The organism is Helicobacter sp. MIT 00-7814 (assembly GCF_003364115.1).
Lineage (GTDB): Bacteria > Campylobacterota > Campylobacteria > Campylobacterales > Helicobacteraceae > Helicobacter_F.
The window spans coordinates 1-47,528 of record NZ_NXLL01000017.1 but is presented as its reverse complement, the minus strand read 5'-3'; the positions used below and the strand labels follow the sequence as shown (position 1 = coordinate 47,528).

Sequence of the window (47,528 nt, the reverse complement as noted above, 5' to 3'; positions counted from 1 at the left end):
TCGCAATTCAAGCCCCCTCCCCCTTATCGAAAAAACCCATTTTAAGAATCTAAGTGGTATTTAGGCTAAAATATTTGTTTTTTGTTTTTTCTTATTATAAAATCCGCGATAGATTTATTTAATGAAAATAATTCTTAGGTTAAAAAGGCTTGAAAAATGAATTTTGATGAATATTATTTCAGTGTGTTTAAAAAAATTGGCGCAAATCTTTGCTTTAAAAGGCAGGACTGCGCGCAAGATTCTTTTAGATATGCGCGCGCAAAGAGTGAAAAATTTTTCGTTGAGATTAAAAGCATCGAGTTGCTTGATGGCGTGAGGTTGGACTTTGGGGAATATAGCGGGGATTTTAGCGAGGTGTTTCGCACGATGAGATTCCATGCGCTGCACTTTGGCTACTGCACTGCGGGCGGATATAATGGGGTTTTTGATAGGAGCGTGGATTTTAACATCGCGGCAAATGACATTTGGTCCTGCTCGATGGAGGTGGAGGCTGGCACGCTTGGGAAAATCCAGTGCAAGACTACGAGTCTAAGCGTTGATTTAAAAAACTGCAAAAATGAGCTGGGGCGCTTTTTGCGTAACATAGATTTTGAAAAGTTGCATGATAGGATGCTTTGCGCCCCGCTCGTGGTGCAGGCGGATATGCGCTCAAAAATGCTTTTTAACAAAATGCATGAGAGGCAAAATGTCGATATACTGCGCCTTAGCGTGCTGGAGTCGCTTATCTTTTTGGATAATCTCTCAAAACGCGCGGAGCTTGGGGATATTGGCGAGAAAAGGGATGGCTACCTCAAAGCGCTTGGCGTGTATTTACAAGAAAATTGCGAACAGGAGCTGAAGCTCAAAAGTTTGAGCGAGCGCTTTGGTGTGAGCGTCAGCAAGCTCACAAAAGATTTTGGGAATCATTACAAAACAAGCATATATCAATTTATCAAAAATTCGCGTATGAAGCGCGCACAGGAGCTTTTCAAAGAGGGTAAAAGTATCACACAGGTGGCAAATGAAGTGGGCTATATCAACATTTCGGCTTTTAGTAAAAATTTCAAGCAATATCTTGCGGAGCAAAACACTCTTGCTTTGCCACTAGGGGGGGGGATTAAGAAACTTTCCCTTATAAATGCGCTTGCCTTTTGTAATCGGCTGTTTGTTTTAATTGACATCAATCACCACCGCACATTTGCCTTAACTTCAATAAATAGTAGCACATTTATGCGCAAACCGCGATTTTGCGAAAGCAAAATCCCTAAAAATTTGCGAGGCAAATTTTTCAATTAAAGGAATTCAAGTTACGCGCAAGCGTAACCCAATCTCGCCCCTTGCGTGGTGAAAAAAAGCGGTGATTTAGCATTAGCAGAAGTGCTAATGCCCGATTTTTTTCTAGCAAGGGAAGTAGCGAGGCTCTCCCCCTGATTGCCGAAAAAGAAAAGCGCGCAAGCTTCTTTTTCGGGGCTAGGGGGAGCGGGGAGGGGGTAAACCCCTTTTTCTTTTGCGTAACAAAATTAGAAAATCTAAAGAGTTTTGAAAAGCGAAAGCAAAGGATTCTAAAAAAATTAAGTCATTACGAGCACAAGCGAAACAATCCATTTTAAAATCTTATTTTTTAATTCCTTTTAAGGATTCTATTTTTCAGAATTTCTCAATTTAGCCTAAATTTTCACTTTATAGAGTGTAGATTCTACACATTTTTTGACTATTTTTACCATTTTGCGTGTTTTTACCATTTTGGAATATTGCCAAAAAATGATTTTTATTAGGATTTTAAGCTTGATTATCAAAATTTAAGGAGCAAGTTTTATGAAAAAATCATTTTTTCTCATCGCATGCGTTAGTATCGCCTTAAGCGCGAGCCTAGCGCAAGAATCTCAAAATCAAACAGAGGGCGGAAGTCAAGCAGGAAGTCAAAGCGCCACAAACAGCGCAAGTAGTGTAAATAGTGCAAGTAGCAACGCTAGCAAAAACTATGAAGAAAGCTATCGCTTAGAAAAATCCACCATTACTGCAAACAAGGCAAATGAAGAGATTTTTGAAGTAAATGCTAGCGTGCAAACCATAAGCGGCGAGCGCCTAGAAAAGTCCGAGATAAAATCAACCGATCAGCTTGCAAATGCTTTCGCAGGATTCCAAATCAATCAAAGTGGTGCAAGTGCCTTCCCGCAGGCGACTTTGCGCGGGCTTTCAAGTCCGGATTTTTACACCACGACTTTAAATGTCTATGTCGATGGCGTGCCACAAAGTCCAAATTTCCTTATTCAAGCATTAGGCGATGTGGCGCAAGTGGAGCTTTTGCGTGGGGCGCAAGGCACACTCTATGGGGAAAACTCGCAAGCAGGGCTTCTCTCTATTATCACGCGCAACCCGATGCATGGCAATTATGCAAATATCTCGCTTGGGGCTAGCATACTAAATTACGACATAAATGCTTATGGTGGCGGGGAGATTATCAAAAACAAGCTTTGGGGCAAGGCGAACTTCCGCTATTTGCATGATAATGGGTTTATCAAAGATCCAGATTCTTCAAAAATGCTAAATACCGCGGATACCTTTATCGCGGGAGCGAGCTTGTATTATGCGCCTGTAGATTCTGTGTTGGCGACTTTGAGCTACAGCTTCTATCATGCAAATTCTCATAAAAACTTCTATCTTAGTAAAAGTCAGTATGAAAATGGCTACAAGCTCCCAAATGGCGCGTTAGAAGTGGATAATTTCATGAATATAGGCAATCCAAACTATGTTTATCTTAAGAATCCTTTTGACAAAACCACCGCGCATAATGCGAGTTTGAAAATTGATTATAGCTTTGGGGATTCTATCCTTAGCTCGATAAGCGCGTTTCAAATGGCAAATACGCTTAATAATAATTACCCGATCGTGCGCTTGCTTCCGGGCAAGGACAACGGCTACTATTATGACAGCACGCAGTTTATACAAGAACTGCGCTTAGATACAAACTACGAAAATGGCGCGCGTAGCGTGTTTGGTGTGTATTATAAGCATTTAAATATCACAAATGGTATGCGTGGCTATGAAGGCACAGAGCAGACTTTTGGCTTTAGGGATACTTGGGAAGCGAGCGAAAAGGTAAATACAATCGCGCTTTTTGGTGATGGCAAGATTCCGCTAGGGGAGAGTTGGGATATAGGATTTGGCGCGCGCTATCAGTATTATCATGCAAATATCATCACGCAAACGCCACCTATAGCAGCTTTGGGCGCGTATGATAAGGCGCAAGGATTCCATATTTTAAATCCACGCCTTTCACTTGGCTACACACTCAATAGCAATGCAAGATTTTATTTTAATATCGCGCAAAGCACCAAAGCCGGCGGTTATGCGAAATTCCCTTATGCAAATGCAGACACGCAGGGCTATAAAAACGAGCAGATTTATAGCAGTGAGCTAGGAAGCCACTTGCAGTTTTTAGATTCCAAACTGCGTGCAAATACAGCGCTGTATTATATGTTTATACAAGATAGGCAAAGCTATGCAGGCTCTGGACTATTGCAAAGCATACGCAATTTGGGCGATGCGTATAGCTACGGGTTAGATACGGATATTGGCTACTATGGCGAGCGCGTGAGTGCAAGTGTGGGTGCAAATATCGGCGAGGCAAGGTATTTTAAAGGTGGGGATAATGTAGGTGCGATTACGGTTAATGGCACAACAGTGAATTATAATATAGGTGGCAATCGCTTGAAATTTAACCCCACACTTTCACTTGTAGCAAATGTAGATTGGAATTTTTTGCGTCTAAATGCGCATAGATTCTATATTGGTGCAAATGGGCGTTACTTCACAAAGCAGTATTTTGATGACTTAGATCAAACTGATAAGATGATATTACCGGCGTATTTGTGGCTTGATCTCAATGTGCGCTATGAGTATAAAAACTGGAGCGTGAAACTCTATACACAAAACACTACAAATAGTAAATCCGCTGTGTATATACGAAATTTTGGCGGGGCTGAAAACTACTACATGCCAAATAATCCCTTCAACGCGGGCATAAATCTAAGCTATCGCTATTAAAGATTCTTAAGATTATTTTAAGGAGGGGGGCGATGAATTTTAACGCTGTGTCTGAAACGCTACTTATCCCGCTGTATTACCGCGCGCTAGAATCTATGCGTGCGGAGCGTGGTAAGCGCGTGATTTTGCATGATAAATACGCGCAGGATTTGGTTGCGCGTATTCCTTATGATTATGCAAAGTTTGATAAATCAAAGATGTCAAAAATCGGCTGTATTGTGCGGGCGCGGTATTTTGATGAAAGTGTGAAGCGCTTTATTGAATCTCATAAAAATGCAGTGGTGATAAATGCGGGCTGTGGGCTAGATACGCGCTATGAAAGATTGAGAGAATGGAGTGAGAGCAAGGGCGTGGCGAACTTTGAATCTGCGCGCTTTTTTGAGTTGGATTTGCCCGAAGTGATGCAAAAGCGCAAAGAGCTTTTGCAAGAATGCGCGCAGGATAGATTCTTAGCGTGTTCGCTTTTAGATTCTAGCTGGGTGGAGGCGGTGCAAAAAGAGCTAGAAACTCTGACGCCTAAGCAAAGCTTAAAAAGTGCGCCTTGCATTATTGTGATTGAGGGCGTGCTAATGTATTTTAGCGCGCAGGAGATTCTAGGGATTTTCACGCAAATTGCCAAAAACACTACGCACGCGCAAGTGTGGTGCGACTTTGTGGGAAGTATGTTTGTGCGCAAAAAATCTATCCACGATGTGCTAAAGGATATGCGCGCGGATATAAAAAGTGGCTTTGATAGCACAAGCGAGGTGTTAAACCTTGCGCGCCAAAGTGGGGCAGAGGTGGAATTGATAGAATCTAGCCTTTATTTTCGGCATTTTCCCACGCGCTGGGGGCTTTTTGGCATGCTTATGTCTCTAGCGCCACGATTTATACATGAGAAGTTTTCGTTTATGTGCGGATTGAGGCTATTCCATTAATTGTATCGCCTGCGCGGGAGTGAATCCCGCTTTGGCTCCGCTTCGCGCGCATACTTAGCGTTTTTTGGTTGATGGGATTGCGAGATTCTGTAACGCTGTTTGGCGGTTTAAGGTTTTTGTGGATTCTGTCATTGCGAGCGTGAGCGAAGCAATCCATTTTGAAATTTGAGAATCTAAAAGGAGAGTGAATGACAAAGAGGCTTTATGTTGTGAGTTTTTGTGTGTATGTGGTGGTGAGTATTTTTACATTTCTTATTTATGGCGCGATGCCTGCGATTTTGGCAAAAAATGGCATTAGTCCGCGTGAGATAGGGCTTTTGTACATGGCGTTTTTGCCTTTTAGCTTGAGCTTTTTTTATTCTGGGTTTGTGGAGAGTTTTCGGAAAAAATACGCGCGCGGATTTCAGATAATTAATAGCGTGGGCGTGATTGGTATTGGTTTGTTGCTGTTTTTCTCAAGTGCGCTAGATTTGAGCGAGCATTTTATGCTTTGCATTGTTGCGTGCTTTCTTATGAGCGTGCTTAGTGCGAATATGCTTATCGCGCTTAATGGCGTGGCAGTGGAGCAAACCACAAGCGCGCAAAAGCCCATCATAAATACCATTATGCTTATAGCGTGCGGGCTAGGTGGCTTGATAGGCATAGTCGTGGCGCTTATTATTTTTGACTTTTTTGGCTGGAGTATGGCAAATATCGTGCTGGGCGTCTTTACGCTACTTTTTGGCGTGCCGATTTTGCTGATAAAAATCACGCATACAGATTCCAAAGTGCATGATAACTCGATTTTAAAAGCGCTCAAAAACAAACGCCTTTGGGCGCAGTTTCTTATCCTTACAAGCTTTTTGCTTCCACTGGTTTTGACAAATAGTATGAGTAGCGCGCTGTTTGTGTATATGGGCTTTTCGCTGTATGTGGTGGGATTTTTGAGCGGATTTTTGCAGATTAGCGCGCTTTTGCTGGCTGCGCCTGTGGCGTATTTTTTTATTAAATTTTTTGGGTTTAAAAAAGCGCTTATCCTAGCGCTTGCAAGCGAAGCCTGCGTGCTGGTGCTTTTGGCGCTTAATATGTGGGTGTGGCAAAGTCATTTTTTGGTGATTATTTTAATGCTACTCAATGCACTTTTCTTTGGCTCGCAGTTTGTGTTTATGTATAGCGTGGGAATGCGCTGGTGCGAGGGTAGCACACAAAGTGGTGTAGATTTTTCATTTTTGCGCACGAGTGAAAATATAGGCTTTGTGGTGGCGGGGCTTGTGGCTTCGCAGATTATCGGGCTTTTTGTCTCGGAGGAAAAACTTGCAAGTTTGCAGGGCGGAAATATGGAAGCAAGCACGGAATCTAGCGTAGATTCTGCAGTAAATGTGGAATCTGGCGTAGAATCTATCGCTGGCGTGGATTCTATCGCGGGTGCAGATTCTCTAGCTGGAAGCAATGCAGAATCTAGCTTTAGCTGGATAAATGACGCCTTTGCTACTTTGCAAGAAATTTTTAATCAAAGCGGCATTGATAGCGCGGTGGCAAATGGCTATGGCTGGGTGTTTGTGCTGGGTGCTGTGATAGCGATTTTAAGCGTGGTGATTGTCAAAAAAAGCAAGACAATTTAAGCACACTTTTTAAAAAGCATTTTTAAAGGAGTTTTGAAAGGTTATAAATCCCAAAGGCGCTCATACTTAGCCCGCAAAGGAGATGAAAAACGCGCCTTTTTTGGCTCAAAAATCCTATAAAGCTTGAGGCAAAAAGGCTAAAAGGCAGCATTACGCACATTGTGCCAAGCCCAAAGACGCCCATTACTGCGATCCCACCAAGTGCGCTCTGCGTGCTAAGCGCAGTAAGCAAAAAATAATACACAATCCCGCAAGGCAAGATTCCATTAAGCATACCAAGTGTGAAAAAAGAAAACGCACTTTGTGAGTGCAAGAGCCTTGAAAACAGCGCAGAAAATCGAGGGAATGCGTGAATCTGTGGCTCAAAAAAGCGCAGAAGGCGAGGGGCGAAAATAAAGCAAAGCCCAAAAAGCACAAGAAGGCTATTTAGCGCAAATAACAGCGCGCTTTTATACTGCAAAATCGCGCTAAAGCCCATACCAAGCGCGCCAGCAAATGCGCCTAAAATCATATAGCTACAAATGCGCCCAAAAATATAAAGGCAATGCGCGCGCAGTTGGTGAAAAAGCGCGGGTTGTGTGGGTTGCGCGGGAATCTTTGTAGAGGAGGAAATCTGTGTGATGGGTGCATTTGTAGGGGAGGGCGTGGCAGAAGAGTTTGCGGGTGTGTTTGCAGTGGCGTTTGTGCTGGAGAGTTTCGTACTTGTATAGGCAAGCACAAGTCCGCCACACATTCCCACGCAATGCCCTAGCGCGCTTAAAAACGCGATACTAAAAACGCTCAAAAGCTCGATATATGCCATTTTACGCCCTTTTTATTTTAAGGCAAAATCTGCGCGGATTTAGAGTCTAAGGCGTCTTCTAGGCTTATCACATCGCCATTTTTAAGCGCGCCTAGTGTGATATTTTTGCCATCTTTGCGTAATTGCACGAAGCCCTGTGCGATGAGATTTTGCGGATTTTTGGAATTGAGTGCGTATTGTAAAGACTGCAAAAGTGCGAGTTTTTGCGCGTGGATTTTTGGAATCTGTATTTTTAATTCCGCCATTAGAGATTCTAAATCGCGCGATTTTTCCTGCAGTAGCGCGTTCATTTGAGTATCAAGCATTGTTTTTAGATTTTTAAGATTTTCATTTTGCAAGGCATTTTTAGATTCAAAACTTTGCGCGTGCAAAAGGGCTTTTAAATTTTGCAATTGAGAGTTTTTCCCCGCCAAAGTCCGCAAAAAGCTTGTGGATAGAGAATCTAGCATTTCATCAACGCGCAAAAGCCACTCTTCTTTATCCGGCAAAAGTAGTTCCATCGCCCCGCTAGGCGTTGGTGCGCGCATATCCGCCACAAAATCAGAAATCACCACATCGCTTTCATGCCCCACCGCGCTAATAATCGGCGTGCGTGCGTTGAAAATCGCTTCTGCTACGCATTCAGTATTAAACGCCCATAAATCCTCGATACTTCCCCCGCCACGCCCTATAATCATCACATCAAAGGCGTTTTTCGTGCCAAAAAAGCTATCGATATATGCAATGTTGCGCGCGATAGATTCTGGCGCGCTATCGCCTTGCACGAGTGTATCAAGGAGGGAGATTTGGCAGAGATTCCAGCGTTTTGAAGCGATTTTTAGCATATCATGCACTGCCGCACCGCTTAGAGAAGTGAGAATGGCGATTTTGTGCGGGAATCTTGGCAGTGGCGTGGCTTTGTCAAAATAGCCCTTTTCTTTTAACCGCGCCTTTAGCTGCTCATACGCAAGGATAAGCTCGCCTAAGCCTTCAATGCTTAAATTCACGCATTGGATTTGGTATTCCCCACGCGGGACATAGAGGCTCAAGCTTCCGTGCGCGATGACTTTCAAGCCATTTTCAAGTTTAAATTTCACATTTCTTGCATTGCCTTTAAATAACACACAGCGGATTTGAGAATCTTTATCTTTGAGGCTAAAATACACATGCCCGCTAGAATGGATTGTGAGATTGCTTATCTCGCCTCTTATGCTTACTTGCAAAAAGTTGCTTTCAATCAGCGCCTTGATTTGGGTATTTAGCTCGCTTACGCTTAGTGTCATTACGCGCTAGCCTCGCTTTTTGATATTAAGCTTTTTCTTATATTCATTCATCACAGATTCAAATTTGCTCAAAAAGAAGGGATTTTGTCCGCTCATATAATCCACAAGCATCGCAAGTTGCTTGTTGCTTAGGTGCGTTACTGCGCGCGAGCATACTTCGTTAAACGCCTCATCATCATTGCTGTAAATACTCTCTTGCAAGGCAGAAGAATATTTAAGAAACATTTTTTTGTCTTGTTCCTCTTGGCGGTTGTATTCAAGAATCTCATCATACATTTCTTGGAGCTTTGGCAAGGGCGTTTCTTTCAAATATTCTTTTGTGTAAAGCCCGGTTAGCGCCATGAGCTTTGAGACAAGCTCGAGCTTTTCTGGCGTGTTGTTGTAGTAGTCTTTGTAGGTGTCATTGAGGAGCTCTGGCATAAATTCTTTCATCACAAAAAGCTTCGTGCGCGCCATGCTAAGAATCTGCTCTTTTGTCAGCGGATCAGCGAGCTTTTCTATCGTCTTGTGAAGTGCGTTTAAATCCTCTCTTTGGCGCTCATAATGTTCTTTTAACATCTTAAATTCCTGCTTTGGCAGTTCTTTAAGATAACTTTCAATTTGTGAAAGCAATTTTTCTTGTAAAAGATGATAAGCAATGTGCGAGATTCTCTGCATTTTGTGCGCGGATTGATTTTTTGCCACGATTGCTAGCATATCATTGACTTCGACAACATCAAACTTTTCATAGCCTTCCATAAGGACTTGCAATAGCGCCACGACATCTTTCACACAGGATTTGAGCTTTTGCTTGTAGGTGTTGATTTCATCAGAATCCAAAAACGACGAGGAAATTTTATTCGTTTTATTTTCGCTATTATTTTGCAAAAATGCGCTTAAAAATTGCTTTGTGATTTTCTCATACGCTTTTTTTATCTCGCTTGTAGGCAGGGCTTGCAATTGCTCTGGGGTGTAGCCGTGCGATTGCAAGAGGAGTTCCATTGTTTGGCGATTAATATCAAGCACTAGATTAGTCCTTGTAAGTGATTATTTTTGAGCGCATAATGCACGCACAGCGCGTCGATATGCTCTCTCTCATCATGCACGCGCAGGATTTCTGCACCATTTTGCAATCCTAGCAAATGCAGTGCCAAAGTCGCGCTCAAGCGATTTTGCGCGTCTTTATCTATCAGCTCGCCAAGTGTGCTTTTGCGACTAGCGCCAAGCAAAAGTGGATAACCAAAATGCTTGAAATGGCTTAGGTGGCTTATAAGCGCGAGATTCTGCTCTTTTGTTTTTGCAAAGCCAAAGCCAATATCTAAAATGATTTTTTCCCCGCCAGCGTTTAGAATCTCCTCGATTTTTTGCGTGAAAAAGTCATCAATTTCGCTAAAGAGATTCTTATACTGCGTTTTTTGTTGCATATTTTTTGGCGTGCCTTTTGAGTGCATAAGAAGCGCGATTGAGCCAAATGAAGCGTTGATTTTTGCCATGTCTTTGTGCTTAAATCCGCTCACATCATTAATGATTGAAAAGTGAGAATCTAGCGCAAATGCCGCAGTTTGCGGATTGTAGGTATCGATGCTGAAAAGCGCGTGTTTGTAGAGATTCTGTGATTTTATTTCAGCGCAAATTTCCCTAAGGCGCGCAATTTCTACGCTAGATTCTATTATTTCAGAACCCGGACGCGAGCTAGCCGCGCCAATGTCAATAAACTTCACGCCAAGCTCAAGCAATTCATACACGCGCTTAATTGCTTGTTGCGCGTTCTTGCGACTTCCTTCATAAAAGCTATCAGGCGTGACATTGATGATTGCCATGATATTTTGGCACGCTTGTTTTTTGAGATTTTCACTTGCAAGCGCATTTGAGCCTTGCGCGCGGTTTTGGGCAGAATCTTGCGCGAGATTCTGCATAGGTGCGAGATTTTGTATAGATGAAAGAATATCTTTTAGCGTGCAAAAAACCTTTGGTTTGAGATGAGATTGCAGGATTTTAGCAAGTTCTTTTAAGCCAAAGTCTTGCTTTGTGAGCTTTTGACTTAAGCGCGCTAGATTTGTCTTTGAGCCAAAAAGTAGCCCGATTTTTTTGCCTTTGTAGAGAATCTGTTTCTTTGGGCTGGCGTATTCTGCGCCCACGCTTAGGGCTTCTTGCTTTAAAATCGCACTTGCAATGTAGCTTAAATCGCTCACCTCAAAATACAGCGTTTCTATTTTTTGGGACATAATTTTTTCGCCCATTTTTTCCGCACCTACGCGCTTGAGTGCATTTTGTGCGTGAGTGGGGCAGAGGGCTAGCGCATTCATAGCTTTTTCCTAGCACTTGCTAGCGCGCGCACTTTTAAAAGAAGTGGAAGAAAAATATAGCTTTCTTTCACAAAACTATCTGCTTGCTTTATGGCATTATCAAAGGCTTTTAAATCGCGCTCTTTAAGGCTTATACGCGCTTTGTGCAGGGCAAAAAGGAGGGATTGTACATGTTCTTTGACTTCATGCACGCTTTTATTTTGCTTGTCGCATTGCTGCAAAAAGTCATAAATCACGCCAAGGCTTAGGTTATTAACATTAAGTTCAAAATAGGGGAGCTTTTTAGAATCTTTGTGGATTGTCGTCCTAAGGCGCGAAATGATGGTTGGCAAAATGGCATTTTTACTCGGGGCGATAAGGATAAACTTCGTCTTAACCGGTGGTTCTTCTAGGATTTTTAGCAACGCATTTTGAGCCTCTATGCGGTATTTTGGCGCGCAAAGTATGAGCGTTTTTGTCTGCGCGCTTGCCATGTAGCTCTGTGCGATGACTTCGCGTGCATCATCGATTTTGAATTCTAATTCCTTGCCATTGTCATCTTTTGGGTGAAAGATTTTGAGATATTCTTTGCTGATATCTTGTGTGAGCGTGGCGATGAGGCTTTCAGATTCTGCGCTTATGTGGAGCTCGCCGATGAAAAAATCTTGGTTTTGAGAATCTATTTGCGTGGAATCTGCCATTTTGCGCCCTCTTTATATTTTTTGCCTTTTTACGCTTCTAGCGTGAGCTGTCCTAGCATTGCCGCACACAGGGCTTTTTCAAAAAGTTTGTAGAGTTGCAAAAGTTTATAATCAAGCAATTCATCAACCGAGCTTAGAGAAAAACAATGTGGCATTTGCTCATCTAAAAGCCACACAAAAGAATTTTCTTGCGCAAGTGCAAACTGCCCCCGCGCGGTTTTTTTGCCAATATACCAAAGCGCGTAATTTTTATTAAAAGAATTTTCTAGCATTTTAGAAATCGCCAAAAACCCCCTGTCTTCAGAATCCCTATGCACGGAATCTATCATAAACCCAAGGGAGCTCACTTCAAAAATAGGAAAAAATGGGCGCGTTTTGTTTGGCATATTGATATTTTGCGCGATGTAGCGCGTGAGCCATTCAAACTTTAAATCACTTAGCAAAATAAAGCTTCCGCGCGCGAAAAGATGGCGTAGCGCTTGACGGAAAAGCGGCACAAGATCAAGTCTGCGTTCCTCAAGCCAGCCACTCATAATGCCCTTATTATCCTCTTGTCTAATCGCCTTAATAAGCCAAGTATCGAGAATCTCCATAATTTTAGCAATCCTTTATTTGTCCAAATGATACACATCATGTAGCGTGCGCACCGCAAGTTCAGCGTATTTGATATTTACGATCATTGAAATTTTTATCTCGCTTGTGCCAATCATCATAATATTGATATTATCCTTTGCAAGCGCGTTAAATGCGGCACTTGCCACGCCTGTATGGGATTTCATACCAACGCCCACGATTGAAACCTTTGCGATATCGCAATCATACTCGATACTTTCCACATCATCTTTAAAGCGCTCTAGCACCTTTTTTGCAAGTTCGACTTCAGTTTGGGGAATTGTAAAGTCAATATCTGTCTTGCCATCGCGCCCTATGGTTTGGACGATCATATCGACATTGATATTGCTTTGAGCTAAGATTCCAAAGATTTCTGCCGCGATACCCGGGCGATCAAGCACATCAGCGATACTCACCCTCGCTTGATTTTTATCTAACGCCACACCGCTAACGATAGGCTTTTCCATTATATCCTCCTCATTTGTGATTAGCGTGCCTTCATTTTGGCTAAACGAGCTTTTTGACACCAGCTTGACATTGAGCTTTTTTGCAAGCTCTACGGATCGATTGAGCAGGACTTTTGCACCCATAGAAGCGAGCTCTAGCATTTCATCGTAGCTGATTTTTTCTATCTTTTTGGCTTTAGATTCTATGCGTGGATCGGTGGTGTAGATCCCATCGACATCGGAATAAATCTCGCATTTATCAGCCTTGAGCGCGCCAGCTAGCGCCACTGCGCTTAAATCACTTCCACCGCGCCCAAGTGTGGTAACCTCTCCATTTTCATCAACACCTTGGAATCCCGCTACCACCACAACATAGCCTTTTTTTATGAGCTCTTCGATGTTTTGCGTTTGAATGTATTTAATGCGCGCTTTTGTATGTGTGGATTCTGTGATAATGCCTGCACCACGCCCGCTTAGGCTTATAGCTTTGATACCTTTTGCATTAAGCGCAATGGCTAAAAGTGCGCTTGTGATGCGCTCCCCGGCACTTAGCGCCATATCAAGTTCCCTACTTTCGGGCAATGTGCTAAAAAAATGCGCGTATTCTAAAAGCCTATCAGTCTCCCCGCTCATCGCAGAGACGACAACTACAAGCGCGCAATTTTTTTGCTCCTTAGTCTGTATAATGCGTTCAGCGACATTTTGAATCCTCTGGCAATCGCCCATACTTGTGCCGCCATATTTTTGCACGATTAGCATAGATTGTGTTCCTTAGGTTGCAGTTTTGGTAAAACAAAAACGCTAATAATAGACAAAAAATGCTTAAAAAGCATTAATAATTGTATCGCCTTTGTGCGAGTAAATCGCACTTGGGCTCCGCTCCGCTTCGCGCGCATATTTGGCATTTTTTGGTTGATTAGATTCCGTGGATTCTGTAACGCCGTTTGGCTGTTTGGGGATCTTTGTGGATTGCTTCGGATTTTATAGAATCCTCGCAATGACAAAAAACCCTCCGTCATTGCGAGCGTAGCGAAGCAATCTATTTTTGAGGAATTGCACTAAGGATTCCCAAAAGCAAATTTTTATACAATTGCCTAGATTTTTTGGAATTTGCAATGCCCTAAACTTCACGCACAAGGATTTTCAATGACAAAACCCCTAGCAAATAAAGCCCGCCACCTTATTCGCACGAGTGATTTTAGCACGCAAGAGATTTTGGATATTTTTCAAAAAGCCCTGCATTACAAATCGCTTATCCCAACGCAAACGCCCACGCATTTTCCGCTGAAAAATAAAAAAGTCATTACGATTTTTTTTGAAAATTCCACGCGCACGCTAAGTAGCTTTGAGCTGGCGGTGAAAAATTTGGGGGGCGAGATTTTGCGCCTTGATGTTTCGCGTAGCTCGACAGCTAAGGGCGAGACGATTTCTGACACAGCTGCAAACCTCAATGCGATGAATCCAAATGCGATTATTATCCGTCACAAAAACGCTGGGGCAGGGTATTATCTAAGCTCTAAGGTGAATTGTCCTATTCTCAATGGTGGCGATGGCGCGCATTCTCACCCGACGCAGGCACTGCTTGATTTGCTAACGATTATTGAGCATTTTTGTTTTGATTCTAAGAATCTGCATTCCCAAAATGCAGGCGCGGATTCTGCAGATTCTGCGGATTTTAAAGGTGGAATAAGCAACTGCCTAGAAATTTTAAAGGGCAAAAAAATCGCCATTGTCGGGGATATCATCAATTCTCGCGTGGCAAATAGCAATATCGAGCTTTTGAGCCGCTTTGGCATGGAGGTGATTTTGGTGGCACCTCCGCATTTTTTGCCTAGCACTTCGTTGCGCGTGAGCGATGATTTGAAGGCGATTGCTAAGGAAGTTGATGTGATAATGAGCTTGCGCACGCAAACTGAGCGCCATAATCAAGTGATTTATGGTTCTTTGAAAGATTATGCGCATAAATTTTGCGTGAGCAAGGAGATTTTAGGTGATAATAAATGTATAGTCCTGCACCCCGGACCTGTGCATAGGAATATCGATATCGATGATGAAGTCCTCAAAGATCCGCGTTCCAAGGTGCTAGAGCAGGTGACAAATGGCGTGTGTGTGCGCATGGCGGTGCTTGATTTTTTGATTCGCTAGATTGCGCGCTTTTGCATGCCTTATTCGATATAAAGCAAAATGTTTTTATGTGTCTCTCACTTAAAAGTCGCGCTTTTCACTTCCCTTCGCAATCTCTCAAACCCACGATAATGCTTTTAAAGCTCATATTGTTGGGTTTTTAAGCTTTTATTAATTTCTCATGCAACGCGTGGGCGCAGAGGATTCCATCTTTTATCGCCCATACGACTAGACTTTGCCCACTGCGCGCATCTCCGCACGCATAGATTTTGGGATTACTCGTGGCGTAGGCATGCGTTTGTATATTGGTGCGTTTATCAAGCGCTATGCCAAAGTTTTTGCTCAAATTATCTTCCGCGCCGCTAAAGCCCATCGCCAAAAGCACCAAATCTGCTTTGTATTCTTTCTCACTTCCCTTTACCTCGCTACTTACGCGCTTGCCAGATTCTATGCTCCAGCGCAAATCGCACGCCACCACGCCACTTACTTTACCATTTTTACCGACAAATTTTTTGGTGAGTTTTTGGTATTGACGCGGATCGTTGCCAAAGTGCGCGATGGCTTCTTTAAGCCCATAATCCGTGCTAAATGTCTGCTTTTTCAAAGGCCATGGGTTTGAGCTTGGGCGAGAATCCGGGCGTTTGGGGCTTCGCTCAAAGCGCGTGATGGATTTTGCCCCTTGTCTAAGCGCTACCGCCACGCAATCCACGCTCGTATCGCCACTTCCGATGATGAGCACATTTTTGCCCTTTGCTAATTCCGCGCCTTTGTGAGAATCTAGCAAGCTTTTGGTGCTAAGGGTGAGAAAATCAAGTGCAAACATTACGCCTTCTAGCTCCCTGCCCTCAATCTGCAGGTCGATAGGCTTGCTCGCACCTGTGGCTAGCACCACCGCGTCATATTTTTGTTCCAGCTCTTGGGCTTTTTTGGGCGTGTCGATGTTTTGGCTAAGTTTAAACTCTATCTCGCTTTGACGCAAAATCTCAATCCTGCGCTCCACAAAGCTTTTTTCAAGCTTCATATCCGGGATCCCATACATCAAAAGCCCGCCCGCGCGATCACTGCGCTCATACACCACCACGCTATGTCCCTGCGCGTTAAGCTCCCACGCGCACGCCAGTCCCGCAGGTCCGCTACCGATGATCGCTATCTTTTTACCACTGCGTTTTTTGGGGATATATGGCTTCACAAGCCCGGCAGAGAAGGCATTTTCGATGATTGCAAGCTCGTTGTTTTTTATCGTCACGCTATCGGTATTTATCGCGCACACGCAAGAATCCTCGCAGGGTGCGGGGCAGATTTTGCCCGTAAAATCGGGGAATGGATTAGTAAGACTTAGCCTATCATACGCCTCGCCCCACAGCCCGCGATAGATGAGATCATTCCACTCAGGGATAAGATTTTGTAGCGGACAGCCCACCTCACCACCGCTGATGCGCTCGGCTTTTTCCTCCACGCAACCAATCGCGCCATGATTTGCAGAGTGTGATTCTTGCGCGTATCGTGCATCGTGCGCGGTTTGAAACGCTGTTTGCATGGGATTTTGCTCGATTTTTTGCCCTTGCGCGATAATGCCCGTTTGACAAAACGCCACTCCACAATTCATACAGCGCCCGCCCTGAAGCTCTTGCACGCTTTTTGCTAGCGGTTTGTAAAACTCTTTATAGTTTTCGATGCGCTTTTGTGGCGCGATCGTCTCCAAATCCTCTCTTTTATAGTCTAAAAATCCGCGTGGATTACCCATTCTTGCCTCCTTTAGTATAAAATTTCAAATCGCTAATTTTAGATTCTATAGTTTTCCTATTAGATTCTAGTTCTTTTAGCCTATTTATGGATATATTTATAAAATCTTTTTCTTTTTCTATGCCAATAAATTTCCTGCCCAAAATATTTGCCGCTATTCCTGTAGTGGAGCTGCCGCTAAATGGATCGCAGATTATGCTATTTTCATCACTCGCCATAAGAAGCAGTCGCACGAGCAGATTTAGGGGTTTTTGTGTAGGGTGCTTGCCACAAGTCTTTTCCCATGGTGCTATCGCTGGGAAACTCCATACATCGCGCATTTGCTTGTCGTCATTAATTTTTTTCAATAATTCATAATTAAATATATGCTTGTGTTTTGGACTTTTGCGCGCCCAAATAATCTGCTCGGTAGAATGCGTGAGATATCTACAACTAAAATTTGGCGGAGGGTTGGTTTTTTGCCATGTAATGATATTTAATATTTTAAAATTGAGCTTTTGCAAAGTGCGTCCGAGAGAAAAAATATTATGATATGTGCCGCTAATCAAAATACTTCCTGTGTCTTTGAGCGCGATTTTTGCGTTACTTATCCAGCACTCATTAAATGCATCGATATCATCTATATTTTCGCCCTTGTCCCATTCGCCCTTATTTACGCTAACTACCTTGCCGCTTTGTATAGTCAAGCCATCATTTGAAAGGAAATAAGGTGGATCTGCAAAAATAAGATCCACTTTATTTTTTAATAAAGGCAGAATCTCATTACAATCACCTTGATAAAGACTAAACAAGGAATCTTTGCTGATGAAAGTTTCTATTGGGATTCTAGCGTTCATTTTTTACCTTTGCGACAAAATCATTAAGATTGCCTAGATTGTAAATTTCAACGCTTTTGTAAGCTTCTGCTAATTTATTTTTAGATTCTAGCCAGCCTTGTCCATCAGTTATCCAAATAAATTCATAATCAGCAAATCGCTCAAACTTTGTCCCAAGCTCTTGATATGCCCTTGCTGTTTCATTTAGCTTGCTGCCACCGCTTGTGTAAAAATTGCATTCCAAAAAATAAATCTTTTTTGCACCAAAAATTACAAAGTCAAATTTTTTAATATCATCACCAAAAGCCTCGTGCAAACGCGGAAAATCTTTGATATTTACTTGCTCTTTGAGGTTAAGTTGATTGTCTCTAAAAATTTGTGATAAATATGCTTCCATAGTGCTGCCACTACGATTTTTTCGTGCATTGCTATCAAGCCCCACTTCTATCCCAAAGACAAAGTCATTTAAATCTTTAATATCCCCACGAGTAAAAATATCAACAAGCCCACTTTTGCATAAAAAATCAAAAACACTATCTGCATTTTTCAAATAGCTATCCAAGCGACACTGCGCACCACTAGAATCTAAAACCATACTGCTACCATCTCGCACAGCAAGCAGCAAATACAACACGCCAAATGCCTTTGGATATTCATCAAAAAGTAAGGCAATATGTGCTTTTATAGAATCCTTGTCTTTACCTAAAAGAAAATTAAGATGATTTAGGCAAATACGGATTTTATTGACATTCTCTAGGCACTTTTCCCAATCCACAAAAAAACCAAGCCCACGATTGCTGGCTTTGAGTGTGTTTAAAAAATGGCTAAATTCAAGGGTATTTTTCATTTTTTTCGCTTTATTTTATGTGTTTCTCTTTGAGATATTTTTCAAGTTCGTCATCATCTAAGACTTTGTCAAAGCTTAAATTTATCTCGCCTATATTTTTATAGTGTGCTTTTATTTTGCGATTTATATCGTTAATAAAGTCTTTGAAATCGCTATTATTTCGCACCAAAACATCGATAGTTTCGACATCTAAAGCTTCAGGTTCTCGCGCTTGTATTAGAATCTGTGAGCTTGCTATGTCACTTTCAAGCTTTATAAGCCCTATACCAAAGCTAGCATTAAGCCGCCTAAGCACCGATAACACTTCGCTATCGACTTCCTCATACACGACTAGATAGCCCTCATTCGCCCAGCTAGAGTTTGATACCGCTTGAAAATAACATTCTTTGAGATTACTAAAATTTAGCGCAATTTTTAGCTCAAAAGAGTAAAGTCTATAATCTGGCCTATCAATATTTTGAAGTAATTCCAAAGTCTCATTTTTATAACTTCCAAAAGGAAAGGAAACAGCGACAATATCAGGATGATCCCACTTGTTCTTACCGCTGACGCTTTTGGTGCTTTTTTCATGGTAAATCGTTTTTGCATAAGCATTAAATTCGCTCTCATATAAAAATTTCACAAGCAGAGGGTGCAAATCGCGCTCGGTAAATTTTTCTTTTGTTGGCTTTTGTGTTGATGATTCTTGTATAAGTTGCTCGGGTTTTTTGTTGTCTAGTTCAGCAATTCTACTTTTTAACCAAAAGGTATTTGGTTGCTTTGATACGATAACAAAAATTGATTTCTCGCCTTTTTTTATGTTGCCATAAAGTATTGCGGCAAGAGTTTGGCTAGGTGTTTTTCCAAGGTTTTGAAGCTTTTTGTCTATACTTTGCCTTGTGATTTCATTCCAAATTTGCGTAAAGGTAAGCGGTTTTTCCGCTTTTGTCATTACTTCTTGTGCTGCCTGCAAATAAGTTAATTTTTCTGCCATTTTTTATTCCTTATTTTTTGCCTCTTTTTTAGAATCTAGATTCTACTTACTCCCCTTTGTTATCACCTCAAATGCCGCAAGTTCTGGGTCGGATTCATTTTTACAAGATTCTAGTGCTTTAAGCGCGCGCTCATAATCGCGTGGCATTACCTTAAAAAAGTCGTTTTTGTTAAAGCGCTCTAGCACCTCGCGCGCCTTTTTTGACTGCGTGTAGGCGATATGCGTTTCAAGCCACGCACGCACCTCTTTTTCATCATCTTTGTTTAACACGCGGATATCCACTAGCTCGGTGTTGATACGCGGGATATTGTGCTGTCCGAGAATGTATGCGTAGCCCCCGCTCATGCCCGCTGCGAAGTTTTCGCCCACATCGCCAAGCACGAGCACGCGCCCGCCGGTCATATACTCACACCCATGCACGCCCATGCCTAGCACGACGGCACTTACACCAGAATTTCGCACACAGAAGCGTTCCCCCGCGATTCCATCAAGATACACTTCGCCTGCACTCGCGCCATAGAGGCAGGCATTCCCCACGATGATATTTTCTTCCGCGCTAAAGGTGGATTCCGGCGCGCTTTTGGCGATGATTTTCCCGCCACTTAGTCCCTTGCCTAAATAGTCGTTTGCATCGCCGATGATTTCTAGGCGGATTCCGTGATTTAAAAACGCGCCAAAGCTGTTGCCCGCATTGCCAATGGCAGTGATTTGTATGCTGTCTTCTTCTAAGCCCTTTGCGCCGTAGGTTTTGGTGATTTCACTTGAAAGTGTGGTGGCAAAGGTACGGCTTAGGTTGCTGACTTCTAGGGCGAGCTTGATTTTTTTGCCTTGACTTAGCGCGCGCGTGCATAGCGGAAGTAGCACGCGAGAATCTAGCGTTTTTTCTAGCTTATTATCTTTGAAGCCCTTGAAATGCACCGCGCTTTTGTTGTAAGTGCTTAGATCTTGTATCATGCGATCCAAGTTGATATTGCTAGCTTTGCCGGTGAGTGGTTTTTGGCGAAGTTTATCCACGCGCCCCACCATCTCATCGACACTTCTAAAGCCAAGCTTTGCCATATATTCGCGCAATTCCTGCGCGATGAAGCGCATAAAATTCATCACATGTTCAGGCTTACCTTTAAACCTATCGCGCAACTCTTTGTCCTGCGTGGCGATACCAAAAGGGCAGGTGTTGAGATGGCACACGCGCATCATCGTGCAGCCCACCACCATAAGAGGCGCGGTGGCAAAGCCAAACTCCTCCGCGCCAAGCAATGCCGCCACTGCCAAATCGCGCCCGCTTAGAAGCTTGCCATCAGTTTCGATTCTCACCCTATCGCGCAAACCATTTAAGATAAGCGTTTGGTGTGTCTCTGCAAGTCCTAGCTCCCAAGGGATCCCGGCATTTGCGATACTTGTGCGCGGGCTCGCACCCGTGCCACCATCATAGCCAGAGACTAGGATAATGTTCGCCCCAGCCTTTGCCACGCCCGCCGCCACGGTGCCAATGCCAGATTCTGCCACAAGCTTGACAGAGATTTGCGCGCTTGTGTTGGCGTTTTTGAGATCATAGATGAGTTGCGCGAGATCCTCGATAGAGTAGATGTCGTGGTGCGGAGGAGGGGAGATGAGCGTGACGCCGGGCGTGCTGTGGCGCGCGCGTGCGATCCATGGATACACTTTAAAGCCCGGAAGTTGCCCGCCTTCGCCCGGTTTCGCGCCTTGCGCGACTTTGATTTGCAATTCTTTTGCATTGACAAGATATTCGATATCCACGCCAAAGCGCCCGCTTGCGACTTGCTTTATCGCGCTTGATTTAGAATCTCCATTTGCCAAAGGTGCGTAACGCTCGGGATTTTCCCCACCTTCACCAGAATTGCTCTTGCCACCTAGGCGATTCATTGCTATTGCTAAGCATTCATGCGCTTCTTTTGAAATAGAGCCATAACTCATCGCGCCAGTTTTGAAGCGCTTTACAATAGAATCCACGCTCTCAACTTCCTCTATCCCAATCGCCTGCGTGGTATCAAACTCGAGGCAGTCACGCAAACTTACAAGCTTAGAATCCACAAGGTTTGTGTATTCTTTAAACAGCGCATAATCCCCGCGCCGACAAGATTCTTGCAGTTTGAAAATCACAAGCGGATCAAGCAAATGCTCTTCTTTCCCCGCGCGCCAATTATGCAAGCCTTTGGAATCAAGGGCTCGCGTGGTGGATTCAAACGCACTTTTATGCACGCGTGCATAATCACTTGCAATTTCCTCTAAGCCAATGCCTTCAATCTTGCTAGGCGTGGAGGTGAAGTATTTTTCTATCACGCTAGATTTGATGCCCACGCATTCAAAGATTTGCGCGCCATTGTAGCTTTGCATCGTGGAGATTCCCATTTTGGAGGCGATTTTGACGATACCGCCCATGCTCGCGTGTATGTAGTTTTCCACCGCTTGCTTGTAGCTTATGCCTAAATCATTGCGCGTGATGAGCGCGTTTATGCTTTCATACACGAGGTAGGGGCACACAGCAGTTGCGCCATAGCCTAGCAAGCAAGCTAAGTGGTGGATTTCGCGCGGTTCGGCGGATTCTATCACAAGGCTTGCATGTGTGCGACGATTGCAACGCACGAGGTAATTATGAAGCCCAGATACCGCTAGCAGTGAAGGGATCGCGCTTTGCTCCTCATTCACGCCCCTATCGCTTAGGATTAGGATTGACACGCCTTTTTCGATTTCTTTTAATGCCTTTTCAAAAAGCGCCTCAAGCGCGGATTCTAAACTTTGCTTTTTGTGTGAAAATGTAAGATTTAATCGCGCGACTTTGAAGCCTTTGAGATTTTCAATCTTATAAAGTTCCTCGTTGCTGATGATTGGCTGGGCGAGTTTCACGCGCTTGCAGTTGCTCTCATTTGGTTGCAATAGATTACCCTCGCGTCCGAGGTAGATTCTCTGGCTTGTGACGATTTCCTCGCGTATGGCATCAAGTGGCGGGTTGGTGACTTGCGCGAAAAGTTGCTTGAAGTAATTAAAAAGATTTTGCGGTTTTGGATCTAATATTGCTAAAGGCGTATCTATCCCCATGGCAGCGAGACTTTCCTTGCCATTTTGCGCCATTGGCAGCACACTTTGAGACACCTCATCATAGCTCCAGCCAAAGGCTTTTTGCAAGCGTAATAAACTTTCAGAATCCAAAAATTCCTCTTTAAAGCCCTTAGATTCTAGCTTTTCTAGTTTGATAAGATTTTCTAGCCATTTGCTGTAGGGCTTTGCGTTGGCGTATTGACTTTTTAGCTCCTCATCAGAGACAAGTCGCCCGCGCGCGGTATCCACAAGCAGGATTTTGCCCGGCTCCAAGCGCTTTTTGGCTAGGATATTGCTTTCATCAAGCTTTAGTGCGCCTGTTTCGCTAGCAAGGATCAAAAAATTATCCTTAGTAATATAGTAGCGCGAAGGGCGGAATCCATTCCTATCAAGGCTCGCGCCCATCATCACGCCATCAGTAAAAATAATCGCCGCAGGTCCGTCCCACGGCTCCATAAGGGTAGAGTGGTATTCATAAAAGGCGCGCTTTTTGGGATCGATATTTTCATTTTTGCTCCATGGTTCTGGGATCATCATCATAAAGGCTTCTTCAAGGCTTCGTCCATTGAGGCTCAAAAACTCCAGCGTATTATCAAACATCGCAGAATCTGAACTCGGCTTTGCAATGATAGGGAAAACCGCGCTCAAATCATCGAAATATTCACTCTTGCAAAGCCCTTGTCTTGCGGTGATTCCATCGACATTGCCTTTGATGGTGTTTATCTCGCCATTATGCGCCATGTAGCGATTTGGGTGTGCGCGCTCCCAGCTAGGGAAAGTGTTGGTTGAGAATCTAGAATGCACCAGTGCAATGGCACTTTTAAGATTCACATCTTTAAAATCTAGGTAAAAATCGCTAAGTTGCGTTGAAAGCAACATTCCCTTATATACAATCGTGCGTGAGGAAAACGAGCAGATATAAAACTTCGGCACATTGAGCGCGCGCTTTTCTATCGTGCGCCTTGCGAGATAAAGCTTGCGCTCAAACTCTAAGCCACGCGCGCTATCCTTTGGACGCGCGACAAAGGCTTGTAAAAAGTAAGGCATCGCATTGCGCGCGCTTTGCCCGATATCGCTTGGGTTGTAAGGCACTGCGCGAAATCCGAGAAATTGCAGATTCTGCTCTTGCAAAACCTCTAGGAAAATCCTCTTGCCTTCTTCTTTTGCCTCGTAATTTGATGAGAGAAAAATCTGCGCCACCGCATAATCACCCTCTTTTGGCAAGGTAAATCCCAGCTCCTGCGTGGCAAAAAATTCATGTGGAATCTGTATCAAAATCCCAGCACCATCGCCGCTATTCTCCTCTGCACCTGCACCACCGCGATGCTCTAGCTGCATGAGAATCTTTAGCGCATCATCGATGACTTTGTAAGATTTTATCCCCTTGATATTCACCACCGCGCCAATCCCGCAAGAATCATGCTCAAAACGTGGTTCATAAAGCCCGATATGCTTAGATTCTAAGGAGTTTATGTTTTTAGATTCTAGAGGGCTAGATTCTAGCGGATTTGCGCTTGTGCTTTGCTCTGTGTTTTTATCAAAATTGTGCTGGCTCATTTTCTCTCCTTAAGGTTGTGTTGGTTTATTTGTGGCGGTTTGTAGGAATTTGCTTATCGCATTATAAAGGCTCTTTTTTATATCTGCTGGCTCCATATTTGGCAGCTCCATATTTGATGATTCTATATAGTCGCCTGTGTCGGATTTATAAAGAATTTTCTTAGTGGAATTTATTTTGTAATAAAAAGTGTATGTGTCGGTTTTTGTTGTGTGAGTTGTTGTGTAGGTTATTGTGCTGGTTGTCTGGGCAAGGGCATTTTGCGCCATGCCTTGCAGGCAAAATAAACAAAATGCACTAAAAAATTTCCTTCGTGTTGTTGTCATTTGTTGCAAAATCCTTCTTTTGTGGGAATCCATGCGGGAATCCCAGCGCGCGATTATTTCACTTTTTCTAAATATTCCCCACTTTCGGTATTAACGCGGATTGTCTCGCCTTCTAATACATGGAAAGGGATTTGCACCACTGCGCCTGTTTCAAGCGTAGCGGGCTTTTTACCAGCTGATGAAGTGTCACCTTTGAAGTTTGGCGCGGTTTCGATGATTTTTAGCTCGACAACTTGTGGCGCATCGACAGAGATCGCCTTGTCATTGTGGAAAAGCACCTGCACGCTCACGCCATCGATGATCCACTTCCCAGCATCGCCCACCTGCGCCTCGCTAAGCGCGACTTGCTCATAAGTTTCATTATCCATAAATTGATAGGTTTCGCCATCATGGTAGAGGTATTGCATTGTTTTTTCTTGCAAGTTTGGCTCATCGCACTTATCGCCCGCGTGGAAAGTTTTCTCAATCACCTTGCCATCTAAAAATGATTTGATTTTAGCACGCACAAACGCCGCTCCCTTGCCGGGTTTGACATGTTGATACTCTACGATTCTATAAGGAATCTTGTCAATTTCTATTTTTAAGCCTTTTTTTAATTCACTCATACCGATAGCCATATTCGCTCCTTAAGGGATTTATTTGGTTTTTAAGGCGCGCATTATAGCAAAATCCTTTTTCAATGCAAAGATTTAAGGGGGAAAATTTATTACTAATTTTAGTCGTTGCTTTATAAAGTTGCTGTTTTTGATGAAATTTGGTTGCGGGGGACGGATTTGAACCGCCGACCTTTGGGTTATGAGCCCAACGAGCTACCGGACTGCTCTACCCCGCGTTATTTGAAAAGAAAAATTAAGGATACTTAATTTTGGAGAGTTTGAAAAGCCTTGAAAATGGCTGGGGTAAAAGGATTCGAACCTCTGAATGCCTGGACCAAAACCAGGTGCCTTACCGCTTGGCGATACCCCAATCTTTAGTAAAAAAAGCGTGATTATAATAGTTTCAGAATCAAAAGTCAAGTTTTAGAAATGATTTTAGGGAAATTTAAATATTGAAATTACCAAAACCTGTCAGCATTTTTTCAAAATTTTACCATTTTGAAGCACTTTAGCATTTTGAGGTAGAAATAATTTTTGCATTCCACTATTATGCGTGCGTTATTTTAAAATCTTAAAAGGAATTCGCATGTCAAGCAATGTAAAAACAACTAAACCTCCGCACAAAAAAGGCTTGCCGCGCCTTTTTGAGCTAAGCGCGGCTAAGAGGGGCACGATTATTTTTTCCTCGATTTTTTCCGCACTTGCTAGCCTTGTGGCACTCGCGCCATATTTTGCAAGTTATTTGATAGTGTGTGAGTTTATCACCTATGCTGAGAATCTAGAAGGCGTGGATAGGGGCTATATCCTCACTCTTGGGCTTTGCGCGCTTGGTGGTGTGGTGGCAAGCATGCTTTTAAATGGCGCGGCTTTCACCCTTAGCCACTTTGCCGCGTATAGAATCCTCTACAATCTCCGACTAGCCCTTAGTAGGCATTTAGCGCTTTTACCACTTGGATTTTTCACCTCCACGAGCAAAGGCGAGATTCACAAGACTTTGCAAGAAAATGTCGAGTTGATAGAAAATTTCATCGCGCATAAGATTCCAGAATTCATTCAAGCAGTGGTTGGCGCGGTGGCTATATTTATTTTGTTTTTTGTGATTGATTGGCGTTTGGCGCTGGTGTGTGTGGGCGTGTATGTGGTGGCGATGGGCGTGCAGTTTAGCGTGTATGGGAAAGATGGCGCGAAAAAGGAGATAAAGCGTTTTTTTGATTCATTAGAGCGTATAAATGCCTCTAGCATTGAGTTTGTGCGTGCGATGCCGATTGTGAAAATGTTTAGCAAAAGTATTTTTAGCTTTCAAGCCTTTAGCCACAATGTGCGCGACTACCGCGACTACACGCTTGGTTTTGCGAAAAGATGTATGCCTTCTTATAATGTATTTTTGGTGTTTATTAATAGTTTTGTGCTGTTTGTGTTGCCTGTGGGTGTGGCGATTATCGCGCAAGATCCGCAAGATATTGTGTTTGATTTGACTTTGTTTTGCGTGATTATCTTTAGCACCGCGCTTATTGCGCCATTGCTAAAAATCTCAAATCTTTCGCGCTCTTTAATGCAGATAAATGAAGGCGTGGAGCGCATAGATAAGATTTTTAGCACTCAACCTTTGGCTCAAAGTGAGAATCCAAAAATGCCAAAAGACTTTAGTATCGAGTTTAAAAATGTGAGTTTTGGCTATAAAAGGCGCGGGAATGTGGAATCTAGCGTAGATTCTGCAGATTCTAAAGAATCTAGTGCGGAATCCACAGCAGATTCTGGCGCGCTTCATAATATCAGCTTCCGCGTAGAATCTGGACAAAGCCTTGCAATTATCGGGCGTAGCGGAAGTGGGAAAAGCACTATTTTATCGCTCATCGCGCGCTTTTATGATGTGGAGAGCGGGAGTATTCTTATTGGTGGCGTGGATATTAGGGAGATGAGCGAAAAAAGCCTTATGGATTGCCTTAGTATGGTGTTTCAAGAGAGCTTTTTATTTCGAGATTCTCTCAAAGAAAATGTGCGCGCTGGGAGCTTTGAAGCGAGCGAAGAAGAGATTTTGCAAGCGCTAAAACTCGCGCAATGCGAAGAGATTTTGCAAAAATTTAGCTTAGATTCTATCATCGGACAGAGCATGGATTTAAGCGGAGGCGAGGCGCAACGCATAAACATAGCGCGCGCTTTTGTTAAAAATTCCCCCATTTTGCTACTTGACGAAATCACCTCTAGCCTTGATGTGGAAAATGAGCGCAAAATCACGCGTGCCTTAGAATCGCTCAAAGCACACAAAACCACGATTTTGGTAAGCCATAAGCTAAATTCAATCATCAACGCAGATAACATTCTACTTTTAGACAAAGGGCGGATTCTCGCCTTTGGCACGCATGCAAAGCTTATGGAATCTAGCAAAGAATACAAGGCGTTTTATGAGCTCTATAAAGACACTGCAAAATGGCAGATTCACAATTAAAAAGGAGAGAATATGTGGCAAATGTTGCAAGAAATCACGCTAGGGAATGTGAGGCATTTTTACAAATCGCTTTTTTGGAGTAGTGTCAGCGAGATGGTAAATTTTGCGGGGATTTTTATTGTATTTGTGTTTTGTGCGAAGTTTTTGGCGCCATATTTGGGCGGGAGTGCGCCTAGCATTTTTGAGCTGTGGGTGATTTGCGCGATTGGATTTGTATATATGGCGATAAGCTTTCTTGTCGCAATCCCTGCGTATAAAAATAACTATGTAAGCGCGTATGAGCAAAGCGCCAGCGGGAGACTCAATCTTGCCGAGCACATTAGGCGCCTGCCTTTGGGCTTTTTGGAACGTAGCAATCCCGCGCGCCTTTCGCATAGCTTGATGAAAGATTTTTCAAATTTAGAAACCGCTAATAGCCACTTGCTTCCGCAAATGTTTGGCGCGTTGGTGGTGAGTTTTGTGGTGTTTATCGCGCTTGTTTGTTATCATTGGCAAATGGCGCTAAGCTTCTTTCTTTGCGTGCCTTTGGCGTTTATCATACTTGTTTGCGTGAGAAAGCTTGCGAAATATTTGAGCGATAAGCATCTAAGCGCGATTTTAAATGCGTCAAATCATTTGAATGAATATATCGATGGCATCGCAACGATAAAGGCGCATAATATGGCGGGGGAAAAGTTTGCGCGCTTGGAGAAGGCGTTTGAAAACTTACGGAAAGAAAGCATACGCATAGAAGTGGGGCTTATGCCTTTTGCGCTGGCGGTTTTATCCTGTATGGGCGCAGGAGTGGGCATTATGGTGCTTGTTGGGCGTGAATTTTTGCTCAATGGGGATTTGAGCGTGATTGAATATTTGGGATTTATTTTGATTGGTTCAAAGGCGTTTGTGCCATTGCTGACTTTTAGTATTAACTTTTTTGAGTTGCAGTATTTCTCGCGCAGTGAGAAAAATATCCGCGAGCTTTTGGGGGAACCGCAAATGAGCGGGAGTGATACGCAGATCCCAAAAGGAAATGAAATAGTGCTAAAAAATATAAGCTTTGGCTATGAAAAAGACGCGCCTGTGCTAAAAAATATCTCTCTTGCAATCCCAGAGCGTAGTAGTGTGGCGATTGTTGGCAAAAGTGGCAGCGGGAAAAGCACGCTAGTAAAGCTCATCGCGCGCTTTTATGATATGGATCGTGGCGTCATAGAAATAGGTGATGCGAAAAATGGCTATAAAAATATAGCGAGCCTTGAGCCTGAAGCACTGATGAAAAAATTTTCTATGGTGTTTCAAGATGTGTATCTTTTCGCAAATAGTGTGGAATCTAATGTTGCCTTTGGCAGGGAAAATGCCGATAAAGGCGAGATTCTAAACGCGTTAAAAAAGGCAAGTGCGCTGGAGTTTGTGGAGGCATTGCCAGAAGGTGAAAAAACGCCGGTGGGTGAAGGTGGCTCAAGCCTAAGTGGAGGCGAAAAGCAGAGAATCTCCATCGCGCGTTGTATTATTAAAGATTCCCCAATCGTGCTGCTTGATGAAATCACCTCTAGCCTTGATGTGTATAATGAATTTGCCATGCAACAGGCTATCAACGAGCTAGCGCGTGATAAAAGCGTCATCATCATCGCGCATAAGCTCAAATCCATCATAAGCTGTGATAAAATCGTGCTTTTAGATAATGGCGAAATCAAAGAATGCGGCACACACGAGGAACTGCTAAAACAAAACGGCTTCTACAAAAAAATGTGGGAAGAGGAAAGCAAAGGGGCGTAAAGAATCTAATTTTTATCTTTTTTGGTATATTTCTTAATTGTTGCGCTAGATTTTCCCCCTATTAGCGTAAAAGTGGCAAAGTCTGTGCTATGATTTCTGCTATGCAAAAGATAAAATTTATTTACTCTCTGCAAAAGGTGTTTGCATATATTTTGGCGTGTGGTAGTGGGCTGTATGCGGATTTCAATGTTTCTTTGCCTACTTCTTATACGCTAAATGGGGTAAGTGAGACGCAAAATGCCCATGCAGATTGTACTTGGCTGCAATGCACTTTTAATCCAGAAGACAGGCGTCTTAGCTCCTTTACATTGTCAAATTCTGGTAGTACGAGGGCAGCACTTACCATATCGCTTGTTGCGCCAACTCCCAGCACCCCTCCGCAAAATAGCACTGTTGTGTTTTATATCAACAGCATGACTCTAAATCCAAATACCGGGCTTGTTGTGGATGGTTTTGATGGTGTTATTATGGATAGCAATTCTACTTGGAGGCTCAATAATTCATCTTTTTCTTTTGTTGGCAAAAATGCCAATGCAAGCACATTTACCGCCTACTCAAACTCACTAATTGATTTAAATAATAGCCAGTTTACTTATATTTCAAGGTCTTTTGTAAGCTATGCAAAAATAAATTTATCCAATGCATCAGCTATGATACTTCAGATAAATGGAGCATCTTTTTATAGTGATATCGTGGTAAATAGTGGAAGTAATCTAAGTATAGATATCAATGGTGGCAGTGGAACTTTGCTGCTAGCAGGGTTAGAGGATACAGGTATGGGCTCTTATAGATCATCCACTGCTTCGATAATAAATAATGGTGGAAAAATTAGCATTCTCGGAAATGTAAATAATGGCGGGATTACATACTCTACGATCTGTAATAGTAGTAATTGCGGCGCTGGTACGATAATCAACAATAGTGGAAGCATGATTATCACTGGTAAAATAACTAGCGAAAATAATGCCAATACCAACAATATAAGCTCACAAATCATAGTAAATGGCGGCACGCTAGACGCCCAAGGTGGTGTAGAAAACAAAGATGGCGCACAAATTGTCATAAATGGTGGCGCGCTAGAAACGCCAACGCTCCAGAATCAAGCGGGTGGCACGCTAAACTTTGGCGCGGATTCTAGCGGGAATATGGGGCAACTCATAGGGGATCTCACCAACAATGGCAGTGTGATAGTGGATACCACAGGCGCCAAAGATGGGAGCTTCACGCTTATAACAGGTGCGATTAGCGGGGACACAAACTTCGTGCTAAAGCAAAATAGCGACTTTTCAGATTCTACTTTTGATGCAAATACCGGCACGCTTATCATCGCACCGCAACAAGACAAGATAGATGATTTTAGGCAAAGCTTAGATTCTCAAGACAAGAGCGTGCTAAGCGGGCTTGAGGCAAAAATCCCCAACATCTACAACACCTACAGCAAAGCCGTGCTCACAAGCGCCATAAGCGAGGCATACACACAAATGCACGCGGTTGGATTTAGCGCGATTGCGCTTTTGGATTCCCTGCGGCAGGATAGAGCGGTGATGAGCGAGTATAGCGATTTTAGCATTCAAGCTCAAGGCGCGTATTTACAAGATAGCGAGTTTGGCAAAGGCTCATTTTATGGCGGGGGATTTTTGCTCAACGAAGCCTTCAAATATGGAATCTTGCAACTGCAAGTAGGCTACATACAAGCGCAAAGCACGCAAGAGCTCGGATACTACACCACAAGGGCAAAAAGCGATATATGGCGCATGAAAATCGCTGGGCGCGTGCTTTTGGGAGATTTTGAGATCGATCTAAGCGCAAATGGCGCGTTTGGCAGTATTCAAAACAAGCAGGAATTTAAAGACGCGCTCACAAGCACGCAAAACAAGGCAAATATCTCGCATGTAGGGCTTGAGGGAAGTATCGGCTATCGCTTTGGTGATGGCTTGTCATTTAAGCCATTTGTGGGCGTGGGTGGCGGTATGTATGCTCAAGGTGGAATGGAAAGCGTGCTGGGCTTTTATAGCGAGGATTTTAAAGGCGCGCATTATGAGGCGCTGGGCGGGGTTGAAGTGCGTGCGCGGTTTTATAAGGGAAGCATTGTGGCGAGCGTGCTTGTGGAACAGCCTTTAAACAAGCTGGATTCTCTAAATTTCAAAAACGCGCAGGCGGGGCAGGCTGATATTTTGGTGGGGTTAGATTCTGTAACGCGCTATGGGGCGAAGATTGGCGGAATGGCGCAAGTGAGCGAGCATATCAATCTTGGGCTTGAAGCAAGCGCTACAAGTAGCACCATATGGCAGAATCTTGGCATCAAAATGCACCTCGGGTGGTTGTTTTAAGAATCTAGCGTATTTTCAATAACTTCAATCACTCTTTGTGGTGTGATTTGGTTGATATCAAGGCGGCTTGGATTTTGCATATAGTTTGAGAGAAACGCATACGCGCATAGATTTTTGTCGATAATTGGGTGATAGATTCCATAGTATTTACCCCTTACCCTGCAAGGGTAGGGGGTAAATCTATAGAGATGATTGCCGTTAGACACGACATAAATACTTATGTCGTGTCTAAGCGTTGCGGCAAGATGCGCGCATGAAGTCTCGTTGCTCACTAGATGATTGCCGTTATACACGACTCGCGCTAGCGCGCAAAGAGTTGTTTTTCCGCAGAGATTAAAGGCGTGAAAGCCTTTAGTTTGCTTTGTAAGGTTGCTTTGTGTATTTAGCATAGTTGCGAGATTCTCACCATTTTGAGAATCTTCTCTCCCTCCGCAAATCACCACATGAAAGCCCTTTGACAAATGCCACAAGCCGACTTTGTAGAAATTTTTTATATCCCATTTGCGCCAAGAAGTGCTTGCCCCAATGAAAAGCACCACATAAGGCTTTGGAAGATTGAAGCGCTCAAACTCCTGCAACGCACAATCTCCAAGCTCTAGCGTGAGTGGTGGGAAAATAGTTTTGCCTAAAAGCGCGCTTGCAAACTCAGCGTTGCGCTCAAACTCAAACATAACGCCTTCTTTGCATGGCGTAAGCAAAGTGTAGTTTTTAGCAAAACGCGCATAATCCCTTGCATTAAGGTTATTTAAATCGCCTTTTGGGGCGTATTTTTGGCGTGCGCGTATAATTTTAGCAATCTTTTCGCTTGCCTTGTCACGGCTAAAAATCGGATTAATTGCAGTTTCAAACTCTAGGCACGCGATTTTATAGACGCTTTTAAAGCGATAGAGCGGGTTGCGTGAAAAGCGCCTCATATGAAGCGGGATAAATTCCTCCAAATATTGCCTATCAAAATTTAGCGCAAGGTCGCTGTAAGCGGCATTCCCAATAAGTGTGATTTTGCCAAAATGCTCATAAAAGCAAGGCAAAAAATTACGAAACAGCAAATAATCCCCAATCGCGTCAGTGCGGATAATAGCAAGCTTGCGCCTTTGATTTTTGGGCTTTTTAGACATTGCATATGAAAGTCTAGTGAAAATCTTAGCCGAGCAAAGCGCGATAGAATCTAGCATATTTTCACAAAGATTTTTAATCGCTTTGAGAATCTGCTTTATAGGATTTGGCATTTTAGGGTTGCTAAAGTAGGGGGTTTGCGCTTTTAGGGCGGATTCCACCTGCGCGCTATCTGGCAAGTAGAGGAAATCAATATTTTCTAAATGCGCCTGCGCAGAATCTTGCAAAATTATATGGCTAGGCTGGGGCTGCGTGATTGTGTTTAAAAGATTTTTTGGAGCGAAAATTATGAAATCTTGTGCGTGATTTGCCCGCAAAGAGGTGAAAAGATTTTCTAAATCTTTCTTTTCACATATTGTTCCACATAGGATTCTAAGCGGCACGGGATTTATCCATGTATCCACCTAGTGTGTGGGAATATGAGCGTGAATAGTATGAAAAATCTTGCGCAAAAATATGTGAAAAGTTGGTGATTTCTTGTTTTTTAAGGTTAAAAATAGAATGGGTAGTTTGAGATTTTAAAGGAAGTGTGGAATGTGAAAAATCATTAGCGCAATAAGAGCCAAAATAAAGAATTACATTATATTGCCCCCCCCCCTCAGTGGCTAAAATAGGAGATTTAAGAATTTCTTTCTCCTCCGCTAGCACCATAATCTCAATAAGCTTCTCAAAACTTGTATTTTTCGGATTCCAGCCGAGCTCTTTTTGCGCGAGGGTAGAATCCCCAATACTGCTTTTCACATCAAGCGGGCGGAAGTAGTTTGGATTTACTTCTACAAGCACTTTTTTTGATTTAGAATCTATGCCTTTTTCATCTATTCCACCGCCTTGCCACTCAAGCGTAATACCCACAAGCCTAAAAGCCACCTCGCAAAGCTCTCTAATGCTATGCTGCTCGCCTGTAGCGATGACAAAGTCTTTTGGCGTGGTGTGTGTCAGCATGAGGTACATACACTGCACATAATCTTTGGCATAGCCAAAGTCTCTTTTAGAATCTAGATTCCCAAGATAGAGTTTGTCTTGTAGATTATGCGCGATTCTCACAGCTGCTTTGATAATCTTTTTACTCACAAACTCATCACCGCGCAAATGCGATTCGTGGTTAAACAAAATCCCATTGACAGCGAAAATCCCATAAGCCTCTCGATAATGTCGCACCATATAAAATGCATAAAGTTTGGCGATAGCATAAGGGGATTTTGGGTCAAAAGGCGTTTTTTCATTTTGCACGCCATGCGCGTTTCCAAAGATTTCAGAACTGCAAGCATTGTAGAATCTACTTTGTATCCCCATGCTCCGCATCGTCTCTAGCACTCTAAGCGTGCCAAGCGCGATAGAATCTGCGGTGTTTTGTGGCATGGAAAATGATTTTTTGACATTAGAGATTCCAGCGAGATTATAAATTTCACTAGGTTTAATCTTTTGAAAGATTGAGACAATAGAGCTAGAATCTGTGATATCTCCATAATGATAAACCACGCAGCCACCAGAATCTGCGTAATACAAATCATCATAATGCACGAATTTTATATCTTTGAAATTTGGCAAATGTCGCACCATGATATGCACTTCATAGCCTTTTTCTAAAAGCAAGTGCATAAGAAAATAGCCATCTTGCCCGCCTGCACCGAGGATTAGGGCGATATTTGGTGAAACTTGAGGCGCGATAATCTGGGTTTTGGCGCAAGTTTCTTTTGGCACGGTTTTTTCTGTAGTTGCTAAGGTGTTTTTGCCCTTAAGCAAGCTATTGTAAAAATCTATCGTTTGTTGATAGGTTTTATCCCAGCTAAAAAGCTCGAGGCGTTTTGTGGCATTAGCGATTAGCGTGCGCTTTAAGTCTTTGTTATTTAGCAGGGTTTCGATAGTGCTTGCGATAGATTCTGGATTGTGTGGGTCAAAGTAGAGCGCGCTAGAATCTGCAATTTCCCTAAAAACAGCGATATCGCTTAAAGCACTTGCACATTTTGCAAAAAATGCCTCGAGTATCGGTATCCCAAATCCTTCGTAAAATGAGGGGAATACAAAACATAGAGCTTTATTATAAATTGTGTAAAGGTCATTTTCTTTGGCTTGAATGCTTGTAAAATTTTTGTCTAAATTAAGCTCCGCAAGAAGTTGGGATTCTGCAGCATTAAATGGCGCACCCACGCAAAGTGCCTGCAAATGTGGGTATTTTTTATGCAGAATATCAAACGCATATACGAAATTTTCAAAGTTTTTATAGCCACTTCTGCCACCCACAAAAAGCACATAAGAATCCGGCAAAGAGATGGTGCTGTGAGATTCTCTAAGGCTATGCCCTAGGTAGATGACTTGAATTTTTTCTTTTGCGATTCCAAAAAGCTGGATTAAATCTTGTTTGGTTTGTTCTGAAATAGCGATAATTCCATCGGCTTGCTGGCAATTGAGCCTTTTTAGCTTTGAAGTCTTTGTATCTTTTGCAAAATAGCTATCTGCGTAGAGCTCATGTATCATATCATAGACGCTAATCACTAGAAGCGAATCTTTTGGTTTGCGTAAGTTTTTATAATAGCTTAGATGATAAATATCAAATTTTTCTCGCGCTAAAGCAAGCTTTTCTGCTAGCTCATTTATATAAGAGACAAGCCGTCCTTTGCCTCTAAAATCTTTTCGTTTTTTATTTTTGCCAAGATAGAGGTTTTCAGAATACAAAGTGGCAATTTTTGCATTTTCATTGCGGATATATAGCTCATAAATGTAGCGCGAGATTCCACCGACAAACTGCGTGGAGAAAATATCATGCGAGTAGAGGACTTTGGGAGCGCTGTGCGCTGTGGTGGCGAGATTCTTATATCCCATAAATCCTCCGTAAATTAGACAACAAAGCTTTTGCAGAATCCGAAGTGCAAAGATGTAAGATTCTCAAAAATTCCCCCAAATATTGTAATTTCGCGCCCATAAGCCAAAAAATAAGCACGCAAAAATGAGCCGACATTCTAGCTTAAGATTTTTGGCTTTTAGCTTAAAATAAGCCCTTTAAAGCGTCATTTTATACACCACGCTAAAGATCGTCAGCAAGCCCGTGATAAGTAAAAACACATCCACCCACGCATTGCGGTAGCGTTTGAGCGCATTCACACTATAGAATCCAACAAGCGGCATGATAAAAAGGATCGTCGCAATAATCGGACCACCCAAACTCTCTATGAAGTCCAAAATGCTTGGATTCACATACGCGACGATGATAAGCGTGCTATACATAAAAATCGTCGTAAAAATATGCGTAGCCTTTGTGCTTGGCGCTTCCTTGCCTCTTAGCTTAAAGCTCTTACGCACGATGCCATTGAGCCCCTCGCTCGCGCCAAAATAATGCCCGAAAAATGACGAAGTAATCGCCAAAAACGCAACCAAAGGCGCGCCATAGCCCACCAAAGGCGCATTGATTTGAAACTTATTTGCAAAATAAGAAAGTATAGGCAGATTTGCTTCCCGCGCAAGCGCGAAATCTTGAGAATCTAGGCATAAAATACACGAAAACACAAAAAACATCACAAACACCAGCAACATAAGGGAAGTATTAAACAGAATCTGATTGCTCTTAAATTCCGCGTGGCTTTTATATTTGCGCTTGAGACTTAGCGTGAAAGTCGAAATTGCCGGCGAGTGGTTAAATGAAAAAACAAGCACAGGCAAAGTCAGCCACACAACGCTAATAAACTCGCTTAGCGGCGGGACTTGCTTTAAACTTTCAAAATTCCAATAAGGAATGAGATAAATCGAAAAAGCAAAAAGCACAAAACACAGCGGATACACAAGAATCGTGCAAATTTTTGTAATCGTTTCTTCTTTGAGCAGCATAACAGCCATAAGCGCGCTCACTAGCACAAAGGCTAAAAATGCACGCACTATTGGCAAAAGTTGGCGCACTTCCTCGCCTTGTGAGTTTTTCAGCACTTCAAAAAAGCCCTCAAGCCCTAATTGATTGACAAAAAAGCTCCCAAAAGTGTTGGTAATCCCAACGCCATACACTAAGCAAATAGGATAAATCGCAAAAAAGTAGAGTAGTGTAATGAAAAAGCCCGCCTTATGTCCCCAATATTCCTCCACCGCGTGCGTAATGTCCTTGTCATTCCCACTTGCTTTGAGGACAAAAAATGACAACCCGCGGTGAGAAAGCCACACCATGGGGAATATCAAAAGCGTCATCACAACGACAGGATAAAAGCCCCCAGTGCCTGCGCGAATGGGTAACATAAGGATGCCAGCGCCTACAGCTGTGCCAAAGAGCGAAAGCGCCCAGCGCAAATCAAAGGCACTAAACCTTATTCCATTGAATGTATCGCCTTCGCGGAAGTGAATTCTGCTTGGCTCCGCTTCGCGCGCATGCATTGCCCTGTCTTGCTGATGGGGTTGTGAAGGATTCTGCGACGCTGTTTTGGAATCTCTAAATTTTTTCATATCTGTTTCCTTAGTTTATTTGGTTTGTGTTTGAATAATGGTATTTTAGCGCGAGCATTTTACCAAAAAGAAGCTTTGAAAAGCACTCCCTAAACATTTGGTTAAATTTGGTTAAGCAAAGTATTGTAAAATGCGCGCCCTTGCTTAAATAAAGTGTTTTTGGAGAAGTGTTTTGCCTAAATTGTTTGTAAAAATTTTATTTTTTTGTACATGTGTGTGCGTGTTGCAAGCAAAGCAGGCAGGGGAGCTGGACTACTCAAAGCTTAAAATTGCAGAATCTAAGCCAAATTTTGATTATGTGCTTTTAAGTAGCGGAGTTGTTTTGGCTGGGAGCGTTGGAGGCGCGCTGGTGCTTTATATGCTTCCAGAGAATGTCACAAATTGGCAAAAAAATGAGATTGTCAATCTTGGCTCAAATTGGGCGCGCAAAGTCTCGCGTTCGCCTGTGGCGGATAGAGATGATTGGGTGCTTAATTGGATAACGCACCCTTATTGGGGCGCGGTGTATTATATGCAGCCGCGCAAGGCGGGCTTTGGCTGGTTTGAATCTACACTTTTTTCTTTCGCTGCAAGTGCGATTTTTTGGGAATATGGTATCGAGGCTTTCGCAGAAACGCCAAGCTGGCAGGATTTAGTCGTCACGCCTGCATTTGGTTCGCTTTTGGGCGAGGCGTTTTATCAAGCAAGCAAAACAATAGAATCCAACAATCGAGAGCTTTTTGGCTCGCGCTCAGTTGGGGAATTTGCGCTTATTGTGCTTGATCCTGTGGGCGCGCTCATTGAGCTAACAAAGCTTGATAAACATTTTGGTATCACAAAAAGCAATACTTACGCAAACCTCGCGCCTACATTTAGTCGCTCTGGCGGGAGTGGCGTAATGTTGAGCTTTTATCATCATTGGTAATTTTAGGAGATTTATAAATGAAGTTTGAAATTTCAGCGCAGGCGCATTTGCCTACGAAATACGGGAATTTTTATATTCAAAGTTTTAAGGAATTTGTAGAAGGTGGCTGTCCTAGGGAACATTTGGTCGTTTGGACGAAAACTCTAGGCAAGATTCCGCTTGTTAGGTTGCATTCAGAATGCCTAACGGGCGATGTTTTTGGCTCTTTGAAATGCGATTGTGGCAACGAGCTAGAATACGCGATGAAAGAAATTGCAAAATCAGAATCTGGCGGTATGCTCATCTATCTAAGGCAGGAGGGTAGGGGCATAGGGCTTTTTAACAAAGTCAATGCGTATGCTTTGCAAGATAAAGGGCTTGATACCGTGGAGGCAAATATCGAGCTTGGATTCCCAAGTGATTTGCGCGATTATGAGATTGTGGGCGCGATTTTTAGGCATTTTGGGATTGAGGAGATTAATTTGCTGACAAACAATCCGCTAAAGATAGAATCCATACAAAAATACGCCAAAGTGAGTAGGACAAGCATAATCGTGGGCTGTAATCAGCATAATAAAGAGTATTTGCAAATTAAAAAAGATAAAATGGGGCATTTGCTTTAAAATTTAGCGCGTGCTAGGCGCATTTAGTGCTAGGCAAAAGTGCGAAAGGTGCGAAAAATGATAGACTCTCAAACAAGACAGATGATAAGCTACAGCGAGGCTTTGGAGATTTTAAACACTATTGAGGTAAAAGCATTGCCTACAGAAAAAATCGTGTTTAATCAATCTTTAGGGCGCATTTTAGCACGCGATATTAGGGCAAAGCACAATGTCCCACCTGTGCCAACTTCTGCGATGGACGGCTTTGCGGTGCGTTTTGATGATGTTTTAGCGTTGCAAAAGGCGCAACAACAAGCGCAAGAAAAGGGAGAAAGCGCAGGGCAGAGCGATGGGCTTAAGATTCAAGCGCGTAATCAAGCAGGGAGCGAGGAACTCTACACTTTGGAATCCACAAGTGCTATCCGCACTTATACCGGCTCGCGTATGCCGCTAGATTCTGATACATTGCTTTTGGTGGAGGATATCGAGGAGTTTGAAAAAGATAACGCGCGCTACATTAGGCTAAAAGACGCAGGGCAGATACTAAAACGCGCGCAGTGGGTGCGTCAAGTAGGCGATAACTATAAAAAAGATGAGATTCTAATCCCCAAAGGAACGCGCATAAGCCCTTTTGAAATCGGAATCCTCGCGGATAATAACGAGGTTTTTATCGAAGTGTTTGCACGCGCGCGCGTTGGGATTTTGAGCATTGGCGATGAGATTATCGAAGTGGGCGAGGAGAGCGATCGCACAAACGCCCTGCGTAGCGTGAATAATCATCTCTTGGGCGCGCTCGTGGAGACGCTGGGACATACAAGCGTGCTATTCCCAAAAGTGGGCGATGATAAGGAGGCGATTAGGGCATTTTATAAAAGCGCGCTAGAGCAGTGTGATGTGCTTGTAACAACCGGTGGTATGAGTGTTGGGGATTTTGACTTTACAAAAGAGATTATGAAACAAGAATGCAAGATAGTGTTTAAAGGTGTGCGCCTAAAGCCCGGAAAGCCCGTCGCGTATGGAATCTATCACAACGCGCAAAAGCAAACACATATTTTTGGTTTGCCCGGCTATCCGAACTCTTGCGCGGCGACATTTTTGCTTTTTGCACGCGTGATTTTGGCGCGTCTTTGCGAGACAAGCGCACCAGAGCTTATTTTAAACGCCACGCTTTTGGAGGACTTGAAACGCACAGATTCTAGAATGGAATTCCGCGCGTGTGAAGTGAAAGTAGAATCTGGCGCATTGCAGGTAAGTTGCGCTTCCAAAAAAAGCCTGCAAAGCTCGATGATTAACAATCTAGGCGCGCATACTGCGTTTATTATTTTGGAAGAAAATGGCGGCGATTTACCAAAAGGCGCGAGCGTGAAAGTCCTACTTTTTAGGGACATTTTGGGGTAGATTCTGAAAAATTTGCAACTTTAAGCAAGCAAAAAAAGGTAAAATACGCACGCATAACGCGATTTATCTACACAAGACAAAACACGAAAGGAAGAGCAATGATACGCGTAGAATTTTTAGGACCTTTAAGCACTGAAAGCGCACTAGATTTGGAAGTGGCTAGCATGGAAGAGCTAAAAGAAAAACTCTCGCAAAATCCAAACCTCACCAAATGGCTTGGAATCTGTGCTGTAGCGGTCAATGATGCGATTATCAAAGATTCCGCATATACATTTAAAGACGGCGATAAAGTGGTGATTTTGCCCCCCGTATGTGGCGGGTAAATCACTCATGGCGCAAGGCGACGATGGGATTTAACTTTGAGGCTCGGCGTGCGGGGAGATAGCCAAATAAGATTCCGATAAATGCGGAAAACAAAAACGCAATAAGCGCTGTTGGCATATCAAAAACAAATGGAAGCTCCATTTGCACGCTTAGCCCCCACGAGGCAAAAAATGCCCAGAGAATCCCTAAAAGTCCGCCAAGCGAGCTAAGCGTAACAGATTCTATCAAAAACTGACCCAAAACCTCGCTTTGTAATGCCCCAATCGCCATGCGTGTGCCGATTTCACGCGTGCGCTCGGTTACTGAAACTAGCATAATATTCATAATCCCAATGCCACCTACAATAAGGCTCACGCCCGCTATAAGCCCCAAAAGCGCGGTAAGCATTTGCGTTGTGGAAGTGAGCGTTTCAGCGATTTGCTTTGTATCCATAATCTCAAAGGAGTCCCTGTCGCCGCTGCGGACATTACGCACCTTGCGTAAAACTTGTGTGAGCGCATTTACCGCCTGTGTGGAATCTACCCCCTCTTGCAAGCGTATCATAAAGCGATTTATAGAATACAGCGAGTTGCTCGGGCTAACTGAACGCGTAAAAGCCTTCATAGGGAGCAAAATTACATCATCTTGATCGTTCCCCATACCGCCTTGCCCCTTAGATTCCAGCACGCCCACGCATTCACAGACGATATTATTTAAGCGGATTTTTTTGCCTAAGGGATTTTCATTGTCAAAGAGATTTTTACGCACGCTCGCGCCGATAAGACAGGAATTGCTCCCCACACGATATTCAGAAGCTTCAAAAAGCCTGCCTTCTTCAGTATCCCACTGCGTCACATCAAAAAAGTTAGAATCCACGCCCTGCGCGGTCGTCGTGGTGTTTTTGGCAAGGTATTGCAACATTACAGAAGTTTGCGAAATCGGCGCGACTGCCACGCTATATTCGCCCATCATTTGGCGCACTTCTTTGACTTCTTCAAGGCTAAAGTTGCGTCGCGGGTTTGCACCGCTGGGATTCATTGCGCGCGCGGGGAAAACAAGCAAAAGATTACTTCCTAAAGAGGAGATTCTATCGCTTATCATTTGCGTGGTGCCTTTGCCTAGATTTATCATCACTACCACCGCGCCAACGCCGATAATCACGCCAAGCATCGTAAGAAACGCTCGCAAAAAGTTGCGCCGAATCTGACGCAAGGCAAGTAAAAAAGCGTTTAGTATCATAGGTTTCCTTGTTGGGTTAAGATTCTTGCAAGTTAGATTCTTGTGGTGTTGGATTTTGTGGCGCGGACAAGTTAGCGGAATCGCTCAAAAGCCTGCCATCTAAGAAGTGCAATTCCCTGCTAGCATACTGCGCCATATCCGGCTCATGCGTAACCATGAGGATTGTTATCCCAAGCTCGGTGTTGAGCTCTTGCAAAATCTCCATAATCTCCACACTGCGCTTTGTGTCAAGATTCCCCGTTGGCTCATCCGCAAGCAAGAAAAGCGGTTTTGAAGCAATCGCACGCGCAATCGCCACGCGCTGCTGCTGCCCGCCACTAAGCTTTGAGCTTGTGTGGCTCGCCCATTCTTTCAATCCCACGCGATCCAGCGCCTCAAGCGCTAAAGCTTCTCTTTGCGCCTTTTTCATCCCGCGATACATTAAAGGCAACTCGACATTTTCAAGCGCCGTTGTGCGCGCAAGAAGGTTAAATCCTTGAAAAATAAAACCAATATAATTGCGACGCAAAAGCGCGCGCTGATTTTGGCTAAGCTTAAAAACATCTATCCCACAAAAAAGATACTCGCCCTTAGTGCCTACATCAAGCGTGCCAAGGATATTTGCTAGGCTTGATTTGCCACTTCCGCTAGGTCCCATAAGCGCGACAAATTCCCCTTTATCAATCCGCAAACTCACGCCTTTAAGCGCCTCAAATGCGCTTTCGCCTTTGCCATAAGTCTTGCAAACATTATGCAACGCGATAAAATCCTGCCCTATAGCTTGACTTATTTGACTATCCATTATTTTTGCTTACCCATTATTTGCCATTTTTTAGCGCAGTGATGACTTGCGCGCGCTCATCAATACCGCTAATAATCTCCGTATATTGCCCATCAGAAATTCCCACTTCCACGCGCACGGATTCCGGAACGCCATCTTTGAGAATCCACAGCGTCCCACTTTTGCTCGCATTTTGATTTTCTTTTGCGCTAAATTGCGCTCTAGGGCGCGGTGGCGGACCAAACATTGTGCCTAAAGACGCGCTTTTGCCCGCTTTTGGCTGGAGCTTTTGCATGGCTTTGTTTAAATCAAAATAAAGCGCGGAGCTAGGCACAAGCAAGGCATTTTGCGACTTTGCGATGATGATGTCTGCTGTCGCACTCATATCTGGGCGCAAAAGGAGGGATTTATTATCCACTTCAATGCGCGCAATGTAGCTTACAATCGTGCTAGAGCTACTAGAGCTCGAACTTGAGCTACTTGAGGAACTGCTCGTGCTTCCATCGCCCGAGCCAAAATTTACCTTATTCACTTCTGCAAAAAAAGTCCTATCCGGGTAAGAATCCACGCTAAATTGCACTTCTTGTCCTTCTTTAACCTTGCCAATATCTGCTTCAGAAATATAGGCTTTTAGAAGCATTTCCTCTAAGTTTTCAGCGACTTTGAAAAGTACAGGCGCTTGGAAGCTCGCTGCCACGCTTTGCCCCACTTCCACGCTTTTTGTCAGCACTACACCATCGATAGGCGAGATGATTTGCGAGTTTTTAAGATTAATGCTTGCGGTTTGTATGCTTGTCTCAATCTCTGCGATTGAGGCTTTTTTAATATCCACATCAGAGCGGGCAGAAGTGTAATTAGTCTTAGCGTTTTGCAATTCTAAAAGAGAGGGCGATTTACCCCCGGTTTTTTCATACAAATCCTGCAAGCGATCATAATTCCACTTTTTGTCCACCAAAGTTTGCTCGCTTGCCTTAAGCTGGGCTTTTGCGGAGTTTAGCTGGGCTTTGTAGCGCGCAAGCTCTTGATTGATACTTTCTGGGTTAATGCGCGCGAGAATCTGCCCCTTTTTCACGCGATCATTTTCCTCAACAAGCACTTCTAGCACGATGCCTGAAATCACACTACCAATTTCCACTTCATTTGTGGGCGAAAGTGAGCCAGAAGCCGAAATGCTCGCCTTTATGTCCCCGCGTGTGGGCTGGAGCGTCTCATATGAAAATGAAGGCGTATGAAACTTCCAAAAATACACCGCCACCGTGCCGATAACAAGCACAAGCGCGAGGAAAACAAAAAGCCACTTTTTTTGCAAATGCGTTTTTTTGGGATTGAGCGTATCATAAATATTCATTGTTTAATCCTTTATATTTTGTGAATCTAGCGTTGCTTCGCGATTCTCTTGCGTTCCTTGTGCGATTTTTTCTTGGTTTGCAGAATCTTGAAGTTGAGAATCCACAATCCACAACGCCCCGCCAAAAGCTTTAAACAGCGTCACCATCGAAATCGCCTCATTGATTTGCGAAGTGTGGAATTGAGTGCGCATTGAAAGATGTGTGTTTTCATTAGTCAAAAACTCACTTCTATCAATCATTCCATTTGCCTGCCTTTGGGTATCAATCTGCCATGCTTCTTGGCTAAGGTTAAGCGCGAGCGAGAGATTTTGCACCTGTCTTGCTTTAGAAGTTTTATCAAAAAGCGCATTTTCCATCTCGCCAAGCGCGGTGTTTATCGTCTTTTGCAAGGTGTAGTAAGCCTCTTTACTTAGCTCTTGCTGGATTAGGTAGTTTTGCTTTAAGCTTGTGCGATTAAATAAAGGCGTGGTGATAGAATTTGCAATTTGAAAGACAAGAGAATTCCCTGTGGTGTTACTATAGAGTAATTCCCCGATTGAGCCGCTAAGCGAAATGCTAGGAAGCCTCGCGGCATTTGCGTTTGTCTCTTTGTAGAGTTGGGAGTACAGCGCGTAAATGCTAGATTCCACATCGGGGCGCTGTAAAATCACCTCGCTTGGAAGCGCCTCAATGTCAAACTCTGCGATTTTCACTTCGCGTGGCAGGGAAAAATCCACATAAGAATCTAGCTCTTGCGCGTTCATATCAAGGAGCACAAGCAGCGCGTTTTTGTTTTGCTCAAAAGTATAAAGCGCGCTCTCCATGCTATTTTTTTGCGTGGTGGTATTTATCATCGCGCTTTTGTAGGTGTTTATGTCAATAAGCCCAGATTCATACTCTTGCTTGCTAATAGCTTCTATCTCCTCGAGATTTTTTAGCAAATCTCTGCTTTGCGCGATGGAAAAGGCATTATCAAGCAAGGTAAAATAATAAGTCGCCACATCGCCAATAAGTGTGAGTTGCGTATTTGCGAGGTTACTTTGAGCTTGCTTGTGAGCTTCTTTGCTTGATTTGCGCAGTGCGTTAAGCTTGCCAAACAAATCAAGCTCCCAGCTCATGCTAAGGCTCGCATTTACGGAGTTTGTGCCCGGGCGCACGGTGAGATTCTGACTTTGTGTGCGTCTGTCGGTGTAGTTGGTATTAAGTCCGGCGTTGATTGTGGGGAAAAGGCTTGCGGTGTTGATTTTTGCCTGCGCTTTTGCCTGCTCGATACGCGAAATCATTATAAGCACATCGCTATTGCGTTCCAGCGCGATTGTTAGGAGCTTTTCTAGGTCTTTGTCGTTGAAAAGTAAGCTAAATTGCTTAAGATGAGAATCTGCTTTAAACTTTTTACTTTGCGTGTTGTTTTGCGGATTCTTAGAATCTTTGCTTTGTAGATTCTGCGCTTCTTGTGTGTTTTGCGCGTTTTGTGCTTCTTGCGCGGAATCTTTTTTTGTGTAATTTCTAAAAGCCTGCGGGATATGATTTTTACTCTCTAGCTCTTGCGCTGTAGGGATTTTCGTCGTGCAAGCTGAAAAAACAACAAGAAAAGCGAGCAAAAAAATTCTAAGATTCAATGCAAAATTCCTTATTCAAATTTTATTGCGGACAATTTATAGTGGGATTGTAGGTAGAAAAAGTGAATTAAATATGAAATACCTGCATATTTAACTTTTTCATATTTAAAAAAGCCTATATTTTTTTATATATTAAGTTTATTTTTATATAAATAGTTGCAAAATGCACGCTTTGAGATTTTGGACTTCAACCCAAAATCCCACAAAAACAACACAGGAGCAACAATGAAAACATATCCCAAAGTTTCCCTCGCACTTATTAGTGTATTGCTAAGTGCAAATCTCGCTTTTGCAGATGAAGCGACAAACCAACCTAGCGCGCAATCTAGCACAAATCAATCTACTACCCCCCCCCCTCAAAGCATAAAATCAAACACTGACAAAGTCTATGACTTAGGACGCATTGAGGTTGTAGGAGATTCCCGTCCAGATAGCAACCCAACGGTAAGCACCGTTACCGCAGAAGATATTGCAAATACAAGCTCAAAAGATGTCGCAGAAGCCTTGCGCTACACTCCCGGTGTATTTGTATCCGAAGGTGCGCGCCAAAGAGGCGATTCAGGTGTTAGTATCCGCGGTTATGGTGGAAGTCGTATCGGACTTTTTGTTGATGGGATTCCGATTTATTCAATCTATGAGAGAAATACAAACTTTAAACACCTCAATACCTTTGAAATCTCTGAAATCTCTGTCTCAAAAGGCTACACAAGCCCTGTATATGGTATGAATACTATGGGTGGTGCGATAAATATCATCACCTCAAAGCCAAAAGACAGACTTGAAATACGCGGAAAATATGAGTTTGTAAGCAATAACGAAAACCGCGCTGCAGTATCAATCGGCACAAATCTTGGCAAATACTACGCGCAGTTAAGCTATTCTTTTGTAGATAGAGATTCTCTTAATCTCTCAAATAATTTCCAAACAACCATTTGGCAACCTAACAAAACCGCGCTCAATAGCTACTACACAAATAATACGCTTAAAGCAAAGCTCGGCTGGCAACCAAACGAAAACCATGAATACTCGCTAAATGTCGTTTATGAAAGAGGCAAGCATGGTGGCACAATAGGCGCTAACGGAAATAGCCCTTATTGGGATTGGCCACATTACGACAAGGTTACCGCGTATTTGCTAGGGAACTCAAAGCTCACTGATAAGCTCTCTTTAAATTCCCGCGTGTATTATGATAGTTTTTATAATAGGATAGATTTTAGAGGGCAGTATCAAGGAAATGGTGTTATTGCGCCGGGACAAGGCTTTGCGAATCAACCCGGCGTAAGTATTTACGATGACTACGCGCTTGGTGGGATTTTCACACTTGATTATGCCTTTGATGAGTTTAAGAATCTTAAGGCTGGTTTAAATTTACGCAATGACAACCACAACGCCCAAGACCCAAATACTTTGACTTATGATACAAAGATTCTTAAAGATTTAAGCACTTCTGTATTTGCAGAATACGCCCAAACATTGCAAAATAATTTGCGCTTTGTATTAAGTGCGAGCTATGATAGGAATGATAGCTTTTTGATTAAGGTTCCTACAAGCAGGACCGATACAACGCTTGTTAAAGATTCCAACTCGCATTTGCAAGGCTGGACTTTACAAGGTATCTTATATGCACAAGTAAGCGATAGCGTGATGCTTCATATGAATGTAGGAAAAAAATCCATGCTCCCCACACTAAATACACGCTATGGCTCACAATGGGGACAAAAGGTAGCAAATCCAAATCTCCAACCAGAATCTGCCATTAACTACGAATCAGGCATCACTATAGACACAGATTCTACAAAACTAAGCGTAGCTGTGTTTTACAATATTATAAATAACATGGTTGCAAGTAAAACAATGCCTAATGGTTCTTGCTCCGCTGGCACAGGTTGTAGTCAAAACATTAATATAAATAATGGTGTTTCCTATGGTTTTGAAGCAAGCTTTGCTCAAGCGCTTTTTGATGATGCTTTAACTTTGAATGCAAACTACACTTTCACACAAAAAAATGCTTTAGGTGGCACTAGTGACTATGCAGTCGATGGCTCAAGGATTCTTAGTTACCCAAACCATGTGGCAAATGCAAGCATCGTATATAAGCCAATCAAACAGCTTGATTTTATCGCACTAGTCACTTACCAAAGCAAGCAATGGTTTGCAGCTTCAACAGGTAGCGGAAGTAATAGAGTTTATACTCACTACTTCCAAAATAATGATATTTTCCTTATTGATTTAAAGGCAAATTACCATGTGATTAAGGATTTGACTTTGAGCCTCGGCGCATACAACTTGCTTGATAGGAATTACTATTATGGCACATACTACTACCAACCCGGCCGCAGAATCCTAGCAGGCATAGAGTATAAATTCTAAGTCGGATTCTAAATTTTTAAAGAATGGATTGCTTCGCTTAACTGCGTTGCGCTCGCAATGACACGCAGAATCTTTGTCATTGCGAGGGCTTTACCCGAAGCAATCCAAAAAGTCCCCATTCCCATCATTGCGAGGATTCTTTAGAATCCGAAGCAATCCCTCATTAAAATCTAGCTTTTTAGAATTTTTAGAATCCTATTTATTTTTAATTCTTTTAAAAGTTTCTATTTTTCAAAGTTTTTTAATTTTGCTAAATCCCACTTAGATTCTTAGAATTTCTTTTTTTGCAGGGGGATAAG

The 47,528-nt window shown here is 43.1% G+C and carries 35 protein-coding genes and 2 tRNA genes; 13 read left to right on the top strand and 24 right to left on the bottom strand.

The window, feature by feature from the left end; translation table 11 throughout:
- The first annotated feature begins 156 nt into the window (after positions 1-156).
- From CQA49_RS06375 to CQA49_RS06365, 3 genes are all read left to right on the top strand, one after another.
- Entirely contained in the window at positions 157-1,275 is a 1,119-nt protein-coding gene (locus CQA49_RS06375) for an AraC family transcriptional regulator (RefSeq protein WP_115575132.1), read from the top strand.
- Between the two features lie 519 nt (positions 1,276-1,794).
- On the top strand, positions 1,795-4,026 hold the full coding sequence (locus tag CQA49_RS06370) for a TonB-dependent receptor (protein ID WP_115575131.1): 2,232 nt from the start codon (positions 1,795-1,797) through the stop codon (positions 4,024-4,026).
- A 32-nt stretch (positions 4,027-4,058) separates the two neighbouring features.
- Complete coding sequence (locus CQA49_RS06365; protein WP_115575130.1) at positions 4,059-4,943, top strand: class I SAM-dependent methyltransferase; 885 nt, start codon at positions 4,059-4,061, stop codon at positions 4,941-4,943.
- On the opposite strand, the gene CQA49_RS09880 is transcribed toward CQA49_RS06365, so the two are convergent.
- Positions 4,915-5,100: a hypothetical protein gene (locus tag CQA49_RS09880; protein WP_147288663.1), complete on the bottom strand. Its 186-nt coding sequence runs from the start codon at positions 5,098-5,100 to the stop codon at positions 4,915-4,917. The two genes, CQA49_RS06365 and CQA49_RS09880, sit on opposite strands and share 29 nt — an antisense overlap.
- A gap of 31 nt (positions 5,101-5,131) precedes the next feature.
- Between CQA49_RS09880 and CQA49_RS06360 the strand changes: the two genes are divergently transcribed.
- On the top strand, positions 5,132-6,544 hold the full coding sequence (locus CQA49_RS06360; RefSeq protein ID WP_115575129.1) for an MFS transporter: 1,413 nt from the start codon (positions 5,132-5,134) through the stop codon (positions 6,542-6,544).
- A gap of 22 nt (positions 6,545-6,566) precedes the next feature.
- Here the strand turns inward: CQA49_RS06360 and CQA49_RS06355 are convergent, their stop codons facing one another.
- Genes CQA49_RS06355 through CQA49_RS06325 form a run of 7 tightly spaced genes read right to left on the bottom strand, consistent with a single transcriptional unit; the run spans position 6,567 to position 13,390 of the window.
- Positions 6,567-7,346, bottom strand: coding sequence for a sulfite exporter TauE/SafE family protein (locus CQA49_RS06355; RefSeq protein ID WP_115575128.1), 780 nt, complete (start codon positions 7,344-7,346; stop codon positions 6,567-6,569).
- Between the two features lie 17 nt (positions 7,347-7,363).
- Positions 7,364-8,608, bottom strand: a complete 1,245-nt coding sequence (gene xseA, locus CQA49_RS06350; RefSeq protein ID WP_115575127.1) for an exodeoxyribonuclease VII large subunit — start codon at positions 8,606-8,608, stop codon at positions 7,364-7,366.
- 6 nt (positions 8,609-8,614) lie between these two features.
- The gene (locus CQA49_RS06345) at positions 8,615-9,613 is read right to left on the bottom strand and encodes a hypothetical protein (protein WP_115575126.1); all 999 of its coding nucleotides are present in this window, start codon (positions 9,611-9,613) and stop codon (positions 8,615-8,617) included.
- Positions 9,613-10,893 carry a dihydropteroate synthase gene (gene folP / locus CQA49_RS06340; protein ID WP_115575125.1) on the bottom strand — a complete coding sequence of 427 codons (1,281 nt, stop codon included), beginning with the start codon at positions 10,891-10,893 and terminating at the stop codon, positions 9,613-9,615. The genes CQA49_RS06345 and folP overlap by 1 nt, the downstream gene beginning before the upstream one ends.
- Positions 10,890-11,573: a DNA polymerase III subunit delta' gene (locus CQA49_RS06335; RefSeq protein WP_115575124.1), complete on the bottom strand. Its 684-nt coding sequence runs from the start codon at positions 11,571-11,573 to the stop codon at positions 10,890-10,892. The genes folP and CQA49_RS06335 overlap by 4 nt, the downstream gene beginning before the upstream one ends.
- A 29-nt stretch (positions 11,574-11,602) precedes the next feature.
- The gene (locus CQA49_RS06330) at positions 11,603-12,166 is read right to left on the bottom strand and encodes a HobA family DNA replication regulator (protein WP_115575123.1); all 564 of its coding nucleotides are present in this window, start codon (positions 12,164-12,166) and stop codon (positions 11,603-11,605) included.
- Between the two features lie 15 nt (positions 12,167-12,181).
- Positions 12,182-13,390 carry an aspartate kinase gene (locus CQA49_RS06325; protein ID WP_115575122.1) on the bottom strand — a complete coding sequence of 403 codons (1,209 nt, stop codon included), beginning with the start codon at positions 13,388-13,390 and terminating at the stop codon, positions 12,182-12,184.
- A 387-nt stretch (positions 13,391-13,777) separates the two neighbouring features.
- On the opposite strand from CQA49_RS06325, the gene CQA49_RS06320 reads away from it, so the two are divergent.
- Complete coding sequence (locus tag CQA49_RS06320) at positions 13,778-14,776, top strand: aspartate carbamoyltransferase catalytic subunit (RefSeq protein WP_115575121.1); 999 nt, start codon at positions 13,778-13,780, stop codon at positions 14,774-14,776.
- A 139-nt stretch (positions 14,777-14,915) separates the two neighbouring features.
- Here the strand turns inward: CQA49_RS06320 and CQA49_RS06315 are convergent, their stop codons facing one another.
- From CQA49_RS06315 to CQA49_RS06275, 9 genes are all read right to left on the bottom strand, one after another.
- Entirely contained in the window at positions 14,916-16,499 is a 1,584-nt protein-coding gene (locus tag CQA49_RS06315) for a glutamate synthase subunit beta (RefSeq protein WP_115575120.1), read from the bottom strand.
- Positions 16,492-17,334, bottom strand: coding sequence for a site-specific DNA-methyltransferase (locus CQA49_RS06310; RefSeq protein WP_115575119.1), 843 nt, complete (start codon positions 17,332-17,334; stop codon positions 16,492-16,494). Before CQA49_RS06310 ends, CQA49_RS06315 begins: the two co-directional genes overlap by 8 nt.
- Positions 17,324-18,160: a type II restriction endonuclease gene (locus CQA49_RS06305; RefSeq protein WP_115575118.1), complete on the bottom strand. Its 837-nt coding sequence runs from the start codon at positions 18,158-18,160 to the stop codon at positions 17,324-17,326. Before CQA49_RS06305 ends, CQA49_RS06310 begins: the two co-directional genes overlap by 11 nt.
- Before the next feature lie 10 nt (positions 18,161-18,170).
- Positions 18,171-19,133, bottom strand: coding sequence for an HTH domain-containing protein (locus CQA49_RS06300; RefSeq protein ID WP_115575117.1), 963 nt, complete (start codon positions 19,131-19,133; stop codon positions 18,171-18,173).
- A 42-nt stretch (positions 19,134-19,175) separates the two neighbouring features.
- A complete protein-coding gene (gltB, locus tag CQA49_RS06295) occupies positions 19,176-23,747 on the bottom strand; it encodes a glutamate synthase large subunit (protein ID WP_115575116.1) in 4,572 nt (1,523 codons plus the stop codon).
- Positions 23,748-23,756: 9 nt separating this feature from the next.
- Positions 23,757-24,071, bottom strand: a complete 315-nt coding sequence (locus tag CQA49_RS06290; protein WP_115575115.1) for a hypothetical protein — start codon at positions 24,069-24,071, stop codon at positions 23,757-23,759.
- Between the two features lie 53 nt (positions 24,072-24,124).
- Positions 24,125-24,688 (bottom strand): elongation factor P, encoded by a 564-nt coding sequence (efp, locus tag CQA49_RS06285; RefSeq protein WP_115575114.1) that lies wholly within the window; start codon positions 24,686-24,688, stop codon positions 24,125-24,127.
- A 138-nt stretch (positions 24,689-24,826) separates the two neighbouring features.
- Positions 24,827-24,903, bottom strand: a tRNA-Met gene (locus CQA49_RS06280).
- 59 nt (positions 24,904-24,962) lie between these two features.
- Positions 24,963-25,037: transfer RNA gene (locus CQA49_RS06275), tRNA-Gln, on the bottom strand.
- 216 nt (positions 25,038-25,253) lie between these two features.
- Here CQA49_RS06275 and CQA49_RS06270 point away from each other — a divergent pair.
- The 3 genes from CQA49_RS06270 (at position 25,254) to CQA49_RS06260 (ending at position 31,195) form a co-directional block, all read left to right on the top strand.
- Positions 25,254-27,113, top strand: coding sequence for an ABC transporter ATP-binding protein (locus tag CQA49_RS06270; RefSeq protein WP_115575113.1), 1,860 nt, complete (start codon positions 25,254-25,256; stop codon positions 27,111-27,113).
- A gap of 12 nt (positions 27,114-27,125) precedes the next feature.
- Positions 27,126-28,865: an ABC transporter ATP-binding protein gene (locus CQA49_RS06265; RefSeq protein WP_115575112.1), complete on the top strand. Its 1,740-nt coding sequence runs from the start codon at positions 27,126-27,128 to the stop codon at positions 28,863-28,865.
- A 101-nt stretch (positions 28,866-28,966) separates the two neighbouring features.
- Positions 28,967-31,195: a hypothetical protein gene (locus CQA49_RS06260; RefSeq protein WP_147288662.1), complete on the top strand. Its 2,229-nt coding sequence runs from the start codon at positions 28,967-28,969 to the stop codon at positions 31,193-31,195.
- Here the strand turns inward: CQA49_RS06260 and CQA49_RS06255 are convergent.
- From CQA49_RS06255 to CQA49_RS06245, 3 genes are all read right to left on the bottom strand, one after another.
- On the bottom strand, positions 31,192-32,691 hold the full coding sequence (locus CQA49_RS06255) for a glycosyltransferase family 9 protein (RefSeq protein WP_115575110.1): 1,500 nt from the start codon (positions 32,689-32,691) through the stop codon (positions 31,192-31,194). The genes CQA49_RS06260 and CQA49_RS06255 overlap by 4 nt on opposite strands.
- Positions 32,681-35,128 carry a GDP-mannose 4,6-dehydratase gene (locus CQA49_RS06250; protein WP_115575109.1) on the bottom strand — a complete coding sequence of 816 codons (2,448 nt, stop codon included), beginning with the start codon at positions 35,126-35,128 and terminating at the stop codon, positions 32,681-32,683. The genes CQA49_RS06255 and CQA49_RS06250 overlap by 11 nt, the downstream gene beginning before the upstream one ends.
- A gap of 177 nt (positions 35,129-35,305) precedes the next feature.
- Positions 35,306-36,658, bottom strand: a complete 1,353-nt coding sequence (locus tag CQA49_RS06245) for an aromatic amino acid transport family protein (protein ID WP_115575135.1) — start codon at positions 36,656-36,658, stop codon at positions 35,306-35,308.
- A gap of 241 nt (positions 36,659-36,899) precedes the next feature.
- Here CQA49_RS06245 and CQA49_RS06240 point away from each other — a divergent pair, with 241 nt between their 5' ends.
- From CQA49_RS06240 to CQA49_RS06225, 4 genes are all read left to right on the top strand, one after another.
- Positions 36,900-37,631 carry a DUF3943 domain-containing protein gene (locus tag CQA49_RS06240; protein ID WP_258864244.1) on the top strand — a complete coding sequence of 244 codons (732 nt, stop codon included), beginning with the start codon at positions 36,900-36,902 and terminating at the stop codon, positions 37,629-37,631.
- 17 nt (positions 37,632-37,648) lie between these two features.
- The gene (ribA, locus tag CQA49_RS06235; protein WP_115575108.1) at positions 37,649-38,233 is read left to right on the top strand and encodes a GTP cyclohydrolase II; all 585 of its coding nucleotides are present in this window, start codon (positions 37,649-37,651) and stop codon (positions 38,231-38,233) included.
- Between the two features lie 57 nt (positions 38,234-38,290).
- Entirely contained in the window at positions 38,291-39,610 is a 1,320-nt protein-coding gene (locus CQA49_RS06230; RefSeq protein WP_115575107.1) for a molybdopterin molybdotransferase MoeA, read from the top strand.
- 98 nt (positions 39,611-39,708) lie between these two features.
- A complete protein-coding gene (locus CQA49_RS06225) occupies positions 39,709-39,933 on the top strand; it encodes a MoaD/ThiS family protein (protein WP_115575106.1) in 225 nt (74 codons plus the stop codon).
- A gap of 1 nt (position 39,934) precedes the next feature.
- Here the strand turns inward: CQA49_RS06225 and CQA49_RS06220 are convergent, their stop codons facing one another.
- Genes CQA49_RS06220 through CQA49_RS06205 form a run of 4 tightly spaced genes read right to left on the bottom strand, consistent with a single transcriptional unit; the run spans position 39,935 to position 44,859 of the window.
- Positions 39,935-41,152, bottom strand: coding sequence for an ABC transporter permease (locus CQA49_RS06220; protein ID WP_115575105.1), 1,218 nt, complete (start codon positions 41,150-41,152; stop codon positions 39,935-39,937).
- A gap of 16 nt (positions 41,153-41,168) precedes the next feature.
- Entirely contained in the window at positions 41,169-41,933 is a 765-nt protein-coding gene (locus CQA49_RS06215) for an ABC transporter ATP-binding protein (RefSeq protein WP_115575104.1), read from the bottom strand.
- A 16-nt stretch (positions 41,934-41,949) separates the two neighbouring features.
- On the bottom strand, positions 41,950-43,260 hold the full coding sequence (locus tag CQA49_RS06210; protein WP_115575103.1) for an efflux RND transporter periplasmic adaptor subunit: 1,311 nt from the start codon (positions 43,258-43,260) through the stop codon (positions 41,950-41,952).
- A 3-nt stretch (positions 43,261-43,263) separates the two neighbouring features.
- Positions 43,264-44,859: a TolC family protein gene (locus CQA49_RS06205; protein ID WP_258864243.1), complete on the bottom strand. Its 1,596-nt coding sequence runs from the start codon at positions 44,857-44,859 to the stop codon at positions 43,264-43,266.
- 225 nt (positions 44,860-45,084) lie between these two features.
- Here CQA49_RS06205 and CQA49_RS06200 point away from each other — a divergent pair, with 225 nt between their 5' ends.
- Positions 45,085-47,229 carry a TonB-dependent receptor gene (locus CQA49_RS06200; protein WP_115575102.1) on the top strand — a complete coding sequence of 715 codons (2,145 nt, stop codon included), beginning with the start codon at positions 45,085-45,087 and terminating at the stop codon, positions 47,227-47,229.
- Positions 47,230-47,528: the final 299 nt, after the last annotated feature.

Coding starts and splice junctions, on each gene's coding strand:
- CQA49_RS06245 (WP_115575135.1), bottom strand. CDS start 36,658: ATGCATGCGCGCGAAGCGGAGCCAAGCAGAATTCACTTCCGCGAAGGC.
- CQA49_RS06335 (WP_115575124.1), bottom strand. CDS start 11,573: ATGGCAGATTCCACGCAAATAGATTCTCAAAACCAAGATTTTTTCATC.
- gltB (WP_115575116.1), bottom strand. CDS start 23,747: ATGAGCCAGCACAATTTTGATAAAAACACAGAGCAAAGCACAAGCGCA.
- CQA49_RS06225 (WP_115575106.1), top strand. CDS start 39,709: ATGATACGCGTAGAATTTTTAGGACCTTTAAGCACTGAAAGCGCACTA.
- CQA49_RS06270 (WP_115575113.1), top strand. CDS start 25,254: ATGTCAAGCAATGTAAAAACAACTAAACCTCCGCACAAAAAAGGCTTG.
- CQA49_RS06290 (WP_115575115.1), bottom strand. CDS start 24,071: ATGACAACAACACGAAGGAAATTTTTTAGTGCATTTTGTTTATTTTGC.
- efp (WP_115575114.1), bottom strand. CDS start 24,688: ATGGCTATCGGTATGAGTGAATTAAAAAAAGGCTTAAAAATAGAAATT.
- CQA49_RS06260 (WP_147288662.1), top strand. CDS start 28,967: ATGCAAAAGATAAAATTTATTTACTCTCTGCAAAAGGTGTTTGCATAT.
- CQA49_RS06310 (WP_115575119.1), bottom strand. CDS start 17,334: ATGAACGCTAGAATCCCAATAGAAACTTTCATCAGCAAAGATTCCTTG.
- CQA49_RS06355 (WP_115575128.1), bottom strand. CDS start 7,346: ATGGCATATATCGAGCTTTTGAGCGTTTTTAGTATCGCGTTTTTAAGC.
- CQA49_RS06300 (WP_115575117.1), bottom strand. CDS start 19,133: ATGGCAGAAAAATTAACTTATTTGCAGGCAGCACAAGAAGTAATGACA.
- CQA49_RS06360 (WP_115575129.1), top strand. CDS start 5,132: ATGACAAAGAGGCTTTATGTTGTGAGTTTTTGTGTGTATGTGGTGGTG.
- CQA49_RS09880 (WP_147288663.1), bottom strand. CDS start 5,100: ATGGATTGCTTCGCTCACGCTCGCAATGACAGAATCCACAAAAACCTT.
- folP (WP_115575125.1), bottom strand. CDS start 10,893: ATGAATGCGCTAGCCCTCTGCCCCACTCACGCACAAAATGCACTCAAG.
- CQA49_RS06220 (WP_115575105.1), bottom strand. CDS start 41,152: ATGATACTAAACGCTTTTTTACTTGCCTTGCGTCAGATTCGGCGCAAC.
- CQA49_RS06320 (WP_115575121.1), top strand. CDS start 13,778: ATGACAAAACCCCTAGCAAATAAAGCCCGCCACCTTATTCGCACGAGT.
- CQA49_RS06250 (WP_115575109.1), bottom strand. CDS start 35,128: ATGGGATATAAGAATCTCGCCACCACAGCGCACAGCGCTCCCAAAGTC.
- CQA49_RS06315 (WP_115575120.1), bottom strand. CDS start 16,499: ATGGGTAATCCACGCGGATTTTTAGACTATAAAAGAGAGGATTTGGAG.
- CQA49_RS06375 (WP_115575132.1), top strand. CDS start 157: ATGAATTTTGATGAATATTATTTCAGTGTGTTTAAAAAAATTGGCGCA.
- xseA (WP_115575127.1), bottom strand. CDS start 8,608: ATGACACTAAGCGTAAGCGAGCTAAATACCCAAATCAAGGCGCTGATT.
- CQA49_RS06230 (WP_115575107.1), top strand. CDS start 38,291: ATGATAGACTCTCAAACAAGACAGATGATAAGCTACAGCGAGGCTTTG.
- ribA (WP_115575108.1), top strand. CDS start 37,649: ATGAAGTTTGAAATTTCAGCGCAGGCGCATTTGCCTACGAAATACGGG.
- CQA49_RS06365 (WP_115575130.1), top strand. CDS start 4,059: ATGAATTTTAACGCTGTGTCTGAAACGCTACTTATCCCGCTGTATTAC.
- CQA49_RS06210 (WP_115575103.1), bottom strand. CDS start 43,260: ATGAATATTTATGATACGCTCAATCCCAAAAAAACGCATTTGCAAAAA.
- CQA49_RS06370 (WP_115575131.1), top strand. CDS start 1,795: ATGAAAAAATCATTTTTTCTCATCGCATGCGTTAGTATCGCCTTAAGC.
- CQA49_RS06305 (WP_115575118.1), bottom strand. CDS start 18,160: ATGAAAAATACCCTTGAATTTAGCCATTTTTTAAACACACTCAAAGCC.
- CQA49_RS06200 (WP_115575102.1), top strand. CDS start 45,085: ATGAAAACATATCCCAAAGTTTCCCTCGCACTTATTAGTGTATTGCTA.
- CQA49_RS06330 (WP_115575123.1), bottom strand. CDS start 12,166: ATGGAGATTCTCGATACTTGGCTTATTAAGGCGATTAGACAAGAGGAT.
- CQA49_RS06325 (WP_115575122.1), bottom strand. CDS start 13,390: ATGCTAATCGTGCAAAAATATGGCGGCACAAGTATGGGCGATTGCCAG.
- CQA49_RS06265 (WP_115575112.1), top strand. CDS start 27,126: ATGTGGCAAATGTTGCAAGAAATCACGCTAGGGAATGTGAGGCATTTT.
- CQA49_RS06215 (WP_115575104.1), bottom strand. CDS start 41,933: ATGGATAGTCAAATAAGTCAAGCTATAGGGCAGGATTTTATCGCGTTG.